Raw genomic sequence first — 56,915 nt, forward strand, 5'->3', positions numbered from 1 at the left:
GGTGAGCGACTCCGCCTGCAGTTGCGCCATCAAGTCCACCTTGTGGACCCGGCGCGATTTTTCATAGGCCGGGTCATAGTGCTGCTCCATCAGGGCACGGGTCAGCCCGGGCTTGTCGCCTTGGGCGATCAGATCGAACCAGCTATCCACCACGTCATGGCCGCGGTGATGGCGCAGCGGTGACAGACGCTCTTTAAGCCGCTCGGCATCGGACAGGATGTCGTCATAGGACGACACCAGATAAGCCGTGCGCGCCTCGATGGGTGCGGTGATCCGGATACGCGGCGCGACCCGCAGCGCCTTCCAAACCGAGGGCGGCAGGATCAGCGTACCGATCTTCGAGGATTCGGCCTCGACCACGACCGGGCGCGAAGGGTCCAGCGCAATCAGCGCCGCGGCGAGTGCGGATTCGAAAGCCTTTTGACTGGGTTGGCCGCCCGGTTGCTCGCCCAGAAGCGAGCCCCGGTGATTGGCCAGCGCCTCGAGGTCCAGAACCTGCACGCCCCTCTGGCGCAAGCGCTCCAGAAGCTCGGTCTTGGCGGTGCCGGTATATCCGTCCAACGCCACCAGCCGGTGCGGCAGCGGGTCGTCATACAGAAACCGGTTCACAAGCCGCCGATAGGTGCGGTACCCGCCCGAGACGACCTCGGCGCGCCAGCCGATCTGCTGCAGCATCCAGGTGAACGACCCCGATCGCTGCCCCCCGCGCCAGCAATAGACCAGGGGGCGCCAACCGCCATCGTGATGGCTCAGGCGGTTTTCGATATGGTCGGCGGCATTGCGGAACACCAGCGCCGCGCCCAGCTTGCGGGCCAGAAACGGGCTTTGCTGCACATAGATGGTGCCGACCCGAGCGCGCTCTTCGTTGTTCAGAACCGGCAGGTTGATGGCGCCGGGCGCGTGGTCTTCGGCATATTCCGCCGGGCTGCGCACGTCGATAACCGTGTCGAACCCGTGGGTGTAGAACGCGGTCAGGTCTGGGAATTCGATTGCCATGGACAAGGTCTAGCGCTGCCGGGGCTCAATGGAAACCCGCGACCGAGCGATCAGCCCTCGGCGATCGGCGCGATCAGCTGCGGGCCGCTGGCCCGGTTCGAGTTGACCGCTGTACTGACCCGGTAGAACTCCAGCAGGTCCTCGGGGCCGGGGCGCATAAGGCGTGCGGCCCCCTTGCCCACTTCGCCGAGCCACAGCGCCCAGTCTTTCGGCTCGAGTATCAGTGGCATGCGGTGATGGATGGCCTTGACCCGTGTGTTTGCGGCGGTGGTCACGATGGCGCAGGTGACGCGGCGGGCGTCAGGCGGCCCCCACTCCTGCCAGATCCCAGCAAAGGCGATGGGGGCACCGTCGCGACGGTGGAAATACCACGGCAGGCGCGCGCCGTCCGCGTCCTTGGTCCATTCATAGAAACCCGTGGCGACGACGATGCAGCGCCGATCCCGGCAGGCGGCGCGAAAGGCCGGCTTGTCCGCCAGGGTCTCTGCGCGCGCATTGATCAGAAGCGGGCCGTCATTTTCGGACTTGTACCAATGGGGCAGAAACCCCCATCGCAACGGATCCAGCCTGCGCCCCGTTTCCCCGGCGCGGACCACATGCACCGGGTTGGTGGGACACACATTGAAGTTGGGCACCGGCGGCAAGTCATTCGCCGGGCGCGCGGCAAACAACTGTGCCATGGCATCATTGGGAAGAGTTATTGCAAACCGTCCACACATGGGCAATGAACCTAGCAGCGGAAAAACAGGATCGAGCGGCGCATAGTCTGATGGCAACTCAAGCACCAAATTCCCTCAAGGCCAAGGCATTGGCCGATCTGGAAACAGGCAAACTGCCCCAGGCTTTGAAAAAAGCGACGCTGGGCACCAAGAAATTTCCGCGGGATGCAGACTTTCACGCCATTGCGGGTTTCGTGCTGACCGAGATGAAGCAGTACAAGAAATCCATCCCTCATTTTCAGGAGGCGTCACGTCTGAAGCCGAATGACCCGCAATTCGTGGAAAACATCGCCAATGCTCTGATGCAGACCGGGCAGATCGCTCAGGCCCTGGCCTATTCCGAACGGATGTTGGACAAATTCCCGGGCAACACGGAAATCATCCGCGTCATCGATGAAATCAAGCTCAAGGGGCAGAACTGGCGCAGCATCGTCGAAAACGCCACCGAAAAGCTGAAGAACGACCCCGACAACCCCAAGCTTCTGGCCTCGCGCGGCCGGGCCTACGGCAAACTAGGTTTTGTCGAGGCCAGTTCGCGCGACATCACGCGGGCGTATGAACTGGCGCCAGACGACATGGGGATCGCCTTCCGAAAGGCGGTCGATCTGCATCAGGCGGGTGACAAGACGGGGTGTGCCGAGATTCTTTGGCGCATTCTGGAACAGGAGCCGCACCACATTTCGGCCTTGTATCAGCTGTCGTCGATGGTCGACCGGGAGCAGGCCAAGTCACTGATGCCGCAGGTCGAGGCGGCGATGGCCGAGCTCAACCACAGGGATTCGACGTTGGAATTCGCCAAGGCCCAGCTTGAGTCGAAAATCGAGGGCCTGGAGGCCGCACTCCCGCAGTTCGCGCGCGCCAATGCCGCCCAACACGCGGAAAACCCTTACGACTTCGGCGCCGAGGAGAAGAAACTCGAGCGGATCAAGTTCCTGTTCCCCTCCCCGGAGGCCGTTCCCAGTTCCGGCGTCGAAGACGTACCTTTGCCCATCTTCGTAGTCGGACAGCCGCGCTCGGGTACCACGCTGATGGAGATGATGCTGAGTGCGGTCCCGGATGTCGCCGGTTGCGGAGAACTGACCCTTGCCGCCGATCTGTCGGCGGTCTACTCGGATGAAAATCAGCCGTTCGGCGATACCGAGGCCCGCAAATTCGCCGAAGAGTTCCGCGAACTGATGCCGCCAATCCCTGACGGCTCCATCGCCTTTGTAGACAAGATGCCTCACAACTATCAGCGCGTGGGCTTCATCCTCTCGGCCTTCCCGAATGCCAAGATCGTGCACATGCTACGCGACCCGCGCGACGTAGGTCTGTCAAAATGGATTCGCCGTTTTCCCGCGAGTGGAATGCGCTACGCGTCAAACTTGGACTCCATCGCGCATTCGGCCAACCTGTATCGGCGCTACATGCAGCATTGGGATGCCATCTTCGGGGATCGCATCCTGACGGTGCCCTACGAAAAACTGGTGGCCGACCCTGAGACCTACAGCAAGCAGGTGGCCGCGTTCTGCGGGATCGATTGGCAAGAAAGCATGATGCACCCGGAGGAAAACAAGAAACAGGTGCGCACTGCCAGTATCGACCAGGTACGCAAAAAAATCTCGACCAAGTCGATCGGCGGCTGGCGCAAGGTCGCCGATCACGTCCGCTCCATGCTGGACGGGTTCGACCCAGAACTGTGGCCGGAATACGAGTTCGACTGAGACCCGCCAACGAAAAAAGGCCGCATCCCCGGATGCGGCCTTTCTTCTTTTAGCAAATAATCACTTCTTCTGAATACGACCGTCGAGGTAAGGCGTGTAGGGTGCATTCGCTACCAGATATTCAGCAGTCACATCCGCAAGATCAGGGCCGAAATCATAGGCGTTCTTGTCGTCGCCCGTGAACATCTTGTACCCGTCCCCGCCATTACGGACATAGTTGTTGGTGACCACCAGATAGGTTTTGGCCGGATCGATTGGCACATAGCCATCACCCTCGGCCACCATGACCTCGGTCACGCGGCCTTCGTTGGGGGCAACCGACGGATCCCAGGTGAATTTCAACCCAGCCACCTGAGGGAAGCGGCCCTTGACCTCTTCCACCTGGCTGACCCCGTTTTCCAGCGCATCGATGATGCCCTGACCGCTGATCTCGAAGGTCGAAAGCGTGTTCTGGAAGGGCAGAACGGTCAGCACCTCGCCCATGGTCACGTCGCCCGCGTCGATCGAAGCCCGCAGGCCGCCCGAGTTGGCGATGGCGATCTGAACGCCCTGATCGGCGACCCGCGCCAGCATGGCATCGGCTACCAGGTTGCCCATTTCGCATTCCTGCACGCGGCAGATTGACCGGTCACCTTCGATCGGTGCCGCGGCGCTGGCCACGACCTTGTTGCGGATCTCCTCCAGCGGTTTGGCCAGTTCTGCGATGCGATCCAGGGCCGCCTGATCCTCGGTCACGGTGTTGTCCATGATCAGCGGCTCACCCACCGCCTCGACCACGTTGCCGTCGTCATCGAAGGTCACGTTCAGCTCGCCCAGGAACTTGCCGTAGGCATAGGCCTGAACGATCTGCACACCGTTCACAACCGTCGGATACGGCCCAACCGCCTTGTCCGACGTGTTCGACAGATAGGTGTTCGAGTGTCCGCCCACGATCACGTCGACGCCCGTGGTTTCCTGCGCGACCCGTTGGTCGACGCCATAGCCCGAGTGGCTGAGCACGATGATCTTGTTGACGCCGTCGGCCGTCAGCTTGTCGACCTGCGCCTGAACTGCGGGCACCGGGTCCGAGAAGGTGATGTTGGGGCCGGGCGAGGCCAACTCATCCGTATCCTCGGGGGTCAGGCCAATCAGGCCGATCTTTTCGCCCCCCACTTCGATCACGGTCGAACGCATGATCCTGTCGGTCAGCAGTTCCTCGTTCTCGATATTCGCGTTCGACATCAGAACCGGGAAATCGACGGTGTCGATGAAGCCCGCCAGAACCTCGGGGCCGTCGTCGAATTCGTGGTTGCCCACGGTCATCGCGTCATAGCCCAGCTTGTTCATGAACTCGGCCGCGACCTTGCCCTTGTAGTAGGTATAGAACAACGACCCCTGGAACTGATCGCCGCCGTCCACGAGGATCGAGTTCTCGGCCCGCGCGCGCGCATCGTTGACCGCGGTGACCAGGCGCGCCGAACCGCCGAAGCACTTGCCCTCGGCATTGTCCTCGGCGCTGCAGCCGCTGTCATATTTGTTGATCGGCTCGAACCGGGAATGGAAGTCGTTGGTGTGCAGAATGGTCAGCTTGTAGTCGGCCGCCGCCATGCCTGCAGTCAGGCCAAGGGCCGCGACGGATGTCAGGAAACGGGTAATCATTTGAAACTCCCTGTTATTGATTGCCAAGATCGTGCGCCGAGGGCGGCAAAGAGTCAAAGGGGGAAATGCGGCTTGATTCTACCCCGCGCGCGGGGCATCACGGCGCCATGCTGATCTACAAGATATTCCGGGCCGAGGAATGGGCGGCCCTGCAGGCACAGGGCGAAACCCGGGGCGCGCCGGTCGATGTGGCGGATGGGTTCGTGCATTTTTCCACCGCCGAACAGGCGGCGGAAACCGCGGCCAAACACTTTGCCGGGGCCGAAAACCTGACGCTCGTGGCCTGCGATGCCCGGAAAATGGGCGATGATTTGAAATGGGAGGTCTCGCGCGGGGGTGCCTTGTTCCCGCATCTCTATCGCAACATGCGCATGGCGGATGTGGTCTGGGCCAAGCCGCTGTCGCTGGAAAACGGCGCGCACCGCTTCCCCGAGGAAATGCAATGACCGGCCATATCGACCCCGACCGCGCCCAGTTCGAGGCGTTCAAGGCGCTGGACCGCGATCACCCGATCGAGATGCTGAACCTTGTGCGGTTCCGCGCCAAGGCGGCCTATCCCGAAAGCCACGAACTGGCCGCCGCGGGGCTGAGCGGCGCCGAAGCCTATCGCCGGTATGGGGCCGAAACGGCGCCGATCATCGCGCGGCTGGGGGCCTCGATCATCTGGCGCGGCACGTTCCAGACCACGCTGATCGGCCCGCAGGGCGAAGCGTGGGACGAGATGTTCATCGCCCGTTACCCCTCGGCCCATGCGTTCCTGGAGATGGTGACCGACCCGGCCTATCGGGCAGCGGTGATTCACCGGCAGGCGGCGGTGGCCGACTCGCGCCTGATCCGCACCGCCCCTAGCCCAAACGGAGCGTCCTTCGGATGAAACTGACCGAGAAACTGGCCCTGGCCGCGCTGCATCGCGTGGATCCTGAAACCGCGCACGGCCTGTCGATCAAGGCGCTGAAATCGGGGCTGACCCCGGCGCCCGGTCCCGTCACCTCAATGCGCCTGCGCACGCAGCTGGCCGGGCTCGACCTGCCCAACCCGGTAGGTCTGGCCGCCGGGTTCGACAAGAATGGCGAAGTCCTGGGTTCGCTGTCACGCGCGGGCTTTGGGTTTATCGAGGTGGGTGCCGTCACACCGCGCCCGCAGCCGGGCAATCCCAAGCCGCGCCTGTTCCGCCTGACCGAGGACCGCGCCGCCATCAACCGGTTCGGCTTCAACAACGAAGGGATGGAGGCGATGGCCCGGCGTCTGGCGCACCGCCCCAAGGACGCGGTGATCGGCCTGAACCTGGGCGCCAACAAAGACAGCACCGACCGGGCGCGGGACTTCGCGCAGGTGCTGGCCCATTGCGCGCAATGGCTGGATTTCGCGACGGTGAATGTCTCGTCGCCCAACACCGAAAAGCTGCGCGACCTGCAGGGAAAAAAGGCGCTGAGCGCCTTGCTGGCAGGTGTGCTGGACACCCGCGAAGCCTTGGCGCGGCCGATCCCGGTGTTTCTGAAAATCGCCCCCGACCTTACGGATGACGAACTGCGGGACATCGCCGATGTCGCCCGTGACACGGGCATCGACGGTGTCATCGCCACCAACACGACCTTGTCGCGCGAAGGACTGCGCAGCCCGCACAAGGATCAGGCCGGCGGATTGTCCGGCGCGCCTCTGTTCGAGAAATCGACCCGCGTTCTGGCCCGGCTGAGCCAATTGACCGACGGGCAGATTCCGCTGATCGGCGTGGGCGGCATCGGCACCGCCGAACAGGCCTATGCCAAGATCTGCGCCGGGGCCTCGGCCGTACAGTTCTATACCGCAATGGTCTATGGCGGCCTGTCGCTGGCGGCCGAGATCGCGCGGGGGCTGGATGCCCTGCTGGCGCGGGACGGGTTCAAGTCGGTGGCCGACGCCGTCGGCAGCAAACGAGAGGATTGGCTGTGATCGAATACTGGCACAACCCACGCTGTTCAAAATCGCGCGCCGGGCTGGCCCTGCTGCAGGACCGCGGCGCCGAAGTCACCATTCGCAAATACCTCGAGGACGCGCCCGGCGCGGATGAGCTGCGGGCGGTGCTGTCCCGGCTGGGCATCCCGGCGATCGAGATGATGCGCCGGGGCGAAGCGCGGTTCAAGGAACTGGGGCTGAGCAAGAATTCGCCCGAGGAAGCCTTGATTCACGCGATGGCCGAGAACCCGATCCTCATCGAACGCCCCGTCGGGATCACTGCCGACAAGGCCGCCATCGGTCGGCCGCCCGAGAACCTGCTGACCCTTCTCTAGACTACCTGCGCCTCGAGCCGGGGATAGCGCAGGCCCAGCGTCACCGCGCGGGCGGTGTTCAGCACCATCAGCGCGGCCCACAGCCCGTGATTGCCAAAGCTCGGCACCAGCAGGAACAGCGCCACCACATAGATCCCCACCGACTGGATCATGGCGGTGCGCATGGCGCGGGTCCAGGTGGCGCCGATATAGATGCCGTCGAACATCCAGCTGGCGACGCCGATCACCGGGGCCAGCGCAGCCCAGATCAGGTATTCGCGCGCCGCGATCCGCACCTCGGGCGCTGTGGCCATCAGGTCGATCAACGCGGGCCCCGCCACGAAGAACGTGCCCCCCAGCACCAGAGCCCCACCGACGCCCCATTGCGACGCCATGACCGAGGCGCGCCGGACCTGGTATCGGTCCTTGGCCCCGACGGCGCTGCCCACCAGCGCCTCGGCGGAAAAGGCGAACCCGTCCAATGCAAAAGCGGTGATTTCCAGGAACTGCAGCAGCACCTGGTTGGCAGCCAGCGTCACATCGCCCAGATCGGCGCCCACGAACAGAAAGGTGGTGAAGGACCCGGTCAGCAGGACCGACCGGATCATGATGTCGCCATTGACCTGCATCATCCGGCGCAGGCGGGCGGGGTCGAAGATCCGCGCCCAATCGCGCCATTGATTGCCACCGAACGCATCGCGGCACAGCCACAGGCCCAGCGCCAGACCGGTCCATTCGGCGATCAGCGTGGCTACCGCCACACCTTCGACGCCCCAGCCCAGACCCAGCACGAACCACAGGTCCAGAAGGATGTTCAGCCCGTTCATCCAAACCTGCAGGACGAACACGCCGCGCGTGCGCTCGACCGCGATCAGCCAGCCCGTCACCGCATAAAGCGCAATGGTCGCCGGTGCGCCCCAGATGCGAATCTCGAGGTAGTCGCGCGTCAGCGCCTCGACCTCGGGGCTTGCGGGCGACAGGGCGAAGGCCCCTGCAAATACCGCCACCTGCGCTACGATAAAGAAAAGTCCCGCAGCGCCGCCCAAGAGCAGACCGCGCATGAGCAGAGCTCCGGTTTCAGCCGTGTCCCCTGCGCCTCGGGCCTGCGCCGCCAATCCGGTCGTGCCCATGCGCAGAAAGCCGAACACCCAATAGATCGTGGCCAGAATAACCGCGCCGATGCCAACCGCTCCGATCGGGGCGGCCTGCCCCATCTGGCCGACCACGCCGGTATCCACCGCACCCAAAATCGGCACCGTCGCGTTGGACAGCACAATCGGCACCGCGATCTTCAGCACCCGCCTGTGCGTGATGGGTGCCGAGGCGTCCCGCATTTTGCTCAGCCCTTGGCCGAAGGCTCTTGCGGCATCAGGAAATGCCCGCTGGCCTGCGCGAACAGCTTGGCGTGGTTGTCCTGCCAGGCCTCGACGCGAACCGAGGCATACCGCCGTCCCGCCCGGCTGATGAAAGCGCGCGCATAGGCATCGCGCGGCAGGCCCGAGCGCAGATAATCCACCGTGAAGTCGATGGTCTTGGGAAAGCGGATACTGTGATCAGAGATAATGTCATCGGCGTCGATCTCACCGCTTTCGATGCGCGGGAACAGGTGCTCCCAGCTGAGCGTGATCACCGCCGTCACCTCGAGAAAGGCCGCCGTGACGCCGCCATGAATCGCCGGCAGGAACGGGTTGCCGATCAGCTTCTCGTCGAAATTCAGAACGCTGGTCAGTTCGTCTCCGCGCCGGTCGAAGCTGATGTTGAGGAACCGGATATACGGAACCCCCTCGACCAGCGCCTTGAGGGCCGCGTCGCGCCGCTGTTTCACCACCTGCATCGGCTCGGGACGGGGTCTTGTCATCTCACTTCCCCTCGACCGTGAAGGCGCCCGAGGCGGTGGCCACAGGGCGATCTTGATCGTCGTCCATGGCGGTGGCGCGCACGAAGGCTACGTTGCGCGTGATGTGATAGCAAGTTGCCCGGGTGGTGATCGTTTGGCCGGGCGTTGCGGCGCGCATGTAGTCGATGCGCAGGTCGATGGTGGCGGTACCGCCGGGGGCTGCCGGGTGGCTCATGACCGCGGCCCCGCAGCAAGTATCAAGGCTTGCCGACACCGCTCCTCCGTGAATCACGCCCGTGCGGGGATCGCCGATCAGATCCTCGTTGTAGGGCATGGTGATCTCGGCCTCGCCCTCGCCGATATGCGTCAGGGTCAGGCCCAAGGCCCGCGCATGGGGGATCGCTTCGATGAACTGGCGGGCGAGTACTGTCTTGTCGACCATTGGTGCTCTGTCCTTTTTCGTTGCCTTCTTTATGGTCTGGTGTTGACGCAAAGGGCAAGCCCGCCTGTTGCGCTTGTCCGCGCAACGCCCTAGGTTGCAGCCGAGGAGAACAGGAATGTCCGACGATCGTTTGTCATTCAAAGAGATGTGCGCCGAGTTCGACGTGACTCCGCGCACCCTGCGCTACTATGAATATATCGAGCTTCTGCAACCCGACCGCGAAGGCCGGTCGCGGTTCTATGGCCCGCGCGAACGGGCGCGGATGAAGCTAATCATGCGCGGCCGCAAGTTTGGCTTTCCGCTAGAAGAGATCCGGCAATGGCTGCTGATCTACGAGGATCAGGGCAACGAGGCCCAGATGGCGACCTTCGTCGAGATGGCCGACCGGCAGATGGAAGAGTTGCGCCAGCAGCGCCAGCAACTGGACGAAGCCATGGACGAATTGCAGCGCCTGCGCGATCAAACCGCAAAAATGCTGAACTGACCCCCGGCCTGATCATCTTGACAGACAGCCGCGCGTTGCCTTGCGCGGCTTTCTTTTTTGTCGCTGCCACCCTCGATTTCGCCTGAACCGGGGCAAGGAAATTGCCGGGACCGCGCTTTACGCGAGCGGATGTTACGTCAATTTGAAAGTGACGCAGCGTTTGAATTACGTCAACGTCACTCTCATGTTGTAAAGCGGCCATCGACTGCGCAACTCGTACTGCATGACGCCAGTGACGAGGGGGATGACCCATGACCGAAGACCTGATGACGATCCGCGAAATGTGCGAGGCGTATGACGTCACGCCGCGGACCCTGCGGTTCTACGAGGCCAAGGAGCTTCTGTTTCCGATCCGGGAAGGTCAGAAACGGTTGTTCACCAAACGTGACCGGGCGCGGCTCAAGCTGATCCTGCGCGGCAAGCGCTTTGGCTTCAGCCTGGAAGAGATTCGCCAGCTTCTGGATCTGTACCATGTCGGCGACCAGCAACTGACCCAGATGACCCGCACCTATGAAATCGCGTGCGAGCGTCTGGCCGACATGGAAGCCCGCCGTGAGGAACTGACCCAGGCGATCGACGATCTGAAGGAACAGTTGCGCTGGGGCGAAAAGGTCATCGCCTCGATGAAACAGGAAAAGAAGGCTGCCGAGTAAGCCACCCGGCCGCCAGCCACCCGGACATCTGAATTTAAGGGAGCTTCAAATGCCCGTCTACAACGCGCCTACCAAAGACACGCAATTCGTTCTGCAAGAGTTTCTCAAGGTCTCGCAATCCGACATTCCGGGCTATGCCGAGCTCGAGCCCGATTTCACCGGCGCCGTGCTGGAAGAGGCAGGCAAGGTCGCCGTCAACCTGCTGCACCCGCTGAACGTGGTTGGCGACAAGGAAGGCTGCCGGTTCGAAAACGGCGTGGTCTATACCCCGACCGGGTTCAAGGACGCGTTCGAGCAGGTCAAGGAAGGCGGCTGGACCGGCCTGGACATGCCCGAGGAATATGGCGGCCAGAACATGCCTTATGTTCTTGGCACGGCCGTGGGCGAGATGTTCTCGGCCGCGAACCAGGCCTTCACGATGTATCAGGGCCTGACCCACGGCGCTGCCTCGGCCATCCTGGCGCACGGCACCGACGAGCAGAAAAGCACCTATCTGCCCAAGATGGTCAGTTGCGAGTGGACCGGCACCATGAACCTGACCGAGCCGCATTGCGGCACCGATCTGGGCCTGATGCGCACCAAGGCCGAACCGCAGGGCGATGGCAGCTACAAGATCACTGGCCAGAAGATCTTTATCTCGTCCGGCGATCACGACATGGCCGACAACATCATCCACCTGGTGCTGGCCAAGATCCCCGGCGGCCCCGAGGGCATCAAGGGCGTGTCGCTGTTCATCGTCCCCAAGTTCCTGGTGAACGAAGACGGCAGCCTGGGTGAGCGCAATGGTGTTTCGGTCGGCAAGATCGAAGAAAAGATGGGCATCCACGGCAACTCGACCTGCGTGATGAACTATGACGGCGCGACCGGCTGGCTGCTGGGGCAGGAACACAAGGGTATGCGAGCCATGTTCACCATGATGAACGAAGCGCGTCTGGGTGTGGGCATGCAAGGTCTGGCCCAGGCCGAGGCCGCCTATCAGAACGCGCTGGAATACGCCAAGGACCGCCTGCAGGGCCGCGACGTGACCGGCGCCAAGAACCCCGATGGCCCGGCCGATCCGCTGATCGTGCATCCCGACATCCGCCGCAGCCTGATGGACCAGAAAAGCTTTGTGGAAGGCGCGCGGGCTTTCATTCTGTGGGGTGCGACTCTGATCGACAGGGCGCACCGCGCAGGTGACAAGGACGCCGACGGGCTGATCTCGCTGATGACCCCGGTCATCAAGGGCTTCCTGACCGATGAAGGTTACGACATGACCGTTCGGGCCCAGCAGGTCTATGGCGGCCATGGCTACATCGAGGAATGGGGCATGTCGCAATACACCCGCGACGCCCGCATCGCCATGATCTACGAAGGCGCCAACGGCGTTCAGGCGCTAGATCTCGTCGGCCGCAAGCTGGCGCAGGACGGCGGCAAGCATGTCATGGCCTTCTTCGACATGGTCAAAACCTTCTGCAAGGAAAACAGCGGCAAAGACGAAGCCTATGACAAGGCGTTCATCGAACCGCTGAAGGCCGCCTCGAAGGACCTGCAGGCCGCCGGCATGTATTTCATGCAGAACGGCATGACCAACCCGAACAACGCCCTGTCGGGTTCTTATGACTTCATGCACATGTTCGGCCATGTCTGCTTGGGCCTGATGTGGGCGCAGATGGCAAAGGCCGCGCAAGAGGCGCTGGATGCCGGCGCGTCCGACAAGGACTTCTACGAGACAAAAATCGCCACCGGCCGCTACTACATGGCACGCCGTCTACCGGCCACGGGCATGCACCTGGCGCGGATCCAGACCGGCGCCGACACGGTGATGGCACTGGACGCGGCGAACTTCTGATCCCAGTCTGGTTCCGGGCGACCCCGCCCGGAACCAGCGCTCACCGAGGAGTTGACATGCCCAAACGCTTTCGCCTGACCCGCCGCTTTCCCGTCGCCATGACCGAGGACGGATATCGAAAACTCAAGGGGTTTGCCCGCGAGGCTGGGCTGGACGAAGGAGAGGCGCTGTCATTCCTGTTCGAGAATTTCAACAGCGTGATCGACGAGGAGAACCTGACCCACCGGCTGCGCATCTTCAATTCCGAGCTTGAGGCGCGCAAACGCTAGACGACCCCAATGCCTGGCCCAGGCCCGGCGTGTTTTCAGCAAGACAAGTCCAAAATCGGCTGCGGCCCGCGGTCAGGTCTTTCTTAAGACACGTGCGTGACGAAACCGTACAAACCGCCTTGGGAGGGGTGAGTGCATGACGATAAAACTGCATTGCTTCGGAGAAAGCGGAAACTCGTACAAGGCCGCCCTTGCGCTTGAGATGTCAGGGCTGGAGTGGGCGCCGGTCTTTGTCGATTTCTTCAACGGCCAGACCCGAGCCCCCGAATACCGCGCCGAAGTCAACGAAATGGGCGAAGCGCCGGTGCTGATCGACGGAGATTTCCGGATCAGCCAGTCAGGCGCGATTCAGGCCTATGTCACCGAAAAGTCGGGCAAGTTCGGCGGAAAGACGCGGGAGGAGAACTATGACATCCTACGCTGGGTGCTGTGGGACAACCACAAGCTCAGCTCGATGGCGGGCCTGACCCGGTTCTTGATGAACTTCCTGCCCGAACAGCACCGTAACCCGGATGTGATCGCCTTCAACCAAGGCCGCCTGAAGGCCGCTTATCAGGTGCTGAACGCCCATCTGGAGGGCCGCGACTGGATCGTCGGCGACAGCGTGACCAACGCCGATCTCAGCTGCTGCGGTTACCTGTATTACCCCGAACCGTTCGGCTTTGACCGCTCCGAATGGCCCCATATCGACGCCTGGCTGACCCGCCTGTCCGAGCAGCCCGGCTGGAAACACCCCTATGACCTGATGCCCGGCAATCCGTCGGATCGAGCTTGAGGAGAGAAGCATGACCGAAGCTTTCATTTATGACGCTGTGCGCACCCCGCGCGGCAAGGGCCGCAAGGACGGCAGCCTGCACGAGGTGACCTCGGTGCGCCTGTCGGCGGTGGCCTTGAACGCCATCAAGGAACGCAACAACCTGGAAGGCCACGCCGTCGAGGACGTGATCTGGGGCAACGTCACCCAGGTGATGGAACAGGGCGGCTGTCTGGCGCGGTCCGCGGTTCTGGCCTCGGACTTGGATGAATCGATCCCCGGTCTGGCCATCAACCGGTTCTGCGCCTCCGGCATGGAGGCCGTGAACCTGGCCGCCAACCAGGTCAAAGGCGGCGCGGGCGAGGCCTATATCGCCGGTGGCGTCGAAATGATGGGCCGCGTGCCCATGGGCAGCGATGGCGCCGCCATCGCGGTCGATCCGTCGCTGGCGATGGAGACCTATTTCGTACCGCAGGGCATCTCGGCCGACATCATCGCGACCGAATACGGCTTTACCCGCGATCAAGCCGACGCGCTGGCCGTTGAATCGCAGAAACGCGCGGCCAAGGCGTGGGAAGAGAACCGCTTTGCCAAGTCGGTGATCACCGTCAAGGACCGCAACGGCCTGACCATTTTGGACCGCGACGAATACATGCGCCCCGGCACCGACATGCAGAGCCTCGGCGCGCTGAACCCCTCGTTCCAGATGATGGGCGAGCAGATGCCGGGTTTCGACAAGGTGGCGATGCTGAAATACCCGCATCTGGAAAAGATCAACCACATCCACCACGCCGGCAACAGCTCGGGCATCGTGGATGGCGCAGCGGCCGTTCTGATCGGCAACAAGGAATTCGGCGAGAAATACGGCCTGAAGCCGCGCGCCCGCATCAAGGCCACCGCCAAGATCGGCACCGACCCGACCATCATGCTGACCGGCCCGGTTCCGGTGACCGAAAAGATCCTAGCCGAAACCGGCATGACGATCAGCGATCTGGACCTGTTCGAGGTCAACGAGGCCTTTGCCTCGGTCGTGCTGCGGTTCCAGCAGGCATTTGACGTCGATCCGGCGCTGGTCAACGTCAATGGCGGCTCGATCGCCATGGGCCACCCGCTGGGCGCCACCGGCGCGATCATCATCGGCACCCTGCTGGACGAGCTGGAGCGTCAGGACAAGGAAACCGGTCTGGCCACCTTGTGCATCGCATCCGGCATGGGCGCGGCAACCATAATCGAACGTGTGTAACGGCGGGGATCAGGAGAAGAAAAATGGCTGATTTTACACTGACCAAAGACGCCGACGGCGTTGGCATCATCACCTGGGACGTCCCCGGCAAGACCATGAACGTGATGTCGTTTGACGGCCTGTCCGAACTGAACGACTGCATCGATCAGGCCCTCGCCGATGACGAGATCAAAGGCATCGTGATTACCAGCGGCAAGGAAGGATCGTTTGCCGGCGGCATGGACCTGAATCTGCTGGCGGTGATGAAGGAACAGGCGGGTGACGACCCGGCCAAGGGCCTGTTCGAAGGCACGATGAAGATGCACGCCCTGCTGCGCAAGATCGAACTGGCCGGCATGGACCCCAAGACCAAGAAAGGTGGCAAACCGATCGCGGCCGCCCTGCCCGGCACTGCCGCCGGCATCGGCATGGAGCTGCCGCTGGCGACCCATCGCATCTTTGCCGCCGAGAACCCCAAGGCCAAATACGGCCTGCCGGAAATCATGGTCGGCATCTTTCCCGGCGCAGGCGGCACCACGCGTATGGTCCGCAAGGTGGGCGCCATCGCGGCGGCTCCGCTGCTGCTGGAAGGCAAGATGCTGGACGTGAAAAAGGCCAAGGGCGCAGGCTACATCGACGAGATCGCAGCCGATCCGCTGGCCGCGGCTAAGGAATGGGTGCTGAACGCCAAGGATGCCGATCTGGTCAAGCCGTGGGACGCCAAGGGCTACAAGATGCCCGGCGGCGCGCCCTATCACCCGGCGGGCTTCATGAACTTCGTGGGCGCCTCGGCCATGGTGAACGGCAAAACCCAAGGCGCCTTCCCGGCGGCCAAGGCCCTGCTGAGCGCGGTCTATGAAGGCGCACTGGTCGATTTCGACACCGCGCTGAAGATCGAGGCGCGCTGGTTCACCTCGGTGTTGATGAACCCGTCCTCGGGCGCGATGATCCGTTCGCTGTTCCTGAACAAGGAAGCGCTGGAAAAAGGCGCCGTTCGTCCGAAGGGCATTCCGGACCAGTCGGTCAAGAAGATCGGCGTTCTGGGTGCCGGCATGATGGGCGCGGGCATCGCGCTGGTCTCGGCGCAGGCCGGGATGGAGGTCGTGCTGATCGACCGCGATCAAGCCGCCGCAGACAAGGGCAAGGCCTATACCGAAGCCTATCTGGACAAGGGCATGAAGCGTGGCAAGGTCACGGCCGAGAAGAAAGAGGCCATGCTGAGCCGCATCACCGCCACGCCTGATCTTGAAAAGCTGGCGGGCTGCGATCTGATCATCGAAGCCGTGTTCGAGGACCCCAAGGTCAAAGCCGAGATGACCCAGAAGGTCGAGGCGATCATCCCCGAGGACTGCATCTTTGCCTCGAATACCTCGACCCTGCCGATCACCGAACTGGCCAAGGCCAGCAAGCGGCCCGATCAGTTCATCGGAATCCACTTCTTCTCGCCGGTCGAGAAGATGTTCCTGGTGGAAATCATCAAGGGCAAGGAAACCGGTGACCGCGCCGTGGCCAAGGCGCTGGACTATGTCCGCCAGATCCGCAAGACGCCGATCGTGGTCAATGACGCGCGGTTCTTCTACTGCAACCGCTGCATCATCCCCTACATCAACGAAGGCGCGCGGATGATCACCGAGGGCGTCAAGCCGGTGCTGATCGACAACGCGGCGCGTCAGCTGGGCTTTCCGGTTGGTCCGATACAGCTGACCGACGAAACCTCGATCGACCTGGGTGCCAAGATCGCGCGGGCGACCAAGGCCGCGATGGGCGACGCCTATCCCGAAAGCCCCGCCGACGAGCTGATCTTCTGGATGGAGGAGCAAGGCCGTCTGGGTCGCAAGGTCAAGGCCGGGTTCTTCGACTATGACGAGAACGGCAAGCGCATCGGCTACTGGCACGGTCTTCACGAGAAATATCGGCTAGCCGAACAGCAGGCCTCGCTGCAGGAAGTGCAGGACCGCCTGATGTTCGCACAGGTTCTGGAAGCCGTGCGCGCGTTGGAGGAAGGCGTTCTGGAAGACATCCGCGAAGGCGATGTTGGCGCCATCCTGGCCTGGGGCTTTGCGCCGTGGTCGGGTGGTCCGTTCAGCTGGCTCGACATGATCGGCGCGCCCTACGCCGCCGAGCGTTGCGACCAGTTGACCGAGAAATATGGCGACCGCTTCGCTTGCCCGCCGCTGCTGCGCGAGATGGCCGAGAAGGGTCAGACCTTCTATGGCCGCTTCGCCCCCGAGGCCAAAGCGGCTTGACGTACAGGTGCTGGCGCGTGGTTGAACGCGCCAGCCGCCCGCTGGCTCGACCGGGTCAGCTCTGCCAGTCGGCGCGCAACAGCAGGACCGGCTGTCTGGGCCGCCCCGGGCGTCCGGGGCGCCGCTCGCCCCGGAGGGGTCTGACCGGAACCACCGGCGCCCCGGGAACCGCAACAGCCGAAGCCGACACCGGGCAGGCCAGCGCTGACAGATCGCGCGCCGCCGCGACGGACGCCACCAGTGCCGCGCCACTCTCTGCATCCAGAACCGGATAACCGCTTTGCCCCGCTACACGCCCTCTGCCCCCGATGCGGCAGGCCGGGAAATAGGCCCGCAGACCCCCTTCGATGCAAATGATCTCGTCCTGATCGAAAAACAATGTGGTCACCGGGAAACGGGTGGCCGGCATCGCCGAGCCAAAGGCAAATGCCCCGCTGAGCAACCGCGCGGCGACGATGGCGCTGTCCGTCGGCGGCGCATCCAGCCAAGCCGCGGCGACGGCAATCCCCTGCTCGGGCATGAGCCAGACCGGCCGCTTGTTGTAAGCCGCGCCGGCCGGCACCCGGACCGGCAGGAAGTCCGGACGGGTTTCATCAGCCGGCACCGAAATCAGGTCTTGTGACACCCGCCGCACGGGCTGGAACCCGTTGTCCGCCGTGCGTACCGGATCTCCGGGTGTCAGCGCCTCGACGGGCACCCACCCGCCATAGGTCAGAACCCGCGTTCCATGCACCAACCCTCCGCGCCGCACCGAAACAGCCTTGCGCGTCGTTGTTGCAACCCCTTTTTCAAAGGACATCTCGTCCGCTGAAACACTCACTACTTCAAACATGCGCCGCCCCCTTCTGGCACCTGTCAACTGAAACAGGTGTAGCACGTCAGGCCAAGCGACGCCTCATTTATGCCTTTTTTCCGCCGGCTTTATGCCATCACACCGAGTGCCAGGCCAGGTTTCGGGAACAGTTCCACCACTAGCCCCGCCGTTGAACGTAAATGGGCAACAGTTACTTTATTCGAAGTGATACCCGAATCTCTCGATATCTTCTGAACAGGCCTCGGCCACGGCATCGCGGGTCTGGGCGCAATAATAGTCCCGATAGTCTGCCGATCGGTTCGACGGGTTTGCATGCGGCAGACAGAATTCAAACCCAAGATGATCGAACAAGGGGCAGGCATCTTCGTGGAAATGCTCGAGCCGAACATAAGCCTTGCACAGATCCTGCCCCTTGGCGGTGGTGACGTAGCTACGCGCCGGGTTCTGCCGGAACGATCGGCGGATGTCCGGGTGCTGTACGAAACCAGCGAAATCCAGCGTCCGGGCCAAGCCGACCGCCGGGTGCGAAAACGTCTGTGTGCGCAGCCAGTGATAGTAGCTGACCATCCGGTCCCAGGGGTTGCGCACCAGCGTAAAGACGAACATGGCGGGCATTAGGTCGGGCGGTACAAGCCCCTCGATATCGGACAGACTCGCGTGTTTCCACAGGCGGCCCGCGGTCACAAGCGACTGCTGACGCCGCCGTCGCCGTTGCGCCTTGGGCGTGTCTCCCACCAGAATGTCGTCCTTCATCGCACGCGCCTCGAGCGCAAGCGCCAGCGACGTTCCCCCGGTTTTCGGGATATGAATGAAAATGAAAGACCGCCCCGTCGATAGGATCACCCTGGCCCCTTTGGTATTCTGGTACTTTCAAGTGGTTCAGTGGAACATGCCCGGCACCGGTTGTGCAACAGGTTTGCGCCGTTCGGTCCGAACGTGATAGGACTTGGCCAAACCATAACGAGCAGCCCACCGTGAAGACGGCATTCAAACAATACCAACGGATCGAAGCCACCGGTCTGTGGCGCCCGTCGCCGGACGAACAACGGCGCGAGGTCGTGGTGTCGATCGGCGAAGCGACACTGACGATTTCCGACTTCAACGACCGACCGCTGACCCATTGGTCTCTGGCCGCATTGGAGCGCCAGAACCCCGGCGTCTTTCCGGCCATCTACAACCCCGACGGCGACCCGGGCGAGACGCTGGAGCTCGACCAGTCGGAAACGACCATGATCGAGGCCATCGACAAGCTGCAGCGTGCCATCGAACGTGCCCGTCCCCACCCCGGACGCCTGCGCTGGGCCAGCGTCGGCGGCGTCGCGGCCGCGGTGGTGGCGCTGCTTGTTTTCTGGTTACCGGGCGCGCTGCAATCCCATGTCGTGAGCGTTCTGCCGCAGATCAAGCGCCAGGAAATCGGCGAGATGGTCCTGCGCCGGATCGAACGCGTTTCGGGTCGGGCCTGCAACACGCGCGACGCGCAGGCGTCGCTGCGGGCGCTTGCGCAGCGGACCGGGGTGCGCCGGGTCGTGATCTTGCCCGCGGGCGTGCAAGACAGCCTAGGCCTGCCCGGTGGCATCGTGCTGCTGAACCGGGCGCTTGTCGAAGATTACGAGGACCCGGCCGTCGCCGCGGGATACATGATCGCTGAGCGCGCCCGAGCCGCACAGCAGGACCCTCTGGACGAACTGCTGGACCGGACGGGCAGCGCCGCCGCGTTTCACCTGTTGACCACCGGCGGGCTGACGACCGGGCAGATCGACGCCTATACCGAGCAGGTCCTGTCGGACCCGCGCCCGGAAATCGCGGATGAGACCCTGCTGCAGAGCTTTGCCCAGGCCCGACTGCCTTCGACGCCTTATGCCTATGCGCGCGACATCACTGGCGAAACGGTTCTGCCCCTGATCGAGGCCGACCCGATGGCAGCTGAGCCTCTGGACCAGGTCCTGCCTGACCGCGACTGGGTGCGGCTGCAGAACATCTGCAGCGACTAGGCGCCTATTTGGTGCCGAACATCCGGTCGCCGGCATCGCCGAGGCCGGGCATGATGTAGCCCTTGGAATTCAGCTCGCGGTCCAGCGCGGCGGTCACGATTTTGACATCGGGATGCGCCTCTTTCATGCGCGCCACACCTTCGGGGGCGGCCAACAGGCACAGGAACCGGATGTCGGTGGCGCCGGCCTGCTTCAGCAGGTCAACCGCCGCGGCCGAGCTGTTACCCGTGGCCAGCATCGGGTCAACCGCGATCACCAGCCGGTCTTTCAGCCCCTCGGGAACCTTGAAATAGTACTGCACCGGTTGCAGCGTTTCTTCGTCGCGATACAGGCCGACGAAACCGACCCGGGCCGAGGGCACCAATTCCAGAACACCATCCAGCATCCCGTTGCCTGCACGCAAGATCGACACCAGCGCCAGCTTCTTGCCCGCCAGAATCGGCGCGTCCATCTCCTCCATCGGGGTCTCGATGTTGCGCGTGGTCAGCGGCAGATCGCGGGTCACCTCATAGGCCAGCAGCAGCGTGATCTCGCGCAGCAGTTGCCGGAACGAGGCGGTCGAGGTGCCCTTGTCCCGCATGAGCGTCAGTTTGTGCTGAACCAGTGGGTGGTCGACGACGGTCAGATGTTCGCTCATGTGTTCTCCAGTCTTTTCCTGACCCTTGCGCGGGTCTCTTCATCGCAGAATGCGGCGTTCAGGGCGGTGTCGTTCAGCGCGGCGAAATCCTCGGCGTCCCAGCCGAAGGCCAGGGCCAGCATCTCATATTCGCGGCGCATGTTGGTATGAAAAAACGGCGGGTCATCGGTGGAAACCGTGACCTTCACGCCCGCCTCGCGCAGCCGCGCGATCGGATGGGTCGCGAAATCCGGGTACAAGCCCAGCACCACGTTCGAGCCCGGGCAGACCTCGAGCGTAACGCCCCGGTCGGCCAGTTCATGCACCAGATCGGGGTCTTCGATAGCTCGCACGCCGTGGCCCACCCGTTCGACCCCCAGCGCGCGTACGGCATCGCGCACGCTTTCGGGGCCGCCGAATTCGCCGGCATGGGTGGTCAGGCGCAATCCGGCCTCGCGCGCGCAGTCGAAGGCCCATTTGAAATCGGCCTGCTGGCCCATGGCCTCGTTCCCGCCCATGCCGAACCCGGTGATCCAGTCGCCCGCGGTTTCGGCGGCGCACAGCGCGCTGCGCTTGGCCTTGTCGGGCCCAAAATGGCGCACGCAGGTCACCACACCGCGCAGAGTGATGTCGAACTTGCGCTCGGCCTCGTCGGCGGCGTCCTGAATGGCGGCCAGATAGTCGCGCCAGGCGTGCAGATCGCCCCCGCCGCAGAAATCGGGGCTGAGGAAGGTTTCGGAATAGACCACCCCGTTCGCCGCGCTTTCTTCCAGGATCGCCAGCGTCAGGCGGCGGAAATCCTCGGGCGTTTTCAAGACTTCGCAGGCGGCCTCGTAGACGCTGAGGAAATGTGCGAAATCGCGGAAGTCATAGCTGCCGTCGGGCTTGAAGATGCCGCTCAGGTCAACCTTCTTTTCCTGCGCCAGCTGGCGGATGAAGCCGGGCGGAGCCGCGCCTTCGTGATGCAGGTGCAGTTCGATCTTGGGCAGGTCTGCGACGGTCATAGAAAGGTCCTTCCCGGCCCTTGCGCCGGAATGCTCAGGTGATGTGCGATGCTGGCGGCCACGTCGGCGAAATTGACCTGCCCGATCTGTCCGGCCCCCAAGCCGGCGATCAGCACCGGCACCTGTTCGCGGGTGTGGTCGGTGCCGACCCAGCTGGGGTCGTTGCCGTGATCGGCGGTCAGCAGAAACAGGTCGCCAGGGCGCAGCCGGGGCAGGATACGCCCGATCTCGGCGTCGAACCATTCCAGCGCGCGGGCATAGCCCGAGATGTCGCGCCGGTGGCCGTACTGGCTGTCAAACTCGACGAAATTTGCGAATGTCAGGCTGCCGTCCTCGGCGCTGTCCACGAGGCGCGACAGGTGACCCATCAGATCGGCGTCCGAGCCCTTGTCCAGCGTGTCGATCCCCTGCATCGAGAAGATGTCACCGATCTTGCCCACGCCATGCACATTGCGCCCGGCATCCTGCGCCCAGTTGGTCAGCACCGGTGCGGGCGGCGTGATGGCAAAATCCTTGCGGTTGGTGGTGCGGACAAACCCCTGTTCGGGCGATCCCACGAAGGGGCGGGCGATCACCCGGCCCACCTTCATCTTGTGCAGAATGGGGGCGAGGGTCCGGCACATCTGGTACAGGCGCTCCAAACCGAAAGTCTCCTCATGCGCAGCAATCTGGAACACACTGTCGGCCGAGGTATAGCAGATCGGCCAGCCGGTGCGCATGTGTTCCGCGCCCAGTTCGGCGATGATCGTGGTGCCCGAGGCATGGCAATTGCCCAGAATGCCCTCGGTTCCTGCGGCCTGTGCGGCGGCGCGGGTCAGATCCTTAGGGAACGCGGGAACCGTGTCGGGGAAATAGTGCCAGTCCCACGGCACAGGCAGCCCGGCCAGTTCCCAATGGCCCGAAGGTGTGTCCTTGCCCGGCGAATGCTCGCGCGCGCAGCCCCACAGGCCGGTCGGGTCGGCCTCCAACCCCGGCGCATCCGCGCCCGAAGCCAGTCGCACCGCCGCCCCAAGCCCCAGCGCATCGAGGTTGGGCAGGCGCAACGGCCCGGACCGGCCATCCTCGGCCCGCCCTTCGGCGCAGGCCTGCGCGATATGGGCCACCGTATTGGCGCCAGTGTCCGGCACGTCGCCATTGAAGAACCGGTCGGCATCCGGCGCGCCGCCGATGCCCACCGAATCCATCACCACAAGGAACGCGCGCCTCATGCAAGGATCCTTTCCTGTACGAGCTCCGGCACCGGAACGGCCGCCGGGCCGATGGTGATTGCGGCGCGCACGGTTTGCGCGGCCCGCTGTGCGGCATCCTCGCGCGCGGCATGGACCACGGCCAGCGGCGTTCCGGCCGAGACCTTGTCGCCCAGCCGCACCAGCGCCGACAGGCCCACCGCCGGGTCGATCACGTCGCTTTCCACCTGCCGGCCACCGCCCAACGCCACGACCGCAAGGCCCAGCGCCTCGCCATCCATCGCGGTGACATAGCCTTCGTCCTGCGCCGTCACCTCGAGGATCACGCTGGCCTCGGGCAGATAGCGCGTCCAGTCCTCGACCAGGCCCAGCGGTCCGCCCACCGCGGCCATCATCCGGCCGAACCGCTCGGCTGCGCGGCCATCGCGGATTACCTCGGCGATCATGTCCCGCCCCGTCTGCACGTCGCCGACCATACCAGCGTCAGACAACAGAACACCGCCCAGCTCGACCGAAATCTCGGCCAGGGGCGAGGGCTGCCCACCGGTCAGCACCTTCATCACCTCGGCGATTTCCAAGGCGTTGCCCAGCGCGGGCGCCAGCGGCTGATTCATGTCAGTGATCAGGGCCGAGGTCCGGCACCCGGCCGCATTGGCCGTTTCGGTCAGGGCCTGCGCCAGCATGCGCGCCTCGTCCAGCGTTTTCATGAAGGCCCCGCTGCCAACCTTGACGTCCAGCACCAGCGCATCGGGGCTGGCCGCTAGTTTCTTGGACAGGATCGAGGCCGTGATCAGATCGAGGCTTTCGACCGTGGCGGTAACGTCGCGGATGGCATAGAGCCGCTTGTCCGCCGGGGCGATCTGCGCCGTCGCGCCGACGATGGCGGCACCGGTCTCGGCCAAAATCTGGGCGAACCGGTCCTGGCCGATCTGGGTCGACACGCCTGGGATTGCCTCGAGCTTGTCGAGCGTCCCGCCGGTATGGCCCAGACCGCGGCCCGAGATCATCGGCACATAGGCTCCGCATTCCGCCAGCGCCGGGGCCAGCACGAGGCTGACGCAATCCCCCACACCGCCGGTCGAATGCTTGTCGATCACCGGACCGTCCAGATCCCAGGTCAGAACTTCACCGCTGTCCCGCATGGCCAGCGTCAGCGCGGCGCGGCCCTCGGGACCCAGCCCGCCCATGCAGACGGCCATAGCAAAGGCTCCGGCCTGGGCGTCGCTGACGCTTCCATCGGCCAGACCTTGGGCAAACCACGCCAGTTCGCCGGCATCCGGCACCTCGCGGCGGCGTAGTTTCGCGATGATCGAACGGGCGTCCATGGGCGCGGCCCTTACATGAACGAAGCGTCGAAAGCGCCGGGCAGCAGCTCGCCGATGGTCGTGCGGGTCTCAACCCCGTCCACCGTCGCCATGGTGACCACCACGTCCTTGTCCCCGAACTCGGCCAGTTTCTGCCGGCACCCGCCGCAAGGCGGCACCGGTTGCGGGCTCGAGGCCACGACATAGACCTCGGCCAGCTTGTTTTCTCCGGCGGCGACCATCGCGGCGATCGCCCCGGCCTCGGCGCAGGTGCCTTCAGGATAGGCCACGTTTTCCACGTTGCAGCCCGCGAACACCGCACCCGACGGGGTGCGGACCGCGGCGCCCACTTTGAAATTCGAGTAGGGCGCATAGGCGTTTTCACGCACCTTGAGGGCTGCTTCTTTCAACGACATGGCGATTCCCCGATTTTTTGATCAACTGGTCAGAATGCCATACCCTACTGGAAATCCGCCGGGGAATTGAAGCCCCATCTGCACGGAATGTCGGCGCGCCCGCGCGTCAGCCCAGATCGGTCTTGAAATACCCCGGCAGCGTCACTTCAAGCAGTTCGACATCGTCGCTCGGATCGGCCAGCCGCGTGCGCATTCCGGGTGGGATGACAAAGGCGTCGCCCTGCTCCAGGCGATAGGGTTCGCGGCCTTCACCTTCCAAGGTGACGGCCCCATTCATCACGAAGGTAAAGTGGATATCGGCATCATGGCTGGCCCAGACCGGGTCGCCCTGCCCCCGGCGCACCACCTGAACGCCTGCCACGCCGTTGGTGTTTTCGGCAATCGTCGTGTCGCGGCATTGATAGCCCGGCATGCGGAATGGCTGCCACTCTGCCCCTTCGGCCCGGTTGTAGACGAACCGCTGCCCCTGCCATTCCCGCTCGGGGCGGTAATGCGGCGTGGGCAGTTGCATTTCGTGGTCGATCTCGGTGACATGCTCGGCCGGAACGCCGATTTCGATCACCTGCACGTTGTCCGACGCTTCGAGTACGCGGTGCCGGATCTCGGGCGGTTGGATGAAACAATCACCGGCGGTCAGGCGCATCTTGTCGCCCTGATCTTCGTAGACGACATCGACCCAGCCGTGGATGCAGAAGATGAGCTGGAACCCGACCTTGTGGAAATGGACCATGTCCGGGACCGGGCCGCCGTCGGGAATGCGGATGTGGCTGGCAATGATCGACCCGCCCAGCCGGTCGGGCACCAGATCGCGGTAATGCATGCCCGCGCGCCCGATGATCCAGGGCGCCTGATCCTTGAGCCTGCGGACGACGAAGGAATGAACCGTCTCGGGCATCACCAGGGGCGGGTTGCGCTCCTCGATCTCGATGCGGGTGCCGTTGGGGGCGACCAGGCTGCGCTGACCGCCGGCAAACCCGTCCGGGTCTTCGGTGAGGATACGCAAGGTGCCCGGCGCCTCGGGCGCGTCCTTTTCCACACGCAGGCGCAGTCCATGACCGGAAAACACCGCAACCCGAGGGTCATCCGCCGGATAGATCATGTCCATCCGCATGCCCAAAACCTTGGTGTAGAACGGAATGTCGTCTCGCAACTCTTGGGTCGGAATGCGGAATTCGGCTATGGTGTCGGTCATGCTGGTCTCCTCTGCGCGGGACAGTGGGGGGCGTTTCGGAAATTTGCAAGCCAGGGTCGAACCGGCCGACACGCGAATTCGTGGTTTCCCCTGCGTAAGAAATAGTTTAACACTAAACTAAATTCCAAAACGGGAAGTTTTGACATGTCCGACAAACCCAGCCTGCGCCAGGCCGCACTTGATTACCACGCGCATCCGAAGCCTGGGAAACTGGAGGTCAAGGCGACCAAACCCATGGCCAACGGCCGCGACCTCGCGCGCGCCTACTCACCCGGCGTGGCCGAGGCCAGCCTGGAGATCAAAAACGACCCGACGACAGCCGAGATGTACACCGCGCGCGGCAATCTTGTGGCCGTCGTCTCGAACGGCACTGCGGTGCTGGGGCTGGGCAATATCGGCGCGCTGGCCTCCAAGCCGGTGATGGAGGGCAAGGCCGTCCTGTTCAAGAAATTCGCCGGCATCGACTGTTTCGACATCGAGTTGAACGAACCCGATCCCGAGAAACTGGCCGATATCGTCTGCGCGCTGGAGCCTACCTTCGGCGCTATCAACCTCGAAGACATCAAGGCGCCCGACTGCTTTATCGTCGAGAAACTGTGCCGCGAGCGGATGAACATTCCTGTCTTCCACGACGACCAGCACGGCACCGCCATCGTGGTGGGGGCCGCTGCGCGCAACGCGCTGCACGTAGCCGGCAAGCGGTTCGAGGATATCAAGGTGGTTTCCACCGGCGGCGGCGCGGCGGGGATCGCCTGCCTGAACATGCTGGTCAAGCTGGGGGTCAAGCGCGAGAACATCTGGTTGTGCGACATTCACGGGCTGGTCTATGAAGGCCGGGACGAGGACATGAACCCGCACAAAGACCAATTCGCCCAAAAGACCGACCTGCGCACGCTGGATCAGGTGATCGACGGCGCCGACCTGTTTCTGGGCCTCAGCGGGCCGAACGTGCTGAAGCCACAGATGGTCGCGCGCATGGCCAAACAGCCGATCATCTTTGCGCTGGCGAACCCGACACCGGAGATCCTGCCCGATGCCGCGCGCGAAGTGGCCCCCGACGCCATCATCGCCACCGGGCGCAGCGATTTCCCGAACCAGGTGAACAACGTCCTGTGTTTCCCGTTCATCTTCCGCGGCGCGCTGGACGTGGGCGCGACCGAGATCAACGATGCCATGCAGATCGCCTGCGTCGAAGGCATCGCCGAAATGGCACGCGCCACCACCAGCGCCGAGGCCGCAGCCGCCTACAAGGGCGAGCAGTTGACCTTTGGCCCCGACTACTTGATCCCCAAGCCATTCGATCCGCGGCTGGTGGGCGTGGTGTCCTCGGCTGTGGCCCGCGCCGCGATGGAAAGCGGCGTGGCCAGGCGCCCGATCGCAGACCTCGAAGCCTACAAGGAGCGCCTGAACCAGACCGTGTTCAAATCGGCCCTGCTGATGCGGCCGGTGTTCGAGGCCGCCAAGGCCGCCTCGCGCCGCATCGTCTTTGCCGAGGGCGAGGACGAGCGCGTGCTGCGCGCCGCCCAGGCCATTCTGGAGGAAACCACCGAAACGCCCATTCTGATCGGTCGCCCCGAGGTGATCGAGGCCCGCTGCGAAAAGCTGGGGCTGTCCATACGCCCCGGTCAGGATTGCCAGATCGTGAACCCGGAAAACGACCCGCGGTACTATGACTACTGGAACTCTTATCACCAGATCATGCAGCGCCGCGGCGTGACGCCCGACCTGGCCAAGGCCATCATGCGCACCAACACCACCGCCATCGGCGCCATCATGGTGCATCGCGGCGAGGCAGACAGCCTGATCTGCGGCACCTTCGGCGAGTATCGCTGGCACCTGAACTATGTCGGACAGGTTCTGGGCGATGGCGATCTGCGCCCGCATGGCGCGCTGTCGCTGATGATCCTCGAAGACGGGCCTCTATTCATCGCCGATACCCATGTGCATCAACTGCCTTCCCCGGCGGAACTGGCCGAGATCTCGATCGGCGCGGCGCGGCATGCGCGGCGCTTTGGGGTTGAACCCAAGATCGCCTTCTGCTCGCAATCGCAATTCGGCAATCAGGCCGAGGGCTCGGGAAAACGCCTGCGCGAAGCGATCGCGATATTGGACAGCAAGCCCCGCGATTTCATCTATGAAGGCGAAATGAACTTGGACGTGGCCCTGGACCCCGAGTTGCGCGAGCGTATTTTCCCCAACTCGCGCCTGGAGGGGGCTGCCAACGTTCTGATCTTTGCCCATGCGGACGCGGCCAGCGGTGTGCGCAATATTCTGAAGATGAAGGCCGACGGCATCGAGGTCGGCCCCATCCTGATGGGTATGGGCAACAAGGCGCATATCGTAACACCCTCGATCACCGCACGCGGGCTGCTGAACATGGCGGCAATTGCCGGAACACCCGTCGCGCATTACGGTTGAGCACGGCGGCCCGGCTGCCCCGCCGAGGGAGGTCATCATGAAAGGTCACTGCCACTGTGGCGCCGTGCGATGGGCCAGCGATGCCGAGATCGCCTGGAGCTGCTACTGTCATTGCGCGGATTGCCGTCGCAATTGCGCTGCCCCGGTCACTGCGTTCATCGGGCTGCCCCACGGTTCGGTGACGTGGTCGGGGGATGCGCCGCGCGTGTACAACTCGTCTAAGGATGTCGAACGCCTGTTCTGCGGAACCTGCGGCACGCCGATGGCATATCGCAATGCCCGCGACCGGGTGAACATTCACCTCTATACCGCCACCTTGGAAAACCCCGAAGATGCCGCACCCCGCTTTCACGTTTTTCACGCCGAGCATCTGCACTGGCTGAACATCGAGGACAGCCTGCCCCGATTTGCCGGAACGGCGACCTGATCCGAATCTGACGGACGCGCGTTTGCACCCAGGGGTTTGCTGATTTGCAACAACAGAAAAAAGCCCCACTCAAGGGGTTAATATTCTGTATATTTGCAAAAATTTGCAGACCTTTTGGCACGCTTCTGCAAAGATTTCGCGATAAACTGACGCGCCGTCATGCGCGCCGCTTGCTCGGCTGGACACAGGAGCCTAACACATTCCCCAAGACTGTCTGGAGGAGGACAAATGGCGTATCAGGACGTATACGAGAGCTGGAAAAAAGATCCCGAAGCATTCTGGATGCAGGCGGCCGAAGGCATCGACTGGATCGAGAAACCCAGCAAGGCCCTGTTTGACGACAACGCGCCGCTGTATGAATGGTTCTGCGATGCCAAGGTGAATACCTGCTGGAACGCCGTGGACCGCCACGTGGAAAACGGTCGGGGCGAGCAGACCGCCATCATCTATGACAGCCCGATCACCCACACCAAGCGCGAGATCTCCTACATGGAGCTGCGCAATCGCGTGGCGACCCTCGCCGGCGCGCTGCGCGCCAAGGGTGTCGAAAAGGGCGACCGCGTCATCATCTACATGCCGATGATCCCCGAGGCGCTCGAGGCGATGCTGGCGTGTGCGCGGCTGGGAGCGGTGCATTCGGTGGTCTTTGGCGGGTTTGCCAGCAACGAACTGGCGGTGCGGATCGACGACGCCAAACCCAAGGCGATCATCGCGGCGTCGTGCGGGCTGGAACCCGGTCGCGTGGTGCAATACAAGCCGCTGCTGGACGGCGCCATTGAGATGGCCAGCCACAAGCCGGAGTTCTGCGTGATCTTTCAGCGCGAACAGGAAGTGGCCAAGCTGGTCGAGGGGCGCGACTTCAACTGGCACGGCTTCCAGTACGGCGTTGAGCCGGCCGAATGTGTCCCGGTTGAAGGCAATGATCCGGCCTACATCCTATACACCTCGGGCACCACCGGCGCGCCCAAGGGCGTCGTACGACCCACGGCCGGGCACCTTGTGGCGCTGAACTGGACGATGAAGAACATCTACAACGTCGATCCCGGCGATGTGTTCTGGGCGGCCTCGGACGTGGGCTGGGTCGTGGGGCATTCCTACATCTGCTATGGCCCGCTGATCCACGGCAACACCACCATCGTGTTCGAGGGCAAGCCCGTCGGCACCCCCGATGCGGGCACCTTCTGGCGGGTGATTTCCGAGCACAAGGTCAAAAGCTTTTTCACCGCCCCAACGGCGATCCGCGCGGTCAAGCGCGAGGACCCCAAGGGCGAAATGCTGGCGAAATACGACCTGTCCTGCCTCAAGGCCCTGTTCCTGGCCGGTGAACGCGCCGACCCCGATACGATCACCTGGGCGCAGGACGCCTTGAAGGTTCCGGTCGTCGACCATTGGTGGCAGACCGAAACCGGCTGGACCATCGCCGGCAACCCGCTGGGGATCGAGGAACTGCCGATCAAGCTGGGCTCGCCCGCCAAGCCGATGCCCGGCTATGACGTGCAGATCCTCGACGAAGGCGGCCACCCGATGAAACCGGGCGAGCTGGGCGCGATCGCGGTCAAGCTGCCGCTGCCCCCGGGGACGCTGCCAACCCTGTGGAATGCCGAGGAGCGGTTCAAGAAATCCTATCTCGAGCATTTCCCGGGCTACTATGAAACCGGCGATGCCGGGATGATCGACGAGGACGGTTACCTTTATATCATGGCGCGCACCGATGACGTGATCAACGTGGCAGGCCACCGCCTGTCCACCGGCGCGATGGAGGAGGTTCTGGCCGCCCATCCCGACGTGGCTGAATGCGCGGTCATCGGCGTATCGGATGATTTGAAGGGGCAGGCCCCGGTCGGCTTCCTGTGCCTGAACGCCGGATGCAAGCGTGACAATGCCGAGATCGCGAATGAGGTCGTGCAGATGGTGCGCGACAAAATCGGCCCCGTCGCCGCCTTCAAGAAAGCCGTTGTGGTGGACCGCCTGCCCAAGACCCGCTCGGGCAAGATCCTACGCGGAACGATGGTGGCGATCGCCGATGGCAAGGACTACAAAATGCCTGCCACAATCGACGACCCGGCCATTCTGGACGAAATCACCGAAGCCCTGAAATCAATCGGTTACGCCCAGTAACCGGGCATCGGGCGGCCTTGAGCCGCCCGCCCTGCCCTGCGGGCTTGCAACCTTTGGCAGACCGCCTACTGTGCCCTTGACGGAGGGCATATGGCAAATGACGACATCTGGCGCCTGAGCGCCACCGAACTGGCAGACCGCACCCGTTCCGGGGACCTGAGCGCAACTGAGGCTGTACAAAGTGCGATCGACCGGATGCACGCGCTGAACCCGGCGTTGAATGCCGTCGTCGAAGACCTTAGCGCCGAGGCGCAGGAGCGCGCCCGGACGCTGGACGCCGCGCGGGCGCGCGGCGAACCGATCGGCCCTCTGCACGGCGTTCCCGTCACGATCAAAGTCAATATCGACCAAAAAGGCCATGCCACGACCAATGGTGTGGCCGCTCTGAAAGATGTGATTGCCCCCGACGATGCGCCCGTCGTGTCGAACCTGCTGAAGGCCGGGGCGGTGGTGATCGGCCGGACCAACACGCCCGAGTTTTCATTCCGCGCCGATACCGACAACCCGCTGTATGGGCGCACGCACAACCCCTGGGGCCGACATATCTCGGCCGGCGGCTCTTCGGGCGGGGCCGGCGTGGCTGTGATGACCGGCATGGGTGCCCTGGCGCATGGCAACGATATCGGCGGCAGCCTGCGGTTCCCGGCCTCGGCCGTTGGCGCGGTGACGGTCAAGCCGGGCCTTGGCCGCGTCCCAGCATGGAACCCAAGCCAAACCGCCGAACGCGGTCTGCTGGCGCAACTGATGTCGGTGCAAGGACTGATCACCCGCAGCACAACTGACCTGCACCTGGCAATGCCCAGCCTGATCGCTTCGGATCCGCGCGATCCGTTTCACGTTCCGCTGCCATGGCGCATGGCCGAGCCTGACCAGCAGCCGAGGGTGGCTTTCACCAAGAACACTTTTGGTTACGATCTCCACCCCGAGGTCGACAAGGCGCTGAACACGGCCCGCGATGCACTGGTTGATGCTGGGTACACCGTTGATGAGATCGACCCTCCGAACGTTTTCGAATGCGGACGGCTCGGGTATCGCGCCTTGATGGGCGAGGTTCTGACCCTGATGAAAGCCGATGTCGAGGCGGCCGGATCCGAGACCATCCAACGCATCTTTGCCACCTACTTCCAGGAATTTCCCCCGATCACGGGCCCGGACCTGATCCGGGCACTAGCGCAGCGCAGCCACCATGCGCGGGAATGGGCGCTGTTCATGGAGGACTATCCGCTGGTGCTGTCGCCCTTCCTACCGCAACCCTTTTTCAGACCCGACCGTGATACGGAAGGCTCGGAAGGCGTGCACGAAGTGCTGGGCTGCGCGGTCTATTCCTATGCGATGAACTTTCTGGGCCTTCCGGCCGCCAGCGTGCCGGCACGGCTGGCCGAATTGCCGAGCGGCCCGCAACCCATCAATGTTCAAATCGCAGCCCGCCGCTGGCGCGAGGATCTGGCCGTTGACGCCGCCGCCGCGATCGAGGCACGCGTGGGCCGGATGTGCGAAACGCTATGGGGCCGCATGGACCCGGCCGAACAGGCTGGCTGACACCAAAAAATAGACCCCGGGGTATTGTGCCCGGGGCCCGCCTACTTAAATAAGCCCGGATTTTTGATGACGAGCGTAGCACCACCCACTCTCGCCAGCGCATAATCTGCGCAATCATTCGAAAACACCATTTTCAGGCGGCCACTCACTTCCACCTTGGCGCGTTCTCCGGGCAAATTGAGAGTATCACATTGATCTTCCGCGTCCTGTGAACTGCATCACACAAGCGGGCCAAATCTCTGTTTTCCCATGCCTTCAGGTGAATTGCTCGGAAATCAGGCGTTCCTCCAGCCCGTGGCCCGGATCGAACAGAATGCGATGCCGCACCTTGGGCTCGGAGCGGATCTCGACCCAGTCGATATCCGGGAACGAGATCGAATCGGCATCGGCCATGACCGGGCGCTTGTCGGACTCGAGCACGTCGAACCGGACATGCGCCGTTTTCGGCAGCAGCGCCCCCCGCCACCGGCGCGGCCGGAAGGCTGCGATCGCTGTCAGGGCCAGAACGTCCGAACCGATCGGCAGGATCGGCCCATGCGCCGAATAGTTGTAGGCGGTGGACCCGGCGGGCGTAGACAGCAGCGCTCCATCGCACACCAGTTCGGCCAGGCGCAGACGCCCATCGACGCTGATCCGCAGGCGTGCGGCCTGCGGTCCGGCCCGCAGCAGTGATACTTCGTTGATCGCAAGGGCCTCGTGCAGCTTGCCGGACTGGTCCATCGCGCGCATGGCCAGAGGATTGATCACCTCTTCCTCGGCGGCGGCAAGACGGTCCAGCAGATTGGCGTCGTCATATTCATTCATCAAGAAACCGATGGTTCCGCGGTTCATGCCATAGACCGGCACGTCCAGATGCTGCGTATTGTGCAGCGTGCGCAGCATGAACCCGTCCCCGCCCAGCGCCACGATGACATCCGCGTCCCGTGGCGCGGCGTTGCCGTAACGGTCCACCAGCGTGCTGCGCGCAGTTTGTGCGACATTCGCGTCACTGGCGAGAAAAGCGATTCTCTTTGTCATGTTCTGTTGGTTTCCGGTGCTGCGCATTTGGTTCCGAAACAAACATACCTTTCCCTCTTAGGCCAGACTTGACGCCGCAGATGGCCAATTCGTCGCTTTAAAGTCTTTTTCATTTGCGCGGTTTCCTATAGGAAATCCGCCAAACCAACCTCAGCCATGCGGAGCGCCCATGAACGCCAACCTTCGTGATAACGGTTTCTTCACCCAGCCTCTCGCCGAGCGCGACCCCGAACTGTACGGCGCGATCCGGTCTGAATTGGGCCGTCAGCGCGACGAGATCGAACTGATCGCCTCGGAAAACATCGTCTCGGCCGCCGTGATGGAGGCGCAGGGCTCGGTGATGACCAACAAATATGCCGAAGGCTATCCCGGCCGTCGCTACTATGGCGGCTGCCAGTTTGTCGACATCGCCGAGAACCTGGCCATCGACCGGGCCAAGCAATTGTTCGGCTGCGAATTCGCCAATGTTCAACCGAATTCGGGGTCGCAGGCCAATCAGGGCGTCTTCCAGGCGCTGCTGCAACCTGGCGACACCATCCTGGGCATGAGCCTGGATGCCGGCGGCCACCTGACCCATGGTGCCAAGCCCAACCAGTCAGGCAAGTGGTTCAACGCGGTGCAATACGGCGTGCGCAAGCAGGACAACATGCTGGACTATGACCAAGTCGAGGCGCTTGCGAAAGAACACCAGCCCAAGCTGATCATCGCCGGCGGCTCGGCCATTCCGCGCCAGATCGACTTTGCCCGCATGCGTCAGATTGCCGACATGGTCGGCGCCTACCTGCATGTGGATATGGCGCATTTCGCGGGCTTGGTGGCAGCAGGCGAACACCCGTCGCCCTTCCCGCACGCGCATGTGGCCACGACCACCACGCACAAAACCCTGCGCGGCCCCCGCGGCGGCATGATCCTGACCAATGACGAAACGATCGCCAAGAAGGTGAATTCGGCCATCTTCCCCGGCATTCAGGGCGGCCCGTTGATGCATGTGATCGCGGCCAAGGCCGTCGCCTTTGGCGAAGCGCTGCGTCCGGAATTCAAAGACTACATCAAGCAGGTGATCACCAACGCGCAGGCGCTGTCGGATCAGCTGATCAAGGGCGGTCTGGACACGGTGACCCACGGCACCGACACCCATGTGGTGCTGGTCGACCTGCGCCCCAAGGGCGTCAAGGGCAACGCGACCGAAAAGGCATTGGGCCGCGCGCACATCACCTGCAACAAGAACGGCGTGCCGTTCGACCCCGAAAAACCGACCGTGACCAGCGGGATCCGACTGGGTTCACCTGCCGGCACAACACGCGGTTTTGGCGAGCCGGAGTTTCGTCAGATCGCCGACTGGATCATCGAAGTTGTCGACGGGCTAGCCGCCAACGGCGAGGATGGTAACGATGCGGTCGAAGCCAAGGTCAAGGCCCAGGTGGCCGAGCTGTGCGCCCGGTTCCCGATCTATCCCAACCTCTGAGTTCGTCAGCGACCCTGACCTGAAATGGCGCCCCGCTGGGCGCCATTTTTCTTGGCGATGTCCGCGTTAGATCAGGCCGCGCCACAGCAGAAAGACCAGCACCAGAACGGCAAGTGCCAAAAGGTTGAACGACAACGCCCCAAGGGTGTCCAGAAACCAGCCCCAGCGGCGATCGGCCAGGCTGATCGAGCGCAGATGTGCCTGGACTTCGTGCGCGGCTTTTTCCAGCCGAGGCGTGTCCAGGATCAGGCGCAACCGGGGGTGCGCGGCCATCGGTTCGGCGCGGGCCAGTTCCATCGCCTGTTTGTAGACGCGACGCGGCAGTCGCCGTTTTGCGCGCCGCACCGACTCGGCCAGCGTCTTGCCCCGGGTGCCCAGCTTTTTCCGCAGCAGGGCGATGGTCTGGGCGATCAGGGTTTGAATTTCGGTTTCCTGCGACATCCGCGCCTCCTGAGCCGACAATCTAGCCTTGCCGATGCGGCGCGACAATGGGGCTGGCTGTCGGGTTTGGCTGGCGGTATCAGTACGCCATGTTGAACACGATCATACATGGCGACCCGACATCGCTCCCGCCCCTGCTGATTGCCCACGGCCTGTACGGATCGGCCCGGAACTGGGGGGTTATTGCCCGAAGACTGGCCGACGAACGGCAGGTCGTGGCCGTGGACATGCGCAACCACGCCTACAGCAAATGGGATGACCGGCACGACTATCAGGCCCTGGCCGACGATCTGGCCGAGGTCATCGACAACCTGGGCGGGCGGGCAGACGTGCTGGGGCACTCGATGGGGGGCAAGGCGGCCATGACCTTGGCCCTGACCCATGGCGCACGGGTCAACAAGCTGGTGGTGGCCGACATCGCGCCGGTGACCTACGGCCACAGCCAGATGCCCTATATCGAAGCGATGCGCGCCGTGGACATGGCGCAGGTCCATCGGCGGGCGGATGCCGAACGGCTGTTGGCCGAACAGGGCGTCGAAAAGGCCCTGCAAAGCTTTTTCACGCAGTCACTGGACGTGGCCGGTAAACGCTGGCGGCTGAACCTGGACGTGCTGGCAAAAGAAATGCCCAGAATCATGGGCTTTCCGGATATTGACGCAGTTTGGGATGGCCCGGCGCTGTTCCTGTCGGGCGCCGAGTCGGACTATGTCCGGCCGGAACACCGCAACACGATCAGGTCGCTGTTCCCCAACACCCGTTTCGCCAAGATCCCCGGTGCGGGACACTGGTTGCACGCCGAGAAACCCAGAGAGTTCGAAGCCGCCGTCAGGACGTTTCTCAACGCCTGACAACCGCGTAGGTCAATACAGCTTCCTGGCCACGGGCCAAGACGCGGGCGCAGCCGCCACCGCGCCGATGGCGGCACCGGCAAGAATCGTCTGAACCGAGACGAAACCGGCCACCAGAACCGCAATGACCGCCGACCCCGCCAGCGCGGTGGCAATCAGCGAATACAGCAGGAACGCAAGCCGCAACATGTGTCACCACCCTTTGTGAACGATCAGGCCGATCATGACACATTCAGAAAACGGAAACCGTGATCTGGAACAAGATCCCAAAAGCGCGGCCCATCATTGTTCGCGGAAGGCGCGTGACATGCTGTCGACCACCGGCTTGGCAATGTAGGAGGCAAAGGTGCGTTCCTCGGTCTGGATCATGATCTCGGCCGGCATGCCCGGTGTCGGGACAAACCCACGGATCCGATCCAACTCCTCGGGCGGCAACGAGACCCGCGCCAGATAGACTTCCTTGGGAATGCCGCCGGCCTCTTCCAGAACCGCATCCGCCGAAACATAGAAGACCTCGCCGGTCAGAACAGGCGTGGTGCGCTGGTTCAACGCGACAAGCCGCACGGTCGCGGTTTGGCCCGTCGTAGCGCTGTCGATGTCGGTGCGGGGAATCTGGGCCTCGATGATCAGGGGCGCATCCGCGGGCAGGATTTCGGCGATCGGCTCACCGGTTTCGATCACGCCGCCCGGCGTGTGATAGTGCAGACGCACGACCGTACCGTCCACCGGCGCCCGTACAACCGCGCGCGCAAGGACGCTGCTGGCCTGCCGGGATTTTTCGCGCACGCTTTCAAGGTCGGCCTCGACAACGCTGAGCTCGTCCAGGGCAGCCTCGCGATAGGCCGACCGGGTCCGGGCGATCTGTTCGGTGTATTTCAGCAGCATCTGGTCGAGTTCCGACGCCTCGGACTGCAGCCGGGCCAACTGGCCGTCCGCCTCGGCTTGAACGCGCCGGATCGTGTTCAGTTCACCTTTTCGGACCAGGCCCTTTTCATACAGCGACTTCTTGGTCTCGTATTCTTCCTGCAGGATGTCGCGGCGGCGTTCCATGCTTTCAAGTTGCGCACGGAACCCGCTGACCCGGATCTTCAGCGCCTCGATGTTGCGTTCAAGCAGGGCGATGTCGTTGAGTAAGGTCTTGCGCGACACCTCGAAGCTGAGGCGCTGGTTGTCCAGGATCGTCATCACCTCGACATCGTCCGACGCTTCGATCAGCTCGTGCGAGAATACCAGCTTCTCGCGCTCGCCATATTCGGCCAGCAGACGGTCGACCATCGCCTGCAGGCGCATCTTGCGCACATAGAGCTCGCGCTGATTTGCCTCGGCCGAGGTCTGGTCAAGGGTCATCAACACCTGACCGGCCTTCACTGTCTGACCTTCGGACACAAGTATGTCCTCGATAATTCCTCCTTCCAGGTGCTGAACGATCTTGTTGCGCCCGGTCGCCACAAAACTGCCCTGGGCGATGACCGCCGCCGCCAGTGGCGCGCTGAACGCCCAGACGCCAAACCCGCCGAAACAGGTGACCAGAAGGATCATTCCCAATACGATCAGTCGGCTGATGGATCTGGGAACCTCGGCATACCAAAGTGTCGGATCATCGATCTTCGCGATTTCGTTCATCGTTGCCCCCTGTCAGCCTTTCAACTCGGGCTGCTTTCGCGACCCGGCCAATTGCTGCAACACCTGTTCGCGCTGCCCGAACAGCGCCACGCGTCCGTCGGTCAGCAGCATGATCTTGTCCACCACGTTCAACAGCGCAGGTTTTTGCGTGATCACGACAACGGTGATCTTGTTGGACCGGGCCTGTTCGATGGCCCGCGCCAGCGCCTTGTCGCCCGCCACGTCCAGGTTCGAGTTCGGCTCGTCCAGAACCACCAGCCTGGGGTTGCCGAAGAACGCACGCGCCAGGGCGATGCGTTGTTTCTGCCCGCCCGACAACGGCGAGCCATCGGCCGCGACCACAGTCTCATAGCCCTGCGGCAGCGTTGCGATCATGTTGTGCACATCGGCCAGAACCGCGGCGTCGTGGATCTGTTCATCGGTGGCATCCGCACGCATGCGGCCGATATTGTCCTTGATCGTTCCCGGAAACAGCTGAACGTCCTGAGGCAGGTACCCGATGCTTTCGCCGAACTGGCGCGGATCCCAGTTTCGGATGTCCATCAGGTCCAGGCGCACGCTGCCCGAGGTCGGAAGAATCGACCCCACCAGCGTCTTGCCCAGCGTCGTCTTGCCCGCGCCCGAATTGCCTATGATCGCCAGCGTCTCGCCGGGGTTGAGCGAAAAGTTGATCCCGTTCAGTACCACCCGCTTGGTTCCGCCGGGCACATACAAAAGCCTTTCCACATCCAGGCGGCCCTCGGGGCGCGGCAGGCGCAGTTTTTCGAACTGCAGTGCCGAATTGGCCAACAGGTTTCGGATCCGGCCATAGGCGCCTCGGGTCAACAGGAAGGTGTTCCAGCCCTCGATTGAGCCTTCGATCGGGGCAAATGCCCGCCCCGCGATGATCGATGCGGCGATGACCATGCCCCCGGTGATTTCGCCCTGCAGCGCCAGAAAGGCACCCCAGCCCAGTATCCCGATCTGGGTCAACAGGCGTACGGTGCGCGAAATGGCGGCAAAGATCACGTTGCGATCCTGCGCGCGCACCTGCCATGTCAGCGACGACGCCGTGTCGCGGCCCCAGATGCGCACCGCTTCGGGGATCATGGCCAAGGCGTTGATGATCTGGCTGTTCCGGGCCATCGAGTCCAGGTGCTGGTTCGCCATGGACTGCGCCTTATTGGCTTCGGCGAAGGGTTTTGCCGTCATTCTCTGGTTAATCAGCGCGATCGTCATCAGGATCAGCGCCGTGACCACCACGATCATTCCCAGTTCGGGGTGGACAAGAAAGATCATCAGAATGAACAGCGGCGCGAACGGCACGTCCAGAAACGAGATCAAGGTTCCCGATACCAGAAAGCCCCGCAACTGCTGAAGATCACCAAGGGTCTGGTATTCGCGCCCGGTCCCGTGCAGCGAAGCATGAGCCGCCGCACTCAGAATCGGTGCCCCCAGACGGGCCGCGACCTCGACCCCCGTGCGCATCAGCATGAACCGGCGCACGGCGTCGAAGGCCGATTGGAAGATGACCGCGCCGGCAACGATCGCCGTCAGCATGATCAACGTGTCCAGCGACCGGCTGGTCAGGACCCGGTCGCTGATCTGGAACAGATAGATCGGGATCGCCAGGATCAGAATGTTTGTCGCGCAGGTCAGGACCAACACGAAGGCAAGGTTGCGCCAGATGGCGCGCATCGACGTCTGCAGCGTGCGCTGAAAATCCTGCGGCGGTGTCCGTTTGTGGAAGGTCTGGGGTGGCCCTTTGCCGTCGCCGCCGCCGGTTCCGGTGCGCAGCAGCGGCTTGTTGGCTTCGCCTTCGATCGTGGTGCCCATGCGCTCCGTTTCACCAGACTGGGTCGAGGGGGTCATTCGCGCAGTCGGTGCCTGGACACGGTGCGGATCGGGGCCGTCGGCATCGGCCACCCCAGCGTCATCTCCGGCGGTTACAGCCGCAGGAGACGACAGGTTGCGCCGAGGGGAAGGACCGGCGCGGTGTTTGTCTTGCGCAACCCTGCCGGCATCGGTCCGGGTCGCCTGATCGGTTTTCCGGGTGGTTTCCCCACCGGACTTGCTGGCCGCTCGGGGCTCTTTTTTCGCGGCCGCGTCACCTTCGGAGACGCCGCCGCTCCCAGGTGCCAGGTCGCCTGTGACACGCATTTCTTTTCCCAATCTCAGACAGGACATCGGAGCGGGTTCCTTGCGGCTTTTGTCGGGCACTCTGTCAGCCGGTTTGAGGGTCAGGGGCCGACCACCTCCTGACCTGTCGAGCGGGCTGGCATATCGGGGACGGCACGATGAAAATACAATCGACATGAACTGAACTTCCGGTCACTCGCTACAAAAAAGGCAAATCAGGCCAGCATCGTCTGCAGGCCATCATAAGAATTCAGTACCTCCGTCGGCGTCAGGTCCGGCCCGGTCACGGCGCCAGCGCCCGCTGCCGCCGTCATCGCGTCATCCATCAGAATGGCGATCGCCTCGTTGGCCAGGGCCGGGCTGATCTGGTCGTCGGGCGTGTCGATCAGGCTGGCCTGATGCAGCAACAGATCGGAATAGGCGCCGCCAGCGGCCATGACGGTCGAGTCGACGCCCAGCTTGTTGATATTGGCCGCGTTCAACATGGCATTCGACCCGGCAATGACTTCGGTGCTGGCCGCATGCGGCCCGGACAGGAAAACATCGTCTTGATCGGCCAGCATCGTGACCTGCTGGACGATATTCAATTGCATCAGGTCGCCGTCGATCTTCAGCAAGCGCATCTGTTCCATGCCGGCGAACATCGGATCGTTCAGCAATGCATCCTCGAGCGCGGTCATGTCCATCTTGTCCATGGCCAACGCATTGGCCAGGCCCGCGTCCAGCGCCTGCTGGGTATCCTGCCCCTGCCCCGTGACCGAGGCCTGGTTCATCAACAGGTTGCCGTCCGCGCCTGCGGACGCGCCTTCCGCCAGCCCGCCCGAGACGATATCGTCATCCACCAGCGCCAGCGTCTGGAACAGCATGTCGACCGAGACCATGTCGCCACCGATCATGATCAGGTCATAGAAGCTGCCCAGTTGCACCACATCTGCCACGTTGACCATCTGGTTGGCCCCCAGGGCGTACATCGTCGAAGACGCTGAAATGTCGGCCTGGATGTGGTCGATGTCGGTGGCGTCGATGACCTGTTTAAAGAAGTTCGCAACCACCAGGTCGCCGTGAATCCAGTCGACCGTCATCTGTGCCGGCTGGCTACCGGTGCCCGCGGCCGAGGTGGTTCCGGCCAGCCAGGGCGCCGGGTTGGACTGCGTGTCGATCTGTGACGACTGGACAACCATCGTGCCCGAGCCCCCGCCCGGCGTGCCGACATCCATGTCGGACACAAGCGCGACCTGGCTGATTGCCGTCAGGCTGACCGCCTGACCTCCGACTGCGATGAAGGGCGCATCCACCCATCCCACGGTCAATGCGACCTCGTTGATGGCCAGGTTTCCACCGGCGACGACAGTGTGGCCGTCGTCGAACTCGGGATCTTTCGACTGGTCCCACTCGGCGGGAACGGCCACAGAGAGCGGCAATTCATCTGACGTCTCGTCGGGCTGGTGATAGGCCGGCAAAAGATCGCTCCAGACGGGTGCCTCGGCCACGTGTTGCCCATTTACGATGACGCCCAGCGCGTCGTCTCCGTGGAACTGATGAACCGTGGCGCCTTCGACATGTGTGCCGGGCGGCGCTTGCATCTGGGCGGCCAGGTCCTGGACATATTCCGCAGATGCATAGTCGGAAATCGCAAAAGACGGCGCGGCCATCGCATGCAGCGACAGCGCGGTGTCGAGCGCGGCCTCGGCCTGAGCAGTCATCAGCCCCACATCGCGAAAATCACCGACACCAACGGTATCGTTGTCGCTCAGGACGATGGTCTGGAACGTGTAGGTCACCGCCGAGCCAATCACTTCGCTTGTCAGCTCGGGCCGCAGCACGATGTATTCCGGGCCACTGCCCGCCAGTTCCGAGTCCGGCAGAATGCGACCGGGCGCGGGCGGGGTACCGATGGTGATCTCGGTCTTGATCGAGGGGCCATCCGGCGCCGGCGGCAGTTGCGGGTCGGCCGGAGGAGCGGGAAAGCGGAACGGCAGCGCATCGTAATCCTTGGGCGCCAGTTCGAGTTCGGCCTTGATCTGGATCCGCGTCGGGTCTTCCAGTTCATCAAGGTCCACCTTCCGCCGCAGCGCGGTAAATTCGTCGTATTGGTCGCGCAGGCGGGCCTGTTCAATGGTCAGTTCAAAGGTTCCGATGAAATGGGCAATTGTTTCAGTAATGCTGTCTAGTGACATCTGAATGTTCCCTGTCGCGTTCACCGGCGGAAATTTCCGGTTTCGGCTGTGCTGGGCCGGGGCCGCCTGAACGGCCCCGGCAATGTCGTCAAAACCCGAGGGCCGGTAAAGCGGCCCTCGGCAAAGTTGGCTTTATGCCTCGGTGTCGTCGCTGGCGTAGCTCGAGGTCATCGAGCCGCCGACCATCGTCGTGTCGACCGAGTTGCCAAGCACGTTGGCACCCATGACGATCGACTGGTTGAAGGCCGAGGTATCGACCACCGCAGCCGCCGATGCGTAGGATTCACCGGTGACGATGCCATCGCCGCCGTTGTTGGAACCCCAGGTGCCGCCGTTGCCGGCCGCGCCGCCATCACCCGAATAGGCGCCGGCTGCGCTGCCACCGTTGACGGTGCCGCCCATGGTGTCGCCCGCCGTGGACTGGCCCATGGCATAGCCGCTGGTGCCGCCATTGGCGGCCGATGCGCCACCGGCCCCGCCCGCGCCCGAGCCGGCCGCGCCATCGGCGCTGCCGGATCCGGCCGAGTCGGCGTCGTTGTCCGAGTCGGCTGCGCCACCGTAACCCGCGATGGCTTCGGCCAGGCTGTCGGCCGCGCCGTTCACATCCGAGTCGCCGAAGACGTCCGACGCCCCGCCTGCTCCAGCGGTGTTCGCAGCATCCGCCGATCCTGCGCCGCTGCCGGACGAGCTTGCCGTGGGCGTCGTCGTGCCACCGGCTCCGCCGTCGCCATCCGCAGCCGAAGTCCCGGTACCGGTTCCGGTCGAGGACCCGTCAGCGTCGTTCGTACCACCGGCACCACCATTGGCATTGGCGTTTTGCGAGTTGCTGGCCGCGCCATTCACGTCGCCCGGGCTCTGGTCGATATCCGGCCCGCTGGCGCTCTGATCGCCAACACCTTGCGAGTCGGCATCCGCCGCGGAACTGCCGCCGGTACCCGGACCACCCGAGCCCGCGCCGCCGGTTCCGTCACCGCCGTCGCCGTCACCACCGGTGCCGTCACCGCCGGTTCCGTCGCCACCTTCGCCAGCTTCGGCATCAACACCCAGGATCTCTTCCTGCAGCGCCATGATCGCGGCTTCGACCAAGGCCGAGAAACCACCTTCACCATCGCCACCGGTGCCATCTCCACCGTCGCCGTCGCCGCCGGTGCCATCTCCACCGTCGCCGTCGCCACCGGTGCCGTCACCGCCATCGCCGTCGGCCGAGCTGTCGGAACTGCTGTCAGCCGCGCCTTCTGCGGCATTGCTGCCGGCGGTCGCGTCGTTGGCTTCGGTGTCAGCATCACTGCTGTTCGACGCCGAACCGTCGGCGGCGGCATCGCCGTCACCGCCATCGGCGCCGGAAGCATCGGTCGAGTTGTCGGCATTGCCATCGCCGGTTCCTGTCGAATCCGAATCGCTGTCACCGCCATCGGCATCGCCCGACGCGCTCGCGCCCGACATGCCCATGCCTGCCGCGTGCGAGGTCGAATCGGCGCTTCCACCGTCACCGCCGGTCGAGTCGCCATCGGTGCTGGATGTGCCTGCGTTGTCCGAGCTGGATGCACTGTCGGCAGCACCGCCATCGCCACCGGCACTGTCACCGTCGGCATGCGCACCGGACATTCCAAGACCCATGCTGCCGTTGCTTGCATCACCGGTTGCACCACCGGTTCCGCCAGCCGCATCACTGTCGGCACTGCCGGTATGACCACCCATCGAAAACGCGTGGCTGCCACTGGTATCGCCATCCGCCGAGCCACCGTTGTTGGTGCCGCCTGCGCCGGAATCGCCACCGGCCACAGACGAGCCGATGCCCTCTTCGGCATGGGCGTTGCCGCCGGTCGCGCTGCCGTTCTGATAGAACTCGCCGTCATTGGACAGCGAAACCGAATCCAGCGTGTCGTCGTCGCTGAGGTTGGCAAGCTGGTTGTTGATCGACGACATGTCATTGCCCGGACCGTTCAGCGAGATGTCCAGGTTCAGATCGTCGCCTGGATCATAGTTCACATCGCGGCCGCCGGTGATCACATCACCGATCGAGGCCGAGTCCCCGACATCCAGATCAACCTGGTCATCATCGCGCGGGATCCATTCGCCACCGCCGAAGTCGATGTTGATCGCATTGTTGTTGGAGTTCGAGTTGCTGTCGTCACCACCGTTGGTGTTCTGTTGCTGCTGGGCCTGATCCTGGCCCTGATCCTGGCCCTGACCCTGGTCCTGACCCTGCGAATTGTCATTGTCAGAGGTCTGCGACTGGTCCTGATTGTCCGCATTGTTCGCGGCATTCGAGACATCCTGACCCTGCTGCTGTTGCTGCGCGGTCAGGTCGGCCTCGATGAAAGCTTCCTCGATGGGAATTTCCGCGTTGATCGGAGCGTCCAGATTTTCAACATTGATTTCGTCGACGGTCGTGACGTTAGTATTGTTAACATTGCGTCGCATTTCAATATCCTTTTTCGGAGCGCCAGACCGCAATTCATCTACAAAACGGCATTCGGCGCGATTGAGTCAAAAATTCGCGTAGTCCCGCCAAATCTGCGCGGATACGCGTCTGTGGTGTTTGGATGTCGTGCCCCCCTTTCTCGGCCAAGCCGAATCCGGGACTGCCTTGATGCGCGAAATACTGCGCAGCGCAGTCACGTCTGTATCAGAGCCTCGGTAATTGAGGCGTCGAATAGCCTACATACAAGAGCGCGCCTGACTAGCTGGCCGAAAGCACAGTTTCGATCAAGCTTCTGTTTTCATGATGTTTTTCAAGACAGACCCGGTTTTCTCGTGGTCCCGAGACGAACGAAGGACCGAACCGAGGCGTAAATAATTATCCCATTATTTCCCGCGACTTACGCCACAAGCCCTACCAAATATCCTATGCAAAAGTTCTATAAACCCTAAATTGAACAGGCATAAAATGTTGAAAAAACCACTACCTTCTGGTATAAGATATTCATTGAATTTGACTAATCGAATTACGTACGCGCCCGATCGCAAAATATTGTGAAACCGCCTGGTCACTTGGTTTGAGGAGGTAATTTCGAATGCCTTCCGGGAATCTGATTTCAGACACAATTTCTGAAAATGAAGACTTCATGATTGTCTTTCTTGGAAAAGAACTATTTTTTTCCAACCAAACGCTCAGAAACGTCCAGAACGAATTCGGCGTCGCGGCCCATCGCTTCGAAACCCTGGACGCTTACCTGTCGGAAGCAGAAAAGGTGACCTCTGGGTCCGGCAAGATCCTTGTGGTCGACCAGATCCTTCTTGATGACCTGCTGACCCGCCCCGAAGCCTATGCCGAAGCAGCGCGGTCCGGGTGCCTGGCTTTCGCCTACCGCAAAGAGGAGATGGCGCTGACCCTGTTCAACAACTGGCTCCGCGACACACATGGCCCGATCGGCTATCTTCCCATGAACATCGCTCCGGATGCCTGGCGGGCAATCCTGAGGCTGCTGATGCACGAGGAACTGTACCTTCCTAGCTTTGTCGCGACCTGCATGACCCAACCTGCCGCCCGCTCCGATCCCGACGACAAGCAGAAGCCTCAGGTCTCGGCGCGCTCGACCGGACATGCGCCCGGTGACCTGCTTTCCACCCTGACTCCTCGGGAATTGCAGGTCTTGGAGCTCGTCTCGCAAGGCAAGAGCAACAAGGCAATCGCGGCGCAACTCGGCATCACCGAACACACGGTGAAACTGCATGTCCACAACGTTTCGGGCAAGATCGGAGTCAGCAACCGGACCGCCGCCGCGCATTTCTATTTCGAGGCCGCGCCACAAGCGAACGGAAAGGCCAGCCGTGACTGACAGGTTCGAAGAAAAATTCGATCGCCTGATCCTGCTGGTCGGGCGGTTGAACTACATGTGGACGAACACCGAAAGCCTGCTGATACACCTGATCGCGGGGCTGTCGGGCACTTCGAAAGATGTGGCTGTCATCATCTTTCTGACTCTGAACACGACCCGCGCGCGCATCGACCTAGTCGAACGTTTGGCCAAGATGGACGGCCGTCCGGCCGACGTGCGCGACCCCATCCTTTTGCATACCCGACGCCTCGGTCGGTTGTCGGCGATACGCAACCGGTTCAACCACTGCATCTATTCTTTCGATCAGGAAAGCGGGAACCCCAAAACAATTCTGATGCGCATCGCCGACCGCAAGACCGACATCAAGCTGGGTCGGGAAGACACCGTCGACGATCAGGCGTTGGCCGACATCGAAGATGTTCTGGCCCAACTGTCTGCCGCCAACAGGGACATCTGGAGCCTGATTTCCAGGCTAGGGTTTCCTGTCTAGGGTCAGGATTCATAACCAGTACATAACGGTTGCCGCGAGTGCGATGGCTGATAGGAATACCTTGGGACAACGGTCGTAGCGTGTCGCCACGCGCCTCCAATCCTTGAGCCTGCCGAACATGATCTCGATCCGGTTGCGGCGTTTGTACCTGCGCTTGTCGTATTTGACCGGTGTCTTGCGTTGCTTACGGCCTGGGATGCAGGCGCGTATCCCTTTGTCTCTTAGCGCTTCTCGGAACCAGTCGGCGTCATAGCCGCGATCCCCGAGCAGCCAATCCACGTTTGGTATGCTGCTGAGCAGAGCCCGAGCACCGATGTAATCGCTGACCTGGCCGGCGGTAACGAACAGGTTGAGCGGGCGACCTTTGCTATCACAAATGGCATGCAGCTTGGTATTCATACCGCCCTTGGTTCTGCCGATCAGGCGTCCACGCCCCCCTTTTTTCGCGGCCATACTGGTCGCGGTGCGGTGGGCTTTGAGATAGGTCGCGTCACTCATGACAGTCCCCTTTTCGCCGTGCTCGGCGGCCAGGCCGGCCATCATCCGCGCGAAGATGCCTTTCTCGCTCCAACGCTTCCACCGGCTGTAAAGCGTTTTGTGCGGCCCATACGCTTCCGGGGCGTCTCGCCAGCGCAATCCATTGCGATTGACAAAGATAATCCCACTCAACACCCTTCTGTCATCAACTCGAGGCTTGCCGTGCGACTTAGGGAAAAAGGGGGCAAGCTTGGCCATCTGCTCGTCGGTTAGCCAATAAAGGTCGCTTATGACACCGCTCCGTTTTTCGAGCCGTGAATCACGCAACGAAGCGAAAATCAATGCATCCTGACCCTAGAGGTCGTCAAAAATAATTACTTGAGGGACCGTCTAAAGGCGATCCACTTGCCCGGTTTGACCCCCTCTCGGGCCTCATCCGGTGATGCGCCCAGCGCGAGCGCGTCGAAATAATGCTCCACGGTGGCATGGTTCCGAATCGCTAAGGCTGTCTCTTTCACCGCCATGTCGATGGCATCGCGCCGAGGCAGTTTTCCCACCTGTTCCTCAATGATGGCGAAAGCACATGCGAGGCGTTCGGCTGCTCGGCGTTTTGTCGTGGAACCTCCGGCAGAGCGCATCTGTTGCCTAACGGTCCCCGCAGTCTCCTCGCGTACCGCATACGCAAACGCATAGCCATTCTCGTCCACCATGTCGTCCCGCTCGGGATCACCCCCGTCGAGGCTCAGCAGGTACAGCGCAGCGAAGTCCAGTTTCGCGTCCACCTTGCCGGGTTTCAGCGCCACCAGACGCTCCGCCTCTTTCCGGGGCACTTTCAGGCGGCGCATGATCAGGGCCGTGGTATCGACGCGCTGGGCGTTGGCGAGCGGGTTGGGTTTGGTGTTGGTCATGCCCGGCCCTCCCCGATCAGGATCACGTTCTCACCTTCGATGGCCGCGAGACGATCCGCCCAGCGTTGCCACCACTCGGCGGCAGGCGCTGTCAGTTCCGCTTGGTTGTAGTGGGCGTCCACACCCGTAGCGAGGGTGTGAGCCGTCAGCCGGTCGCGGATGTCGCGGGTGCCGCCGCTTTCCGCGACCCACGTGGACAGGGCTTTGCGGAGCGTGTGAACGGTGAACTGCTTGTTCAGACCCAAGGCGTCCCGTTTGTCTGCCCACACCTTCCCCACATGGTTGGCGAGGCGTGGCTCCCCGGGGTAGGTCGGCGACGGGAACACGCACGGCGATCCGCTGCCGCGCTGGGCGTCCAGAACCGCCGTGGCCGCGTCGGACAGGATGACCACGTGCGGGCGCTTGGCTTTGATGCGCTCTGCCGGGATGGTCCAGCGCGCGACCGTGCCCAGCCCTTCGATTTCGGCGTCAAACTCCACCTCGTCCCAACGCATCTCCACCACCTCGCGCAGGCGTGTGCCGGTCAGGGCGATCAGGCGCAGCGCGGCGCCGATGTCCCCCATCTCCCGGGTCGCGCGCAGGAACGCGCGCAGGTCCTTGGTGCCGGGAACCCACGTGCGAGGGCTGGCCGCTTTCACCTCGGGCAACATGACCGGAGTGATGGAGAAGCCCTTGGGCAAAAGACCCTCCTTGCGCGCCCGTGTCAGGACGCCCGAGATAGCCGAACGCAGCTTGCGCGCCTGCTGAGGTGTCTTGGCCTGAATCGCGGTGATGGGCGCGCTCAGGTGGTCGATGTCCAGTTCGGCGAGGGCGATACCCTCACGGCCCGGCAGGAGGTGCTTGCGGAGAAGTTGATCGTTCTCACGCCATGACCGCAGGTTTTCGCTGGCCCACTTGCCATAGTTGTCCACGATCTGCCCGAGGGTCGTGTCGCCCCGGAGGTCCGGCGCGGCACCGCTCACACGCTGGACGCGGAGGGTGGCCCACTTGTCCCGGGCCTCGCTGACCGACATCTCCGGGTAATGCCCGAGGGTCAATTCGCGCTGTTTGCCGTCCACCTCGGTGCGGCCACCTCGGTGCGGTACGTCCACCGCTTGAGGCCGGTCTTGCTGGATTTCATGATGAGCCCCGGTCGCACCGGATCAGCCAGACGCGCGCCGCGCCCCAGCCGGTCGTAATGCAGTTGGGTGAGTTCCTTGGGTGCATCGCCCTTGGCGATTTCGAGGGCGCGCACGAGGGTGCTGCGCAGTTCCTTGCGTGGCCCCAGCGCAATGGCCTGCTCGATCAGGCTTGCAACTTGGGTTCGGATTTCCGATGTAGATTGGGACATGGCCGTTTTCACTAAGCAGTGGCGGTCGTGTTTTGCCCGGTCGGCGGTCCTAACGCCGCCGGGCCTCTCCTCCAATATAGCGATGAACCCCCTCACCACAAGGCGCAGGTCACGGATTGGTCACGGTTGAGACATGATACTGTGCGACACGGAGAGGGGTTATCGGGGGTCGATGATTTGGAGCGCATAGCCCCTTTCGCGCTGGGCATGTGGCCGCAACCCTCATGTTTTGTTGAGTTTTTGCCAATGAAAACAGTGGTGCGGGCGGTGGGACTCGAACCCACACGGCGCTAGGGCCTTCGGATTTTAAGTCCGATATGTCTACCATTCCATCACGCCCGCAACCGGCCAGCGGAGCGAAGCACCGGGGCCGAACTGCGGAACACTTACAGCTAACTTGCGGGATTGCAAAGCCCGTGAGGGAAGGGGCACCGTCGGCGGGTTCTCGGCGTAGTGGGTGCATCAACCTTGGCCCCCACCCGAACCCAGCCAGATCGAGGATTCCCGCATATGAAGGCTGAAGTCGCCTTGACAGAACGAACCGCGTCGCATCTCGTCATCCGGAACACGCTGGAAAACCGAGATGCAAGTCGCCAAGAACGAACATAGGGCCGGATCCAAGCTGATACCATCGGCCCCATACCCATCGACCGATCCTGAAAAGGTGTCGGATCTGATCGCCCGGTGTCCGGTCGCGTCCCGCACTCCTCTGGTGGACGGCAGCGCGCTGGCGCCCGTGGCCAGCCTTTGGATCAAGGACGAGCGTGCGCGGATGAATCTTGGGTCGTTCAAGGCCTTGGGCGCAGCCTACGTGATCGCAAGTCACGCGAATGCTGTGGCCGGGCAACCCGACGGCACCACCCTGAATGGGCGCACCTATGTCACCGCCAGCGCCGGCAATCACGGGCTCAGCATGGCGGCCGGTGCGCGCGCCTTCGGCGCCCGGGCCGTCGTCTTCATCGCGGACACGGTACCCGAAAGCTTTGCCGAGCGCCTGCGTGGTCAGGGGGCCAGTGTCGTCCGGGCGGGGAATGACTATGCCGCCAGCATGTCCGCCGCCAGCGCTGCCGCGTCGCAGAATGGCTGGACCCTGCTGTCGGACAGTTCCTGGGAGGGATACACCGACCTGCCTCATCTGCTGATGGAGGGCTATCTGCAGATGGCGGTCGAAACGGTCGGGCAATGCCCCGAGGTGCCGACGGTGATCCTGTTGCAGGCCGGGGTCGGCGGCATGGCTGCCGCGGCGGCGGCCTATTTCCGCAAGGTTTGGGGTGATGTCCCCAGGATCGTCGTGGTGGAACCTGACGCCGCGCCTGCCCTTCAGGCAAGTATCGCCGCCGGGCAATGCGTGTTTGCAGACGGCCCGGACAGCATCATGGGGCGGCTGGACTGCAAGGAACCTTCGTTAATCGCACTGAACGGCCTCGCGCGGGATGCTGATGTGTTCCTGACTGTGACGGACGAAGACGTCGTCGCGCAGCTTCCAGCGATGGCGCGGGCCGGGCTTGCAACCACGGCTTCGGGCGGCGCGGGGCTTGCTGCGGTCATGGACGACACAATGCGCTCGGCCCTGGAAATCGGCACCGATGACCGCGTACTATGCATCCTGACCGAGCGACCCGCATGAGGGGGTTCGACCAAACAGAATACCAGGCCCGCACCCAACGCGCACAACGTCGGATGGCAGAACTCGAGGTAGATGCTCTGCTTCTGACCACGGAGCCCGAAGTCCGGTATTTCTCGGGGTTTCTTACCCGGTTCTGGGAAAGCCCCACGCGTCCATGGTTTCTGGTCATCCCGGCCCAGGGCGACCCTGTCGCCGTGATCCCGTCGATCGGGGCCGCGCTGATGGGGCGAACCTGGATCAAAGACATCCGCACCTGGAGCGCACCCGACCTGTCCGACGACGGCGTATCGCTGTTGGCCGACACGCTGCGCGAAGTCGTGGCCGACAAGGGCCGGATCGGCTGCCCCGACGGGCACGAAACCCATCTGCGCATGCCTCTGTCCGATTTCCGTCGGTTGCAGGACCAAATCGGCCAACGTCGGATCACCGGCGATCACGGTATTCTGCGCGACCTGCGGATGGTTAAATCCGCCACCGAAATCGCCAAGATCCAGACCGCCTGCGCTATAGCCGGACGCGCCTTCGACCGGGTGCCCGAAATTGCATCCGCAGGTGTGCCGCTGGCGCAGGTTTTCCGCGCCTTCCAGATGCTGTGCCTCGAGGAGGGGGCCGATTGGGTGCCGTACCTTGCCGGTGGGGCTGGCCATGGCGGCTATGGCGACGTGATCTCGCCCGCGTCCGAGAGCCCCCTGGCGCCAGGGGACATACTGATGCTGGACACCGGTCTGGTATGGGACGGCTACTTTTGCGATTTCGACCGCAACTGGTCGGTCGGCCCGCCCGAACCGGCCGTCAGCACGGCGCATGCGCGGTTGGTCGACGCGATCGAAGCAGGTTTTGACGCGGCACGGCCCGGAGCGACGGCCGCAGACCTGTTCCAAGCGATGAACGACATTCTGACCGATGGCGGACCCGGCACCCAGGCCGGGCGCCTGGGGCATGGGCTGGGCATGTCCCTGACCGAATGGCCATCGCTGATTCCCACCGACACAACGGTTCTGCGGCCAGGGATGGTGCTGACGCTCGAACCGGGTATCGCCGTCCCGGGCGGGATTCTCGTTCACGAAGAAAACATCGTGATCACCGAGAACGGCGCTCGGTTTCTCAGCCCGCGCGCCGGGCGCGAGGTGCCCCGGATATGACCACATTGCCCTACGCACTCGACGTGGAAGACCACGCCAACCGACCGATGGGCTTGATCGTTCTGCAGGCCGACGAAACCATCGAGGGCGACTTCAGGCGTCTGTTCTCGGAAAGCTCCGCACCGCTTCATGTTGCGCGCATCCCCAGCGGGCTGGAGGTGACGCCCCAGACGCTGAGCCGAATGAAGCAGGCCCTGCCGGCGGCCGCGGACCTGTTTCCGAAGGGCCGCGAATACGGCGTTGTGGGCTATGGCTGCACGTCGGCCAGTTCGGTGATCGGATCGGCCGAGGTCGAATCTCTTGTCCGCGGATCCTGCGCCACCCGTTCGGTAACCGACCCACTGCGTGCGACGATCGCCCGCGCCCGCGACTTGGGCGTTTCGCGGTTTGCCGTGTTGTCCCCCTATGTCGAGGAAGTCAGCGACTCGTTGCGGACAGCCTTCTCGACCGCCGGGCTTTCGACCGATGTATTCGGCACTTTCTGCGTGGCAGAAGAGTCGAAAGTGGCGCGGATTTCGTGTTCGTCGATCGTCGAGGCGGCGGTTGCACTTGGGCAAGACAGCGCGGTTGATGCGGTATTTCTGAGTTGCACGAACTTGCGAACCCTGGATGCGATCCCTCACGTTCAGGCCCTCATCCGCAAGCCGGTCCTGTCCAGCAATACGGCGCTTGCATGGCATATGGCACGGCTAAACGATGATCGGTTCCCCTGAAACTCACGGTCGTTTCTGCGCTGGGACGATTAAATTGGTTGCAAGCCGCCGGACGCTACGTTTTAATTTGGTGCAGGATCAATGGAATCCGGGCCAACCGGATCTGGAATTGACGCGACAGGGGGTCTTGTGACCGAAACAACCAGCGACGCCGCGTTTGTCGAATTTCGGCGCGTGCAAAAATCATATGACGGCGAAACGCTCGTCGTGAAAGATCTCAATCTTGCCATGCCGAAAGGCGAATTTCTGACCATGCTGGGCCCGTCGGGCTCGGGCAAGACGACTTGCCTGATGATGCTGGCCGGGTTCGAAACCGCCACCCATGGCGAAATTCTTCTGGGCGGCAAGCCGATCAACAACATTCCGCCGCACAAGCGCGGGATCGGCATGGTGTTCCAAAACTACGCTCTGTTTCCGCATATGACCGTGGCCGAGAACCTCTCGTTCCCGCTTGAAGTGCGCAAGATCGGCAAATCCGAGCGCGAACAGAAGGTGCAGCGGGCGCTGGACATGGTACAGATGGGCGCATTCGGCAATCGCCGGCCGGCGCAGTTGTCGGGGGGCCAACAACAGCGCATCGCCCTGGCGCGGGCGCTCGTGTTTGAGCCGGAACTGGTGCTGATGGACGAGCCGCTGGGCGCGTTGGATAAGCAACTGCGCGAACACATGCAGTTCGAGATTACCCGCCTGGCACACGAGCTGGGCATCACCACGGTCTATGTGACCCATGACCAGACCGAGGCGCTGACGATGTCGGATCGTGTCGCAGTCTTCGATGACGGCCGCATCCAGCAGCTGGCCCCGCCCGATCGACTGTACGAGGAACCGGAAAACAGTTTCGTCGCGCAATTCATCGGCGAAAACAACACCTTGGAAGGTGTGGTGAAGTCCATCAACGGGGACACTTGCATCGTGACCCTGGACGACGGATCGGAAATCGACGCGGTGCCGATCAACGTCCGCCAGCCCGGCGAGCGCACCAAGGTGTCGATCCGGCCCGAGCGGGTCGAGTTCAACAAGGATCGTCTGAGCCCGGACGCGCATACGCTCAAGGCGGTGGTTCGCGAGTTCATCTATATGGGCGACGTATTCCGTTTCCGCATGTCGGTGGCCGGCAATGACGAGTTCATCGTCAAGACCCGCAACGCCCCGGATGCGGTCCGCCTGCAACCCGGCCAGGAGATCGAGATCGGCTGGCTGGCACGAGACTGTCGCGCGCTGGACGCGTGAGCGTCCTGCCGCGCCAGACGGTCAACTTGGAAGGATCGGCCGACGAAAACCCGTGCGTCGGTCGACCAGTGACAACAACGGGGAAAACTGGGAGCTGAACATGAAACCAACAAAATTCCTGCTGTCGGCTGCGGCCGCAGCCATCTCGGCCGGCGCGGCTTCGGCCCAGGACATGGCCCTCGTGTCCTGGGGCGGCGCCTATCAGGCATCGCAGCAAAAAGCCTATGCCGAGCCGTACATGGAAATGAACCCGGGCGTGAACATCGTCTGGGATGAAAGCTCGGCCGAGGCCGTGGCCAAGCTGCGCGCCATGAACGAGGCGGGCAACATCACATGGGATGTGGTCGACGTGGTCGCCTCGGACGCCATTCGCCTGTGTGACGAAGGTCTGGCGATGGAAATCGACCCGGACACCCAACTGGCCCCGGCACCCGATGGCACCACAGCATCCGAGGATTTCGGCGATCTGCTGGTCAGTGATTGCTTCATCCCGCAGATCGTCTATTCGACCACCTTCGGCTATCGCACCGATCTGGTCGGCGACACGCCGCCGGACGACATCTGCGACGTGTTCGACCTCGAGGCCTACCCGGGCAAGCGCTCGCTGGAAAAGCGCCCGATCAACAACATGGAATGGGCGCTGCTGTGCGACGGCGTGGCAAAGGACGAAGTCTATGACGTTCTGGCAACCGACGAAGGTCAAGACCGTGCCCTCAAGAAGCTGGACACCATCAAGGACAGCGTCGTGTGGTGGTCAGCCGGGGCTGACACTCCGCAGTTGCTGGCCGATGGCGAGGTCGTCATGGGCTCGACTTACAATGGCCGTCTGTTCAGCCTGATCGAAGAGCAGAAGCAGCCCGTCGCCATGCTGTGGGATGCGCAGGTGTTCGATCTGGACGGCTGGATCATTCCCGCGGGCCTCAGCGACGAGCGTAAGCAGCGCGCGTTGGACTTTATCTACTTCGCGACCGACACGCAGCGTCTGGCGGATCAGGCCAAGTACATCTCGTACGGCCCGGCACGCAAATCGTCGGCCCCGTTGGTCGGTCAACACGCCGAATTGGGCATCGACATGGCGCCGCACATGCCGACCGATCCGAACAACGCCCAGAACACTTTCCTGTACAACTACGAGTTCTGGGCCGACTACCGCGATGACATCGACGCCAAATTCCAGGCGTGGCTGGCGCAGTAAGCGCAGCTTACACAACTAATAACGGTTGGGGCGGCCTGCCGCCCCAACCCGACCCAAGCTAACCCAAGGGGCACGAATGACTGACGCAAGCCAAACCGCAGGGCCAATGCTGGCGGCGGATGGAACGCCACTGAAACAGTCTCTGGCGCGCTCGCTGAGGCGACAGAAACTGCGCGCACTGTTGTTGATTGCCCCCTTGCTGATCTTCGTTCTGGTCTCGTTTATCGTCCCGATCGGCTCGATGCTGTTCCGTTCGGTGGAAAACAGCATCGTCAAGGACACGCTGCCGCTGACCATCGAGGCCTTGCAAAGCTGGGACGAAAAAAGCGGTGAACTGCCGGACGAAAACGTTTACGAAGCCTTTGTCCGCGACATGATCGTCGCGATCGACAACAAGGAACATACCCGTCTTGGCACGCGGTTGAACTATGAAGAGACCGGCATGTCGTCGCTGTTCCGTCGTTCGGGCAGGCAAATCAAAAAGCTGGACCCCGAAACCGACGGGCCGTTCAAGGACAAGCTGATCGACATCCATGATGGCTGGGGTGACGTGAAGACTTGGCAGGTGATCAAGACCCACGCGGTGCCGATCACCAATGGGTATTTCCTGAACGCAATTGACATGCGACGTACCCCCGAAGGTGCGCAGGCTCAACCCGAAGACAAGCGCATTCTGGTAAAACTGTTCGGCCGCACATTGTTCATGTCGCTGGTCATCACCGGCGCCTGCATACTGCTGGCCTATCCAGTCAGTTACCTGCTGGCGACGCTGCCGATGCGCGTGTCGAACATGCTGATGATCCTGGTTCTGCTGCCGTTCTGGACATCGCTTCTGGTGCGAACTTCCGCCTGGAAGGTCATGTTGCAACAACAGGGCGTGATCAATGACACGCTGGTCTGGCTGGGCCTTGTGGCCGATGACGCGCGATTGATCATCATCAACAACCAGATCGGCACGATCATCGCGATGACGCATATCCTGCTGCCGTTCATGATCCTGCCGATGTATTCGGTGATGCAGACGATCCCGCCATCCTACACTCGCGCGGCCAAATCCATGGGCGCGACGAACTGGACCACGTTCTGGCGGATCTATTTCCCGCAGTCCATTCCGGGCATCGGGGCGGGCTCGATCCTCGTGTTCATTCTGGCCATCGGCTATTACATCACGCCCGAAATCGTCGGCGGCACCAAGGGCGTCTTCATCTCGAACCGGATCGCTTACCACATCTCGTCGTCGCTGAACTGGGGGCTGGCCGCGGCGCTGGGAACGATCCTGCTGGCGGTGGTTCTGATCCTCTATTGGGTCTACGACAAGATCGTGGGCATCGACAACGTGAAGCTGGGATAACCGACATGGCCGCTCTGACTCCGATTTCGCGCAAACCCCTGTCGATGGTCCTGCCCAGCGTCGCCCTGGCCGGAGCCTTCGCCGGTATCTTTGTCGGCGCGGGCAACGGTTCGGTGCCGACCGGCATGATCGGCGGCGCCATTCTGATCGCCGGGCTTGCCTGGATCTACATCGCGCTGCTGAAGAACGAGCGGCTGGCCTATTGGATAAACATCCTTGGCTTCGGCTTGGCTGGCTTTCTGTTCGCGGGCATCGCGGGCGGTATTCTGGGTCTGCTGGGCGGCTGGTTCTTTGTCTGGTTCACATACTGGCTGTACGAGGGCCGGTATCGCCGCAAACTGCTGCCTTACCTGACGGCGCAGCAGGTGTTCTATCACTACTTGTTCCGGGTGATCTGCGGCGCGATCTTCGTATTCCTGATCACTCCGATCCTGGTGGTACTGCCATTGTCGTTCAACGCGCAGGACTTCTTTACCTTCACCCCGGAAATGCTGCGACTGGACCCCGAGGGGTATTCGCTGAAGCATTATCAGGATTTCTTTACCAACAACGAATGGCAGCGCAGCTTCAAGAACTCGCTGATCATCGCACCCATCGCCACGATCATCTCGGTCTCGCTGGGCACGCTGGCCGCCATCGGTCTGAGCCAGTCGCATGTGCCCGGGCGGCGGGCGATCATGGCCATCCTGATTTCGCCGATGATCGTGCCGCTGATCATCTCAGCCACGGGCATGTTCTTCTTCTACAGCGACATCGGGCGGTTCCTCGAGGGCACTCTGGGCATGAACAAGACCTTCGTGGGCTACCTCAAGGTGATCCTGGCCCACGCGGTTCTGGGCATTCCCTTCGTCATCATCACCGTGACCGCCACCCTGGTGGGCTTTGACCGGTCTTTGACGCGGGCCGCCGCGAACA

The 56,915-nt window shown here is 62.9% G+C and carries 53 protein-coding genes and 1 tRNA gene (2 of these 54 cut by a window edge); 28 read left to right on the plus strand and 26 right to left on the minus strand.

Features of this window, described 5'->3' with window-relative positions:
* Both mnmH and AC2FMM_RS09075 read right to left on the minus strand, forming a co-directional pair.
* Positions 1-996, minus strand: the 5' portion of a protein-coding gene (gene mnmH / locus AC2FMM_RS09070) for a tRNA 2-selenouridine(34) synthase MnmH (protein ID WP_496796374.1). 108 nt of this gene lie to the left of the window's left edge; the window shows 996 of its 1,104 coding nt (coding positions 1-996); the start codon lies at positions 994-996; its stop codon lies off the left edge, out of view.
* Positions 997-1,046: 50 nt separating this feature from the next.
* The gene (locus tag AC2FMM_RS09075) at positions 1,047-1,715 is read right to left on the minus strand and encodes an SOS response-associated peptidase (protein WP_496796375.1); all 669 of its coding nucleotides are present in this window, start codon (positions 1,713-1,715) and stop codon (positions 1,047-1,049) included.
* A gap of 50 nt (positions 1,716-1,765) precedes the next feature.
* Between AC2FMM_RS09075 and AC2FMM_RS09080 the strand changes: the two genes are divergently transcribed.
* The gene (locus AC2FMM_RS09080) at positions 1,766-3,418 is read left to right on the plus strand and encodes a tetratricopeptide repeat-containing sulfotransferase family protein (RefSeq protein WP_496796376.1); all 1,653 of its coding nucleotides are present in this window, start codon (positions 1,766-1,768) and stop codon (positions 3,416-3,418) included.
* Between the two features lie 60 nt (positions 3,419-3,478).
* Here AC2FMM_RS09080 and AC2FMM_RS09085 read toward each other — a convergent pair whose 3' ends face one another.
* A complete protein-coding gene (locus tag AC2FMM_RS09085) occupies positions 3,479-5,056 on the minus strand; it encodes a bifunctional metallophosphatase/5'-nucleotidase (RefSeq protein WP_496796377.1) in 1,578 nt (525 codons plus the stop codon).
* Between the two features lie 107 nt (positions 5,057-5,163).
* Between AC2FMM_RS09085 and AC2FMM_RS09090 the strand changes: the two genes are divergently transcribed.
* From AC2FMM_RS09090 to arsC, 4 genes are read left to right on the plus strand one after another with little or no spacing between them, the layout of a single operon-like run.
* A complete protein-coding gene (locus AC2FMM_RS09090) occupies positions 5,164-5,502 on the plus strand; it encodes a DUF952 domain-containing protein (protein ID WP_496794847.1) in 339 nt (112 codons plus the stop codon).
* A complete protein-coding gene (locus AC2FMM_RS09095; RefSeq protein ID WP_496794739.1) occupies positions 5,499-5,930 on the plus strand; it encodes a DUF1330 domain-containing protein in 432 nt (143 codons plus the stop codon). Before AC2FMM_RS09090 ends, AC2FMM_RS09095 begins: the two co-directional genes overlap by 4 nt.
* Entirely contained in the window at positions 5,927-6,985 is a 1,059-nt protein-coding gene (locus tag AC2FMM_RS09100; RefSeq protein WP_496796378.1) for a quinone-dependent dihydroorotate dehydrogenase, read from the plus strand. The genes AC2FMM_RS09095 and AC2FMM_RS09100 overlap by 4 nt, the downstream gene beginning before the upstream one ends.
* A complete protein-coding gene (gene arsC / locus AC2FMM_RS09105; RefSeq protein WP_496794737.1) occupies positions 6,982-7,323 on the plus strand; it encodes an arsenate reductase (glutaredoxin) in 342 nt (113 codons plus the stop codon). Before AC2FMM_RS09100 ends, arsC begins: the two co-directional genes overlap by 4 nt.
* On the opposite strand, the gene AC2FMM_RS09110 is transcribed toward arsC, so the two are convergent.
* From AC2FMM_RS09110 to AC2FMM_RS09120, 3 genes are read right to left on the minus strand one after another with little or no spacing between them, the layout of a single operon-like run.
* Entirely contained in the window at positions 7,320-8,636 is a 1,317-nt protein-coding gene (locus AC2FMM_RS09110; protein WP_496796379.1) for an MATE family efflux transporter, read from the minus strand. The genes arsC and AC2FMM_RS09110 overlap by 4 nt on opposite strands.
* Before the next feature lie 5 nt (positions 8,637-8,641).
* Positions 8,642-9,160, minus strand: coding sequence for a PaaI family thioesterase (locus tag AC2FMM_RS09115; protein WP_496687376.1), 519 nt, complete (start codon positions 9,158-9,160; stop codon positions 8,642-8,644).
* 1 nt (position 9,161) lies between these two features.
* Positions 9,162-9,581: a PaaI family thioesterase gene (locus AC2FMM_RS09120; RefSeq protein ID WP_170358398.1), complete on the minus strand. Its 420-nt coding sequence runs from the start codon at positions 9,579-9,581 to the stop codon at positions 9,162-9,164.
* 115 nt (positions 9,582-9,696) lie between these two features.
* Between AC2FMM_RS09120 and AC2FMM_RS09125 the strand changes: the two genes are divergently transcribed.
* The 7 genes from AC2FMM_RS09125 (at position 9,697) to AC2FMM_RS09155 (ending at position 17,040) form a co-directional block, all read left to right on the plus strand.
* A complete protein-coding gene (locus tag AC2FMM_RS09125) occupies positions 9,697-10,065 on the plus strand; it encodes a MerR family transcriptional regulator (protein WP_496678371.1) in 369 nt (122 codons plus the stop codon).
* 251 nt (positions 10,066-10,316) lie between these two features.
* On the plus strand, positions 10,317-10,718 hold the full coding sequence (locus tag AC2FMM_RS09130) for a MerR family transcriptional regulator (RefSeq protein ID WP_005981908.1): 402 nt from the start codon (positions 10,317-10,319) through the stop codon (positions 10,716-10,718).
* Positions 10,719-10,767: 49 nt separating this feature from the next.
* Entirely contained in the window at positions 10,768-12,549 is a 1,782-nt protein-coding gene (locus AC2FMM_RS09135; protein WP_496687375.1) for an acyl-CoA dehydrogenase C-terminal domain-containing protein, read from the plus strand.
* A 56-nt stretch (positions 12,550-12,605) separates the two neighbouring features.
* Complete coding sequence (locus AC2FMM_RS09140; RefSeq protein WP_005981899.1) at positions 12,606-12,818, plus strand: hypothetical protein; 213 nt, start codon at positions 12,606-12,608, stop codon at positions 12,816-12,818.
* A 136-nt stretch (positions 12,819-12,954) separates the two neighbouring features.
* On the plus strand, positions 12,955-13,593 hold the full coding sequence (locus AC2FMM_RS09145; RefSeq protein WP_496796380.1) for a glutathione S-transferase family protein: 639 nt from the start codon (positions 12,955-12,957) through the stop codon (positions 13,591-13,593).
* Between the two features lie 10 nt (positions 13,594-13,603).
* The gene (locus tag AC2FMM_RS09150) at positions 13,604-14,815 is read left to right on the plus strand and encodes an acetyl-CoA C-acetyltransferase (protein WP_496742163.1); all 1,212 of its coding nucleotides are present in this window, start codon (positions 13,604-13,606) and stop codon (positions 14,813-14,815) included.
* Positions 14,816-14,838: 23 nt separating this feature from the next.
* A complete protein-coding gene (locus tag AC2FMM_RS09155; RefSeq protein ID WP_496796381.1) occupies positions 14,839-17,040 on the plus strand; it encodes a 3-hydroxyacyl-CoA dehydrogenase NAD-binding domain-containing protein in 2,202 nt (733 codons plus the stop codon).
* A gap of 55 nt (positions 17,041-17,095) precedes the next feature.
* Here the strand turns inward: AC2FMM_RS09155 and AC2FMM_RS09160 are convergent, their stop codons facing one another.
* Together AC2FMM_RS09160 and AC2FMM_RS09165 are read right to left on the minus strand one after the other, a co-directional pair.
* Positions 17,096-17,872 carry a Hint domain-containing protein gene (locus tag AC2FMM_RS09160; protein WP_496796382.1) on the minus strand — a complete coding sequence of 259 codons (777 nt, stop codon included), beginning with the start codon at positions 17,870-17,872 and terminating at the stop codon, positions 17,096-17,098.
* A gap of 177 nt (positions 17,873-18,049) precedes the next feature.
* Positions 18,050-18,697, minus strand: coding sequence for a sulfotransferase family 2 domain-containing protein (locus AC2FMM_RS09165; RefSeq protein WP_496712676.1), 648 nt, complete (start codon positions 18,695-18,697; stop codon positions 18,050-18,052).
* 131 nt (positions 18,698-18,828) lie between these two features.
* Here AC2FMM_RS09165 and AC2FMM_RS09170 point away from each other — a divergent pair, with 131 nt between their 5' ends.
* Positions 18,829-19,845: a hypothetical protein gene (locus AC2FMM_RS09170; RefSeq protein ID WP_496796383.1), complete on the plus strand. Its 1,017-nt coding sequence runs from the start codon at positions 18,829-18,831 to the stop codon at positions 19,843-19,845.
* A gap of 4 nt (positions 19,846-19,849) precedes the next feature.
* Here AC2FMM_RS09170 and upp read toward each other — a convergent pair whose 3' ends face one another.
* From upp to AC2FMM_RS09200, 6 genes are all read right to left on the minus strand, one after another.
* On the minus strand, positions 19,850-20,482 hold the full coding sequence (upp, locus tag AC2FMM_RS09175) for a uracil phosphoribosyltransferase (RefSeq protein WP_490361960.1): 633 nt from the start codon (positions 20,480-20,482) through the stop codon (positions 19,850-19,852).
* Entirely contained in the window at positions 20,479-21,465 is a 987-nt protein-coding gene (locus AC2FMM_RS09180) for an adenosine deaminase (RefSeq protein WP_496796384.1), read from the minus strand. The genes upp and AC2FMM_RS09180 overlap by 4 nt, the downstream gene beginning before the upstream one ends.
* Complete coding sequence (locus tag AC2FMM_RS09185) at positions 21,462-22,673, minus strand: phosphopentomutase (RefSeq protein ID WP_496796385.1); 1,212 nt, start codon at positions 22,671-22,673, stop codon at positions 21,462-21,464. The genes AC2FMM_RS09180 and AC2FMM_RS09185 overlap by 4 nt, the downstream gene beginning before the upstream one ends.
* Positions 22,670-23,977: a thymidine phosphorylase gene (locus AC2FMM_RS09190; RefSeq protein WP_496796386.1), complete on the minus strand. Its 1,308-nt coding sequence runs from the start codon at positions 23,975-23,977 to the stop codon at positions 22,670-22,672. The genes AC2FMM_RS09185 and AC2FMM_RS09190 overlap by 4 nt, the downstream gene beginning before the upstream one ends.
* 11 nt (positions 23,978-23,988) lie before the next feature.
* Positions 23,989-24,372: a cytidine deaminase gene (locus AC2FMM_RS09195; RefSeq protein ID WP_496687359.1), complete on the minus strand. Its 384-nt coding sequence runs from the start codon at positions 24,370-24,372 to the stop codon at positions 23,989-23,991.
* A 106-nt stretch (positions 24,373-24,478) separates the two neighbouring features.
* Positions 24,479-25,564, minus strand: a complete 1,086-nt coding sequence (locus AC2FMM_RS09200) for a cupin domain-containing protein (RefSeq protein WP_496796387.1) — start codon at positions 25,562-25,564, stop codon at positions 24,479-24,481.
* 144 nt (positions 25,565-25,708) lie between these two features.
* Here AC2FMM_RS09200 and AC2FMM_RS09205 point away from each other — a divergent pair, with 144 nt between their 5' ends.
* The 4 genes from AC2FMM_RS09205 (at position 25,709) to AC2FMM_RS09220 (ending at position 32,066) form a co-directional block, all read left to right on the plus strand.
* Entirely contained in the window at positions 25,709-27,982 is a 2,274-nt protein-coding gene (locus AC2FMM_RS09205) for an NADP-dependent malic enzyme (RefSeq protein ID WP_496678395.1), read from the plus strand.
* Positions 27,983-28,019: 37 nt separating this feature from the next.
* On the plus strand, positions 28,020-28,409 hold the full coding sequence (locus AC2FMM_RS09210; RefSeq protein ID WP_496796388.1) for a GFA family protein: 390 nt from the start codon (positions 28,020-28,022) through the stop codon (positions 28,407-28,409).
* A gap of 228 nt (positions 28,410-28,637) precedes the next feature.
* Complete coding sequence (gene prpE / locus AC2FMM_RS09215; protein WP_496796389.1) at positions 28,638-30,527, plus strand: propionate-CoA ligase PrpE; 1,890 nt, start codon at positions 28,638-28,640, stop codon at positions 30,525-30,527.
* Positions 30,528-30,617: 90 nt separating this feature from the next.
* On the plus strand, positions 30,618-32,066 hold the full coding sequence (locus tag AC2FMM_RS09220; RefSeq protein WP_496796390.1) for an amidase family protein: 1,449 nt from the start codon (positions 30,618-30,620) through the stop codon (positions 32,064-32,066).
* 255 nt (positions 32,067-32,321) lie between these two features.
* Here the strand turns inward: AC2FMM_RS09220 and AC2FMM_RS09225 are convergent, their stop codons facing one another.
* Positions 32,322-33,083: an NAD kinase gene (locus AC2FMM_RS09225; protein ID WP_496796391.1), complete on the minus strand. Its 762-nt coding sequence runs from the start codon at positions 33,081-33,083 to the stop codon at positions 32,322-32,324.
* Between the two features lie 169 nt (positions 33,084-33,252).
* On the opposite strand from AC2FMM_RS09225, the gene glyA reads away from it, so the two are divergent.
* Positions 33,253-34,548, plus strand: coding sequence for a serine hydroxymethyltransferase (gene glyA, locus AC2FMM_RS09230; RefSeq protein ID WP_496712684.1), 1,296 nt, complete (start codon positions 33,253-33,255; stop codon positions 34,546-34,548).
* A gap of 66 nt (positions 34,549-34,614) precedes the next feature.
* On the opposite strand, the gene AC2FMM_RS09235 is transcribed toward glyA, so the two are convergent.
* A complete protein-coding gene (locus AC2FMM_RS09235) occupies positions 34,615-34,989 on the minus strand; it encodes a hypothetical protein (RefSeq protein WP_496678406.1) in 375 nt (124 codons plus the stop codon).
* Positions 34,990-35,036: 47 nt separating this feature from the next.
* On the opposite strand from AC2FMM_RS09235, the gene AC2FMM_RS09240 reads away from it, so the two are divergent.
* Entirely contained in the window at positions 35,037-35,837 is an 801-nt protein-coding gene (locus tag AC2FMM_RS09240) for an alpha/beta fold hydrolase (RefSeq protein ID WP_496712685.1), read from the plus strand.
* 12 nt (positions 35,838-35,849) lie between these two features.
* Here AC2FMM_RS09240 and AC2FMM_RS09245 read toward each other — a convergent pair whose 3' ends face one another.
* From AC2FMM_RS09245 to AC2FMM_RS09265, 5 genes are all read right to left on the minus strand, one after another.
* Positions 35,850-36,026, minus strand: a complete 177-nt coding sequence (locus tag AC2FMM_RS09245) for a hypothetical protein (protein WP_496712686.1) — start codon at positions 36,024-36,026, stop codon at positions 35,850-35,852.
* Positions 36,027-36,119: 93 nt separating this feature from the next.
* Complete coding sequence (locus tag AC2FMM_RS09250; protein WP_496796392.1) at positions 36,120-37,460, minus strand: HlyD family type I secretion periplasmic adaptor subunit; 1,341 nt, start codon at positions 37,458-37,460, stop codon at positions 36,120-36,122.
* 12 nt (positions 37,461-37,472) lie between these two features.
* The gene (locus AC2FMM_RS09255) at positions 37,473-39,311 is read right to left on the minus strand and encodes a type I secretion system permease/ATPase (protein WP_496678412.1); all 1,839 of its coding nucleotides are present in this window, start codon (positions 39,309-39,311) and stop codon (positions 37,473-37,475) included.
* Between the two features lie 482 nt (positions 39,312-39,793).
* Complete coding sequence (locus AC2FMM_RS09260) at positions 39,794-41,755, minus strand: type I secretion protein (RefSeq protein ID WP_496796393.1); 1,962 nt, start codon at positions 41,753-41,755, stop codon at positions 39,794-39,796.
* 132 nt (positions 41,756-41,887) lie between these two features.
* Complete coding sequence (locus tag AC2FMM_RS09265; protein ID WP_496796394.1) at positions 41,888-44,179, minus strand: hypothetical protein; 2,292 nt, start codon at positions 44,177-44,179, stop codon at positions 41,888-41,890.
* Positions 44,180-44,823: 644 nt separating this feature from the next.
* Here AC2FMM_RS09265 and AC2FMM_RS09270 point away from each other — a divergent pair.
* Positions 44,824-45,537: a response regulator transcription factor gene (locus AC2FMM_RS09270; protein WP_496796395.1), complete on the plus strand. Its 714-nt coding sequence runs from the start codon at positions 44,824-44,826 to the stop codon at positions 45,535-45,537.
* Positions 45,530-46,027, plus strand: a complete 498-nt coding sequence (locus tag AC2FMM_RS09275) for a hypothetical protein (protein ID WP_496678418.1) — start codon at positions 45,530-45,532, stop codon at positions 46,025-46,027. The genes AC2FMM_RS09270 and AC2FMM_RS09275 overlap by 8 nt, the downstream gene beginning before the upstream one ends.
* Positions 46,028-46,036: 9 nt before the next feature.
* Here AC2FMM_RS09275 and AC2FMM_RS09280 read toward each other — a convergent pair whose 3' ends face one another.
* The 5 genes from AC2FMM_RS09280 to AC2FMM_RS09300 all read right to left on the minus strand — a co-directional run bounded on the left by AC2FMM_RS09280 (position 46,037) and on the right by AC2FMM_RS09300 (position 49,084).
* On the minus strand, positions 46,037-46,795 hold the full coding sequence (locus AC2FMM_RS09280) for an IS5 family transposase (protein ID WP_496796468.1): 759 nt from the start codon (positions 46,793-46,795) through the stop codon (positions 46,037-46,039).
* Positions 46,796-46,878: 83 nt separating this feature from the next.
* Entirely contained in the window at positions 46,879-47,412 is a 534-nt protein-coding gene (locus AC2FMM_RS09285; protein WP_496796396.1) for a hypothetical protein, read from the minus strand.
* Complete coding sequence (locus AC2FMM_RS09290; protein WP_496796397.1) at positions 47,409-48,470, minus strand: tyrosine-type recombinase/integrase; 1,062 nt, start codon at positions 48,468-48,470, stop codon at positions 47,409-47,411. Before AC2FMM_RS09290 ends, AC2FMM_RS09285 begins: the two co-directional genes overlap by 4 nt.
* The gene (locus AC2FMM_RS09295; protein ID WP_496796398.1) at positions 48,446-48,742 is read right to left on the minus strand and encodes a hypothetical protein; all 297 of its coding nucleotides are present in this window, start codon (positions 48,740-48,742) and stop codon (positions 48,446-48,448) included. The genes AC2FMM_RS09290 and AC2FMM_RS09295 overlap by 25 nt, the downstream gene beginning before the upstream one ends.
* 256 nt (positions 48,743-48,998) lie before the next feature.
* A tRNA-Leu gene (locus AC2FMM_RS09300) sits at positions 48,999-49,084 on the minus strand.
* 241 nt (positions 49,085-49,325) lie between these two features.
* On the opposite strand from AC2FMM_RS09300, the gene AC2FMM_RS09305 reads away from it, so the two are divergent.
* The 7 genes from AC2FMM_RS09305 to AC2FMM_RS09335 all read left to right on the plus strand — a co-directional run.
* Complete coding sequence (locus tag AC2FMM_RS09305) at positions 49,326-50,369, plus strand: pyridoxal-phosphate dependent enzyme (RefSeq protein ID WP_496796399.1); 1,044 nt, start codon at positions 49,326-49,328, stop codon at positions 50,367-50,369.
* Entirely contained in the window at positions 50,366-51,511 is a 1,146-nt protein-coding gene (locus tag AC2FMM_RS09310) for a M24 family metallopeptidase (protein ID WP_496796400.1), read from the plus strand. The genes AC2FMM_RS09305 and AC2FMM_RS09310 overlap by 4 nt, the downstream gene beginning before the upstream one ends.
* Positions 51,508-52,224 (plus strand): maleate cis-trans isomerase family protein, encoded by a 717-nt coding sequence (locus AC2FMM_RS09315; protein WP_496796401.1) that lies wholly within the window; start codon positions 51,508-51,510, stop codon positions 52,222-52,224. The genes AC2FMM_RS09310 and AC2FMM_RS09315 overlap by 4 nt, the downstream gene beginning before the upstream one ends.
* Positions 52,225-52,353: 129 nt before the next feature.
* Positions 52,354-53,454 (plus strand): ABC transporter ATP-binding protein, encoded by a 1,101-nt coding sequence (locus tag AC2FMM_RS09320; RefSeq protein WP_496678447.1) that lies wholly within the window; start codon positions 52,354-52,356, stop codon positions 53,452-53,454.
* 100 nt (positions 53,455-53,554) lie between these two features.
* A complete protein-coding gene (locus AC2FMM_RS09325; RefSeq protein ID WP_496678449.1) occupies positions 53,555-54,649 on the plus strand; it encodes an extracellular solute-binding protein in 1,095 nt (364 codons plus the stop codon).
* 76 nt (positions 54,650-54,725) lie between these two features.
* The gene (locus AC2FMM_RS09330) at positions 54,726-56,000 is read left to right on the plus strand and encodes an ABC transporter permease (RefSeq protein WP_496678450.1); all 1,275 of its coding nucleotides are present in this window, start codon (positions 54,726-54,728) and stop codon (positions 55,998-56,000) included.
* 5 nt (positions 56,001-56,005) lie between these two features.
* A protein-coding gene (locus tag AC2FMM_RS09335; RefSeq protein ID WP_496678452.1) for an ABC transporter permease crosses the window boundary here: on the plus strand, positions 56,006-56,915 show its 5' portion. It continues 302 nt past the right edge of the window; 910 of the gene's 1,212 nt are visible here — the first part of the coding sequence; it begins with the start codon at positions 56,006-56,008; its stop codon lies off the right edge, out of view.

Source organism: Ruegeria sp. BHSC043 (assembly GCF_059612985.1).

Coding starts and splice junctions, on each gene's coding strand:
- AC2FMM_RS09305 (WP_496796399.1), top strand. CDS start 49,326: ATGCAAGTCGCCAAGAACGAACATAGGGCCGGATCCAAGCTGATACCA.
- AC2FMM_RS09100 (WP_496796378.1), top strand. CDS start 5,927: ATGAAACTGACCGAGAAACTGGCCCTGGCCGCGCTGCATCGCGTGGAT.
- AC2FMM_RS09195 (WP_496687359.1), bottom strand. CDS start 24,372: ATGTCGTTGAAAGAAGCAGCCCTCAAGGTGCGTGAAAACGCCTATGCG.
- AC2FMM_RS09140 (WP_005981899.1), top strand. CDS start 12,606: ATGCCCAAACGCTTTCGCCTGACCCGCCGCTTTCCCGTCGCCATGACC.
- AC2FMM_RS09250 (WP_496796392.1), bottom strand. CDS start 37,460: ATGAACGAAATCGCGAAGATCGATGATCCGACACTTTGGTATGCCGAG.
- AC2FMM_RS09210 (WP_496796388.1), top strand. CDS start 28,020: ATGAAAGGTCACTGCCACTGTGGCGCCGTGCGATGGGCCAGCGATGCC.
- AC2FMM_RS09315 (WP_496796401.1), top strand. CDS start 51,508: ATGACCACATTGCCCTACGCACTCGACGTGGAAGACCACGCCAACCGA.
- AC2FMM_RS09200 (WP_496796387.1), bottom strand. CDS start 25,564: ATGACCGACACCATAGCCGAATTCCGCATTCCGACCCAAGAGTTGCGA.
- AC2FMM_RS09120 (WP_170358398.1), bottom strand. CDS start 9,581: ATGGTCGACAAGACAGTACTCGCCCGCCAGTTCATCGAAGCGATCCCC.
- AC2FMM_RS09080 (WP_496796376.1), top strand. CDS start 1,766: ATGGCAACTCAAGCACCAAATTCCCTCAAGGCCAAGGCATTGGCCGAT.
- AC2FMM_RS09150 (WP_496742163.1), top strand. CDS start 13,604: ATGACCGAAGCTTTCATTTATGACGCTGTGCGCACCCCGCGCGGCAAG.
- AC2FMM_RS09180 (WP_496796384.1), bottom strand. CDS start 21,465: ATGACCGTCGCAGACCTGCCCAAGATCGAACTGCACCTGCATCACGAA.
- AC2FMM_RS09285 (WP_496796396.1), bottom strand. CDS start 47,412: ATGACCAACACCAAACCCAACCCGCTCGCCAACGCCCAGCGCGTCGAT.
- AC2FMM_RS09325 (WP_496678449.1), top strand. CDS start 53,555: ATGAAACCAACAAAATTCCTGCTGTCGGCTGCGGCCGCAGCCATCTCG.
- AC2FMM_RS09125 (WP_496678371.1), top strand. CDS start 9,697: ATGTCCGACGATCGTTTGTCATTCAAAGAGATGTGCGCCGAGTTCGAC.
- AC2FMM_RS09115 (WP_496687376.1), bottom strand. CDS start 9,160: ATGACAAGACCCCGTCCCGAGCCGATGCAGGTGGTGAAACAGCGGCGC.
- AC2FMM_RS09330 (WP_496678450.1), top strand. CDS start 54,726: ATGACTGACGCAAGCCAAACCGCAGGGCCAATGCTGGCGGCGGATGGA.
- AC2FMM_RS09090 (WP_496794847.1), top strand. CDS start 5,164: ATGCTGATCTACAAGATATTCCGGGCCGAGGAATGGGCGGCCCTGCAG.
- AC2FMM_RS09075 (WP_496796375.1), bottom strand. CDS start 1,715: ATGTGTGGACGGTTTGCAATAACTCTTCCCAATGATGCCATGGCACAG.
- AC2FMM_RS09260 (WP_496796393.1), bottom strand. CDS start 41,755: ATGTCACTAGACAGCATTACTGAAACAATTGCCCATTTCATCGGAACC.
- AC2FMM_RS09085 (WP_496796377.1), bottom strand. CDS start 5,056: ATGATTACCCGTTTCCTGACATCCGTCGCGGCCCTTGGCCTGACTGCA.
- AC2FMM_RS09095 (WP_496794739.1), top strand. CDS start 5,499: ATGACCGGCCATATCGACCCCGACCGCGCCCAGTTCGAGGCGTTCAAG.
- AC2FMM_RS09235 (WP_496678406.1), bottom strand. CDS start 34,989: ATGTCGCAGGAAACCGAAATTCAAACCCTGATCGCCCAGACCATCGCC.
- AC2FMM_RS09240 (WP_496712685.1), top strand. CDS start 35,037: ATGGGGCTGGCTGTCGGGTTTGGCTGGCGGTATCAGTACGCCATGTTG.
- AC2FMM_RS09145 (WP_496796380.1), top strand. CDS start 12,955: ATGACGATAAAACTGCATTGCTTCGGAGAAAGCGGAAACTCGTACAAG.
- AC2FMM_RS09135 (WP_496687375.1), top strand. CDS start 10,768: ATGCCCGTCTACAACGCGCCTACCAAAGACACGCAATTCGTTCTGCAA.
- AC2FMM_RS09205 (WP_496678395.1), top strand. CDS start 25,709: ATGTCCGACAAACCCAGCCTGCGCCAGGCCGCACTTGATTACCACGCG.
- prpE (WP_496796389.1), top strand. CDS start 28,638: ATGGCGTATCAGGACGTATACGAGAGCTGGAAAAAAGATCCCGAAGCA.
- AC2FMM_RS09220 (WP_496796390.1), top strand. CDS start 30,618: ATGGCAAATGACGACATCTGGCGCCTGAGCGCCACCGAACTGGCAGAC.
- AC2FMM_RS09245 (WP_496712686.1), bottom strand. CDS start 36,026: ATGTTGCGGCTTGCGTTCCTGCTGTATTCGCTGATTGCCACCGCGCTG.
- AC2FMM_RS09295 (WP_496796398.1), bottom strand. CDS start 48,742: ATGTCCCAATCTACATCGGAAATCCGAACCCAAGTTGCAAGCCTGATC.
- AC2FMM_RS09265 (WP_496796394.1), bottom strand. CDS start 44,179: ATGCGACGCAATGTTAACAATACTAACGTCACGACCGTCGACGAAATC.
- AC2FMM_RS09255 (WP_496678412.1), bottom strand. CDS start 39,311: ATGACCCCCTCGACCCAGTCTGGTGAAACGGAGCGCATGGGCACCACG.
- AC2FMM_RS09110 (WP_496796379.1), bottom strand. CDS start 8,636: ATGCGGGACGCCTCGGCACCCATCACGCACAGGCGGGTGCTGAAGATC.
- AC2FMM_RS09155 (WP_496796381.1), top strand. CDS start 14,839: ATGGCTGATTTTACACTGACCAAAGACGCCGACGGCGTTGGCATCATC.
- AC2FMM_RS09310 (WP_496796400.1), top strand. CDS start 50,366: ATGAGGGGGTTCGACCAAACAGAATACCAGGCCCGCACCCAACGCGCA.
- AC2FMM_RS09130 (WP_005981908.1), top strand. CDS start 10,317: ATGACCGAAGACCTGATGACGATCCGCGAAATGTGCGAGGCGTATGAC.
- AC2FMM_RS09185 (WP_496796385.1), bottom strand. CDS start 22,673: ATGAGGCGCGCGTTCCTTGTGGTGATGGATTCGGTGGGCATCGGCGGC.
- AC2FMM_RS09225 (WP_496796391.1), bottom strand. CDS start 33,083: ATGACAAAGAGAATCGCTTTTCTCGCCAGTGACGCGAATGTCGCACAA.
- upp (WP_490361960.1), bottom strand. CDS start 20,482: ATGAGCGAACATCTGACCGTCGTCGACCACCCACTGGTTCAGCACAAA.
- AC2FMM_RS09160 (WP_496796382.1), bottom strand. CDS start 17,872: ATGTTTGAAGTAGTGAGTGTTTCAGCGGACGAGATGTCCTTTGAAAAA.
- AC2FMM_RS09270 (WP_496796395.1), top strand. CDS start 44,824: ATGATTGTCTTTCTTGGAAAAGAACTATTTTTTTCCAACCAAACGCTC.
- AC2FMM_RS09190 (WP_496796386.1), bottom strand. CDS start 23,977: ATGGACGCCCGTTCGATCATCGCGAAACTACGCCGCCGCGAGGTGCCG.
- glyA (WP_496712684.1), top strand. CDS start 33,253: ATGAACGCCAACCTTCGTGATAACGGTTTCTTCACCCAGCCTCTCGCC.